Here is a 55,051-nt window from a genome sequence, read left to right as displayed (position 1 = left end):
CGGTGAGCGTGGTGTCGCCGAGATACATCACCGGCTTGTGCTGGTGCCTTTTGAGAGCCGCGACCATGAGGTGGCCGTTGTGGGTGCCGACCCGCATGTCGTTGGAAGAAGGCAGAGCGTCAGTCATGGCGCCGAGACTAGAACGTGTTTCAGTTCGGGGCAATTCTCTGCAGCACGCCATCGAGGCCGTTCCGCACCTCGTCGTACACCCCGGCCGCGCCCAGATCGCGGGCGAACTGCTCGTTCAGGCCGCCGGGTGTCGCGTGTGCGTTCGCGAGCGCAGCGAAGTCCGGGTCCGGTGCGCCGAGCTCGCCGGCAAGGGCCGCGAACGTGGCCGCGACGTAGCGCCGAGCGTCGTCCTCGGGGATGCCGCGAGAGCCGAGCCAGTCCGCGATCGCGCCGAGGTAGCCGAAGTACGCCGCCACCGTCGCCGACGCCGCCGCGATCGACTCGAACGCCAGCTCGTCGTCCACGACCATGCTGCCGCCGAGCCTCGCGAACAGCTCCTCGACCGCCGGGCCCTCCGGGTGCACCGGCGTCACGCTCTCGCGCGTCGCCACAGCAGGCAGCGGGATGCTGCGCGCCACCTCGCTCACCGGTGCCACGACCTCGCGCAGGCGCGCCACGTCGACCCCGGCAACCGCGCTGACCACGGCCTGGTCAGGCCGGAACCGCAGCCCGGACAGCACCTCGACCGCGTTGCCCGGCAGCAGGCACACGACGATCACGTCGGCCTCATCGACGACGGCCTGGTTGTCGGCCGCGATCCGTACCGAGTCGAAGCGGGCAGCCAGGTCGGCCGACCGTTCGGCGTTGCGCGGCGACAGGACGACCTCCGGAGCATCGGCGACCCCGTCACACCACCCGACGACCATGGCCGCTGCGATCGAACCGACTCCGATGACGCCGTACGTGTTGCTCACCGGGCAACTCTCCCATCACACCCGCCGGCCGCACCGCCCTGCCCACGCTGCGGGGGTTTCGAGACGGGCCCAGCAGCCCTCCTCAACCACTGGAACGAGCGGCGGCTCCGCGGAGCGGGCACGCCCGGGAAGCGTAAAGCGAGGCGTGGCGCCGCAACGGGCCACGACCACGGCGTACGTCGCCGGCGACACGCGAGCCCAGCGACCGGGCGTGGCCGCGCAGCGGCGACGCCTCAGCGGGAGTGCGGCGCTAGGCGAGCAGCTCTGCCACTGACCGGATCTCTTCGGCGGAGCGGGCGCTCAGCAGCAGCGTCGTCACACCGGTCTCCTCCCACTGCGCGATCCGCTCCTTGACCTCACCTGCGGTGCCGACGATGTGCATGTCGTCGACCAGCTCGTCGGGGATCAGCGCGGTCGCCTTGTCCTTCTCGCCGCTCAGGTAGAGCCGCTGCACCTCGGCCGCGAGGTCCTCGTAGCCCATCCGGACGAAGACCTGGTTGTGGAAGTTCGCCTCCTGGGCGCCCATCCCGCCCATGTAGAGCGACACCGACGGCTTGATCGCGTCGAGGATGAACTGCTTCTCCTCGGCGTTCTCGACCACCTGGAGGTGACAGGTCGCGGCGATCTCGAAGTCGTCGCGAGTACGCCGGGCACCGGGTCGTGCGAAGCCCTCGTCGAGCCAGGGGCGGTACATGCCGGCCGACTTCGGCGTGTAGAAGATCGGGATCCAGCCGTCGGCGATCTCGGCGGTCTGCGCGACGTTCTTGGGTCCCTCGGCGCCGAGCCAGATCGGGACGTCGGCGCGCAGCGGGTGCACGATCGACTTGAGTGGCTTGCCGAGACCCACGGAGTTCTCGCCGGTGAACGGCAGTGGGTAGTGCTGGCCGTCGTTGGTGACCTTGTCCTCGCGGGCGAGCACCTTGCGGATGATGTCGACGACCTCGCGGGTGCGGGCCAGCGGCTTGCCGAAGGGCTGGCCGTACCAGCCTTCGACCACCTGCGGCCCGCTGACGCCCATGCCCAGGATCACCCGGCCGTTCGACAGGTGGTCGAGCGTCATCAGGTGCATCGCGATCGACGTCGGCGTACGTCCCGACATCTGCACGATCGACGTGCCGAGCTTGATCCGCGACGTCTCACGGCCCCACCAGGCCAACGGGGTGAACGCGTCGCTCCCCCACGCCTCGGCGGTGAAGATGGCGTCGAACCCGGATTCCTCGGCGGCGGTGACGAGCTCCCCGACGCCCTGCGGGGGCTGCGCTCCCCAGTAGCCGAGCTGCAGTCCGAGCTTCATGTCGATCTCCTGTCATCGCGGGACATATGTCACTTGGTGCTTGCCCGATCTTAGAACGTGTTCTAGTTTCGGACCATGACACGAACACTGTCAGCACCGGTCACCGTAGCGTTCGACTACACCCGCTCGACTGGACCCGTCGTGGGACGGTTCCTCACCGGCCTCCGAGACGGCGTCGTCGTCGCGGGCCGGACCTCGGCGGGTGAGGTCGTCGTACCCCCGTTGGAGTACGACCCGGACACGCACGAGCAGACCACGGACTTCGTCGAGGTCGCCCCGGTCGGGACGGTCACGTCCTGGACGTGGGTGCCCGAGCCGGTCGCCGAGCAGCCCTTCGACCGGCCCTTCGCCTTTGCGCTGGTGACCCTCGACGGCGCCACCCGCCCGTTCCTGCACGCCCTCGACGTGCCCTCGCCCGACCAGGTCAGCACCGGCATGCGGGTGCAGATCCGCTGGGCCGAGGAGCGCACCGGGTCGATCACCGACATCGCGGCGTTCGAACCTCTGGACGAATCGGTGGTTGAGGTGCGCAGCGAAGCGAGCCTCGCAACCCCCGTCGTGGACCCGGTCACCGGCGTCATCGTCCCGGTGTCGCTCGACTACCTGTACGCCGCGTCGCCCGAGGAGTCCGCGTTCTACCGCGGGCTCAACGAGGGCCGCATCGTCGGCCAGCGCTGCCCCACCTGCCAGAAGGTCTACGTGCCGCCGCGCAGCGCGTGCCCGGCCGACGGCACCCCGACGGCGGAGGAGGTGGAGCTGTCGCAGACCGGCACGATCACCACGTTCTGCATCGTCAACGTGCCGTTCCTCGGGCAGAAGATCATCCCGCCGTACGTCTCGGCGTACGTGCTGCTCGACGGCGCCGACATCGCCATCCTCCACCTGATCCTGGGCATCCCGGCCGACGAGGTGCGGATGGGCATGCGGGTCAAGGCGGTCTGGAAGCCGCAGGACGAGTGGACGTACTCCCTGGAGAACATCGACCACTTCGAGCCGACCGGCGATCCGGACGCGGACTACGACACCTACCGGCACCACCTCTGAGGGGCCCCGGCTCTGTGATTTCGAAAATGGAGTGCACAGCATGAGAGACGTTGCAGTCGTCGGGTTCGCCCAGCGACAGATGCCCGAGTTCGACGGGTCGCCGACCTGCGTGGAGATGCTCGTGCCGCTCCTCGCGGAGTGCTACGAGCAGACCGGCTGGACCCGCCGCGACATCGGCTTCTGGTGCTCGGGATCCTCCGACTACCTGGCCGGACGGTCCTTCTCGTTCGTCTCGGCGGTCGACGCCATCGGCGTGATCCCGCCGGTCAACGAGTCGCACGTCGAGATGGACCTCGCGTGGGCGATGTACGAGGCCTGGCTGAAGATCCAGACCGGCGAGGTCGAGACCGCCCTCGTGTACGCGTTCGGCAAGTCCTCGGCCGGCGTACTGCGCCGGACCCTCGGGCTGCAGCTGGAGCCCTACACGATGACGCCGCTGTGGCCCGACACCGTGTCGCTGGCCGGTCTCCAGGCCCGCGCCGGCATCGACGCCGGGGTGTGGGACGAGACCGCGATGGCCGAGGTGGCCAACCGATCGCTGACCGACGCCGAGAAGAACGAGTACGCCATCCGCAAGGGCGGCTCGTCGGTCGAGGAGCTGCTCGCCCGGCCGATGTACGCCGACCCACTGCGCAAGCACGACTGCTCCCCCGTCACGGACGGCGCGGCCGCCATCGTGCTCGCCGCCGGCGACAAGGCTCGCGAGGTGCGCGACCGACCGGCCTGGATCAACGGCCTGTCGCACTACATCGACCCGATGGGCATGGGCACCCGTGACCTCACCCGGTCGCCCTCGACCGCTCGGGCAGCAGCTGCCGTCGACCTCACCGGCGTCGAGGTTGCGGAGCTGCATGCCCCGTTCAGCCACCAGGAGCTGATCCTGCGCCGCGAGCTCGGGCTGGGCGACGACGTACGCGTCAACCCGTCGGGTGGCGCACTGACCAGCAACCCGATGTTCTCCAGTGGGGGCATCCGGATCGGCGAGACCGCCTCGCGGATCTGGTCCGGCGAGATCTCCAAGGGCGTGGGGCACGCGACCTCGGGGCCTGCCTTGCAGCAGAACCTGCTCTGCGTGCTGGGCTCGACGACCGAAGGGGTAGGGAACTGATGGCCAAGCAGCCCGCAGCCGTGGTCGGGGTCGGACAGACCCACCACCGCGCCAAGCGTCTCGACGTCTCGATGGCCGGCCTGTGCCGCGAGGCGATCGACCGCGCCCTGGAAGACGCAGGCATGACCCTCGACGAGATCGACGCGATCGTGGTCGGCAAGGCGCCCGACCTGTTCGAGGGCGTGATGATGCCGGAGCTGTTCCTCGCCGAGGCGCTCGGTGCCGCCGGCAAGCCGCTGCTGCGGGTGCACACTGCCGGCTCCGTAGGTGGCTCTACGGCGATCGTGGCGGCGTCGCTCGTCCAGGCCGGCGTCCACCGCAAGGTGCTCACCGTCGCCTACGAGAAGCAGTCGGAGTCCAACGCGATGTGGGCGCTCTCGGTGCCGCTGCCGTTCAACATGCCCGTGCACGCCGGCGCCGGTGGCTACTTCGCGCCACACGTGCGCTCCTACATCCGTCGCTCGGAGGCGCCGACGCACATCGGTGCGATCGTCGCCGCGAAGGACCGCAACAACGCTCTGCGCAACCCCTACGCCCACCTGCACAACGAGGGCACGACCGTCGAGTCGGTGCTCGCGTCACAGATGCTCTGGGACCCGATCCGCTACGACGAGACCTGTCCGTCCTCCGACGGCGCGTGTGCCCTGGTGATCGTGTCCGAGGACGTGGCGGCGGCATCTCCCAACCCCGCCTGGATCCACGGCACGGTGATGCGCTCCGAGGCCACGACGGCCGCCGAGCGCGACCAGGTCAACCCGCAGGCCTCTCGCGACGCCGCGGCCGCACTCTGGAAGCAGGCCGGCATCACCAGCCCGATCGACGAGATCGACATGGCCGAGATCTACGTGCCGTTCTCGTGGTTCGAGCCGATGTGGCTCGAGAGCCTCGGGTTCGCCGACGCGAACGGCGGCGGCTGGCGGCTCACCGAGTCCGGCGGTACGGCGATGGACGGTGTCCTGCCCGTGAACTGCTCGGGTGGGGTGCTCTCGTCCAACCCGATCGGCGCCTCCGGCATGCTCCGCTTCGGCGAGGCCGCGCTCCAGGTGCGCGGCGCAGCGGGCGAGCACCAGGTCGACGGCGCCCGCAAGGCGCTCGGTCACGCGTACGGCGGCGGCTCGCAGTTCTTTGCGATGTGGGTCGTCGGCGCGGAGAAGCCGACCAACTGAGGCTGCGGGTCTCCCGGGTTTCCCCGGACGCCCGGGGAAACCTGCCGACACGCCGTTGCTGCAACGGCGTGTCGGCAGGTTGCGGCTGGCATCCCCCTGCCCCCGTCTCACGTGACGGGACGATGACCGCGACGGCGGTCGCGGCGACGGGCACGACCGACCACCCGGCGTAGGCTGAGACCGATGGCCGCGAGCGGACTCCCTCCTGGGGTCCCGCGCCGGCCGAAAGGCGGACGTCATGACGACGTCGCACGAATCCGCACCGACTACCTCCACCCGGGCTCCGCTGCGCCTGCGGATGAGCGACCGGCCCGGACTCGACACCCTGGACGGCGGCTGGTGGCCGCAGAGCCGTGACCTCGCCGTCGAGCTGGCCGACCTCGCCGACCACTTCCCTCCCTCCCTCGGGCGGGTCCAGCACGCGGTCATCTCCCCTCCTGACTGGGACTCGGCGCCGCGACGCATCCGGGTCCAAGACGGGTACGTCGACCTCGACGCCGTCCCGGACGACGACACCCACATCGTCTTGCTCCGGACATCACAGCGCTTGACGCTGCGGGTGCTCGTCGTGCCGCCCGTGTTCTCGGCCGGTCAGGGCGCCGAGGCACTCCTGGCCGCGGCCACCACCGGCTACGCGCACTCCGCCGGCTCCCTGCTGGAGACGGTCACCAACGAGTTCGACGTCGACCCCGATGACCACTGGTCCTGACGAGTTCGCTCGTGGCGAACGGTCCTGTCACCGGGGCACCGACCGGCCTACTGTCGGTGCATGGGTGACGTCGTAGCCTTCCCGTCCCGTCCGGAGCCGCAGCGCCCGGAGCCGCTCTGGCGCGAGGCCGTCGGCCACGAGCTGCGCGAGGAGCGTCGTACGGCGGAGCGCACGCTCGCCGACGTGGCCACGGGCGCAGGCGTCTCGACGCAGTACCTCTCCGAGGTCGAGCGCGGCCTCAAGGAGCCGAGCTCCGAGGTCCTCGGTGCGGTCGCCGGCGCCCTCGGCCTGCGCCTGGTCGACCTGACGACGCGGGTCAGCAGGCGACTGACCCGGATCTCCGGGCCAGTCGCGCTGGCTGCCTAGGCGGTCAGTAGCCCGGGAAGACCCTCCGCAGGTCGTCGAGAGTGACGTTGCCGGTCACGCTGACGCCCGCGTCGTACGGCGCACGCAGGCGACCGCTCAGCAGCCGGACGACGGCCTCCGGCGTCCCGCCGAAGGTCGCGGTGGGGTCGGAGACCTCGCCCGACACGGTCACGGCGTCGGTGATCGAGATGCCGCCGCCGGGGATCGCCAGCCGGACCTCCTGCTCGGCCCGGTCGGGCTTGGCGGAGAAGCCGAGCAGGAAGGCCAGCGGGCCGGCGAACAGCTCGACGAGCAGCTCGGCCGAGTCGGCGTCGACGGTCGCGGCAGGGTCGACACCGACGCGCACGTCCCAGGCGTGGTTGGCGACCTCGTTGAGACGCATGGCGAGCGCGACCTCGACCGGCACCGGCTGCGGCAGGAAGCCCAGGTCGATCTGCAGGTCCTCCAGCTGCTCCGGCGTCAGCGCCTCGACCGTGGCGAGGTACGCCGCGTCCTTCTCGACGAACCCGGAGGCCTGCTCACTCGGGGTCGAGCCGTCCCAGCGCGCCCAGATCGTCTGGTTGTCCTCGACGTCGACCGACTCCCCCGCGGCGGTCGCGATCGGCTGGCGGGTGATCTCGGCACCGCTGCCCAGGTGCGAGAGCGCCTGCGCGACCGTCCACTCCGACGCGCCGCTGGGCGCGGTCAGCTGGGCCTCGGTCAGGGTCGGCGCCAGGGCGGCCAGAGTGTCGTGGTTGGCGCGCAGCGCCGCGATCGTGCGGGAGGCAAGGGAGGTCATGTCCGGCGCAACCTGCTAGGCGGCCCCGATCTTCCCGGCAGAGCTCTTCCGACTGTCGAGCACATCGTCGACGATTCCGTACGACACCGCCTCCTCGGCGGACAGCACCAGGTCGCGCTCGGTGTCCTCGCGCACCTGCTCCACGGTCCGCCCGGTGTGGAGAGACAGGATCTGCTCCATCTCGGCGCGGATGCGTGCGATCTCCTTGGCCTGGAGAGCGAGGTCGGGCAGCGTGCCCTGTCCCCCGCCCGAGGGCTGGTGGAGCACGACGCGGGCGTGTGGCAGCACCGTACGGCGACCCGGCGCCCCCGCCGCCAGCAGGACAGCGGCGGACGACGCAGCCTGACCGACACACGCCGTGCCCACCTCGGGCCGGATGAACTGCATCGCGTCGTAGATGGCGAGCATCGCGGTGACCGAGCCACCGGGCGAGTTGAGGTAGAGGTTGATCGGCGAGTCCGGGCTCTCGGACTCCAGGTGCAGCAGCTGCGCGATCACGACGTTGGCGACCCCGTCGTCGATCTCGGTGCCGAGGTAGATGATCCGGTCGGTCAGCAACCGGCTGTAGATGTCGACCGCACGCTCGCCGCGGTGGGTCTTCTCGACCACGCTGGGGATCGTGTACTGACTCATGCGCTGACTCCGAACGTGGCGGTGGGGCGGGGCTGGGCGATGGCACCGAGGTCACTGAGCACCTCGTCGACGAAGCCGTACTCCTGCGCCTGCTCGGCGGTGAACCACCGGTCGCGCAGCGAGTCCCGCTCGATCAGCTCGCGCGGCTGCCCGGTGTGCTCGGCGATCAGCCCGATCAGGACGCCCTTCACGTGCTCGAGGTTCTCGGCCTGGATCTCGATGTCGATCGCGGTGCCGCCGATGCCGGCCGACCCCTGGTGCATCAGGATCCGCGAGTGCGGGAGCGCGTAGCGCTTGCCCGGCGTACCGGCCGAGAGCAGGAACTGGCCCATGCTGGCCGCGAGGCCCATCGCCAGTGTGCTCACGTCGTTGGGGATCAGGCGCATCGTGTCGTAGATGGCGAGTCCGGCGCTCACGCTGCCGCCGGGTGAGTTGATGTAGAGACTGATGTCGCGGTGCGGGTCCTCGGCCGAGAGGAGCAGCAGCTCCGCGCAGAGGCGGTTGGCGATGGCATCGTCGACCTCCTGCCCCAGCACCAGGATGCGCTGGTGCATGAGGCGGGCGGTGAGCTGGTCGTCGAAGGGACCGGTGAGGGTTGGTTGGCTCATGCCCCCAGCGTTCGTCGCTTCAGGCCGTCACGGAAGCGAATCTGCTCCCAGCAGATCTGCTGTCAGCTGCACGGACCTGAGCTGCCGAGATTCGAGGGCTGAGTCGAGCTGCTCCACCGAGCTGACACCCACGATCGGCTTCCAACCCTTCGCGAGCATCCAGCCGAGAACGACCTGGGACGCGGGTACGCCGAGCCGCCCGGCCAGCGCGTTCAGGGTTGCCAGCCGCGCGGTGGTGCCCGGGTGGTCGTAGGCCTCCGGGAAGGGCCGATCCGCACGGTCGAAGCTGCCTTGGATCAGCGGGCTGTAGACCCACAGCTCCATCTCGGGATGCAGCTCGAGGTAGTCCACGGTCTCGTCGCCGACGAACCCGAACCGGTGGTCCTTGCCCGGGACCTGCGCGCCCGGCCGCGGCTCGACGTACGACGTGGTCAGCTGCAGCGCCGTCCACGGCTCGACGCCGAGGCGCTCCGCGATGCCGCGTGCCCGCTCCACCCGCCAGGTGGGGTGGTTGGACACCCCGAGACGGCGTACGACGCCCCGCTCCACCAGCGCCCCGAACGCCGCCACGGTCTCCTCGAGGTCCGTCGCGCGGTCCTCGCCGTGCGCCCAATAGACATCGATCGCGTCGATGCCCAGGCGTTCGAGGCTGCGCGCCGACTCACGTTCGATCACCGGGGCCGACAGACCTTCGATGCCACCGTCGTCGGTGGGCTCGACACCGACCTTGGTCGCGATCACCAGCTCCTCGCGCAGGCCCGGGTTGGCCGCCAGCCAGCGGCCGAGCAGCATCTCGCTCTGGCCGCCGTGTCCGGTCGGCGAGGTCCAGAAGGAGTAGCAGTTGGCCGTGTCCAGCACCCGCCCGCCGGCCTCGACGAAACGGTCGAGCAGGGCGTACGACGTCGCCTCGTCGGTGCGGGTGCCGAAGTACATGGTGCCGAGCACCAACCCCATCTCCAGGTCCATGCCGTCACCCTACGGACGGTCTAGATAGGGTCGGCTCATGATCGAGCTCCGCACCCCTGCCCAGATCGAGCAGATGCGTCCCGCCGGCCGCTTCGTCGCCGACGTCATCACCGCGCTCGCCGCGAAGGCCGCGGTCGGGGTCAACCTGCTCGAGCTGGACGCCCTGGCCCACCAGATGATCCGGGAGCAGGGGGCGGAGTCCTGCTACATCGACTACCACCCGTCGTTCGGCGCCTCGCCGTTCGGCAAGGTCCTGTGCACCTCGGTCAACGACGCGGTCCTGCACGGGCTGCCCCACGACTACACACTGCAGGACGGCGACCTCGTCAGCGTCGACTTCGCCGCGAACGTCGACGGCTGGGTCGCCGACTCCGCCCTCAGCGTCGTGGTCGGTACGCCCCGCCAGGAGGACCTCGACCTGATCGCCACCACCGGTCGCGCCCTCGAGTCCGCCATCGCCGCCGCCCAACCGGGCAATCGCCTCGGTGACATCTCGGCGGCGATCGGCGACGTCGCCCGCGAGGCCGGCCTCCGCGTCAACCTGCAGTTCGGCGGGCACGGCGTCGGTCGCACCATGCACGGCGAGCCGCACGTACCCAACGACGGCCGCGCCGGCCGCGGACTCAAGCTGCGCCCCGGCCTGGTGATCGCGATCGAGCCGTGGTTCCTGCACACCACCGACGAGATCTACACCGACGACGACGGCTGGACCCTGCGCAGCAAGGACGGCTCCCGCGGGGCCCATATGGAGCACACCGTGGCCATCACGGCAGACGGCCCGCTGGTTCTCACCGAACGGGCCGCCTGACGCGTCTCACTGTTCTGGGATCCTCACTGGGTCTCGACACGCTCCGTCACGGCTTCGCAGGCTCAGCCGTGGTCGCTGCTCGACCACCAACGATCAGGTCCGCTGCGCGTCCCTGATCATGCGTACTTGACCTGCAGGTCCTTGATGCCGTTGACCCAGGAGTGGCGGAGACGCACCGGCTCCTTCAGCTTGGTGATGTCCGGCGCGAAGTCGGCGATCGCGTTGAAGATCACCCGGATCTCCTGCCGGGCCAGGTTGGCGCCCAAGCAGTAGTGGGCACCGTGACCGCCGAACCCGAGCTGCGGGTTGGGGTCGCGCAGGATGTTGAACGTGTGCGGGTCCTCGAAGACGGTCTCGTCGAAGTTGGCGCTCGCGTAGAAGAGCGCCGCGCGCTCGCCCTTCTTGAACGTGTGGCCGCTGACCTCGACGTCGTTGAGCGCGGTGCGCTGGAAGACGGTCACGGGGGTGCCCCACCGGACGACCTCGTCGACCATGGTCGCCGGCCGGTCCCGCTTCCAGATCTCCCACTGCTCGGGGTTGTCCAGGAAGGCGTTCATGCCGTGGGTGACCGCGTTGCGGGTGGTCTCGTTGCCGGCCACCGCGAGCAGGATCACGAAGTAGCCGAACTCGTCGTCGCTCAGGCCGCGCTCGCCCTTGTGCGCCGTGATCAGCTTGGTGATCAGGTCGTCACGGGGGTTGGCCTGACGGTCGGCGGCGAGCATCATCGCGTAGCCGAGGATCTCGGCGGCCGCGACGTCGTTGTTGCCGGCGTAGTCCGGGTCCTCGCCCGCGAGCATCAGGTTGGACCACTCGAAGAGCTTGTGCCGGTCCTCCTGCGGCACGCCGATCAGGTCGGCGATCGCCTGCAGCGGGAGCTCGGCGGCGACCTCCTCGACGAAGTTGCCGGTGCCGCGCGCCACCGCGTCCTTCACGATCTTCCCGGCGCGCTGGACCATCGTGTCCTCGAGCTCGTTGATCGAGCGCGGCGTGAAGCCGCGGGAGATGATGGCCCGGGTCTGGGTGTGCTCGGGCGGGTCCTGGTTGATCAGGATCACCCGCTGCAGCTCGATCTGCTCTCGGAGCATCTCGCCGGGGAAGCGGATGATGGCGCCGTTCTCGTGCGTCGACCAGTTCTTGCTGTCCTTCGAGATCGCCGAGACGTCCTCGTGCCGCGTCACAGCCCAGTAGCCGGTGCCCGACTCCTCGGCGAAGCCGCTGCGCGGCTCCCAGGGCTGCTCGACCCACACGATCGGGTGGTTCTGGCGTGCCTCGAGGAACTTGTCGTACGGGATGGCCTCCTGGTTCACGTCGGGGTCGGTGAAGTCGAATCCCTCGGGAAGGACGTCGGTTGCGGTCACGGGGCGCTCTCCTACTCGATTCTGAAACACGTTCTAGTGCCACAGGTTACATACCGATGGTAGGTGAGGAAAGGTTTCGGCCCACTTCGGCGCCCAGCTCGTCGACCAATTCGCCCTCCTGAGGCTTGTCCCGAACAAGAACGTGTTCTAGTTTTGTCCCATGGGCACCCCTGTGATCATCGACGCCGTCCGCACGCCCCTCGGCAAGAGGAAGGGCTGGCTGGCCGGCGTGCACCCCGCCGTACTGATCGGCCACGCCATGAGCGAGGTCCTCGCGCGCTCCGGGCTCGACTCCGAGCTCGTCGAGCAGGTCGTGGCCGGCTGCGTGACCCAGGCGGGCGAGCAGTCCAACGGCATGGTGCGGCGCGCGTGGCTGCACGCCGGGCTGGCGCAGCACACCGGCGGGACCATGGTCGACGCGCAGTGCGGCTCGGGGCAGCAGGCGGCCCACATGATCAACGACATGATCTCCGCCGGCACGATCGAGATCGGGATCGCCGCGGGTGTCGAGGCGATGACCCGCATCCCGCTCGGCGCCAACGTGCCCGCAGGCATGGGCGACCCGCGCCCAGCCGACTGGTCGATCGACATGCCCAACCAGTTCGAGGCGGCCGACCGGATCGCCAAGAACCGCGGCTTCAGCCGAGCGGACCTCGAGGCGTTCGGCCTCGCCTCGCAGCAGAAGGCGCGCGTCGCCGTCGACGAGGGCCGCTTCAAGCGCGAGATCGCGGCCGTAACCGCACCTGTCTTGGACGCCGAGGGCAACGACACCGGTGAGACCCGGGTCGTCGACACCGACCAGGGCCTGCGCGACACGACTCTCGAAGGGCTCGCCGGCCTCAAGACCGTGCTCCCCGACGGGCTGCACACCGCCGGCACGTCATCGCAGATCAGCGACGGCGCGTCCGCCGTACTCATCATGGACTCCGACCGCGCCGCCGCCCTCGGCCTGAAGCCGCGCGCCCGGATCGTGTCGCACTGCCTCGTCGGGTCCGACCCGTACTACCACCTCGACGGCCCCATCGCGGCGACCCAGAAGGTGCTCGACCGGACCGGCATGTCGATCTCCGACTTCGACCTGTTCGAGGTCAACGAGGCCTTCGCCTCCGTCGTGCTGTCGTGGGCCGGCCAGCACCAGGTCGACCTCGACCTGGTCAACGTCAACGGCGGCGCCATCGCCCTCGGCCACCCCGTCGGCTCCACCGGCACCCGCCTGATCACGACAGCACTCCACGAGCTCGAGCGCCGCGACCAGTCCACCGCGCTGATCTCGATGTGTGCTGGCGGCGCCATGGCCACCGGGACTGTGATCGAGCGCGTCTGAGGACTCGGGGCGACAGCTTCATCAAGGGATGAAGGTGAACCCGCACTTCCCCGGACACGCAGGGCACGGGAAGCGTTGTCCCATCAAGGTATGAAGTCGAGCCGCCTGAAGGCAGGCGTCTAGCGGGGCCGCTCCGGTCAGCCTGCTCTGCGAAGCTGACCTCGTACACGCTCGGCGGTTGCGGCGGGAGCATCGAGGTCCGACCAGACCAGCCGGATCACGCCCCAACCAGTGCGCTCTCGCAGCCGGTCCTCGCGAATCTTCTCGGCGAACACGACGTCGCCCGCTTGCTGGCCCGCCTTCAGCAGGCGGCCGTACTTGACCCAGCCGTCGAACTCACCGAGAAGACCGTGGTTGGGCCACGCCCAGTCGGTCGTCCCGATCAGGGCACCGAAGGCGTCGCGGACCTCGTACTGCAGCTCCGGCGCCGGAATTCTGCAGGCCCAGAAGAGATGGCGGCCGCGGGACTCTCCCACCGAACCGGATCGCCCGTCCGCCATCCGCACCACGAGGTGGAGATGACGGGTGAACGGCCAGTGCTCCATCAGTTCGAACCGCCTCATCAACTCATCGGGCGTGGCGAGCTCGCGGCGCAGAAGTGAGTCGAAGGTGGCCAGGGCGACCTCGTTCGTCGCCCGGGACGCCGCTTCGATCGCGGAGCGCTCCGGCACGACGAGCCGAACTCCCCGCACCTCGGTCAGATCGTCCTCGAGGCACCTGCCCTCGTGGTGGACGACGTCGCCCTCGACTCTGCCCGGCCCACCGTCGAGCCGAGTCACGTGAATCCGCCGTAGGTCGTGTCCCCAGACGTCGAGACCGTGCCCGACGGCACCGCTGACGTGGCTCAGCGCAACCTTGTCACCGAGCGAGTGCGCGACAGCGCACGCCGTCACCCAGTGCTTGCCGGCGGGATCGAGCGCCGCCCACACGTCGCAGAAGGTGTAGTAGCCGCGCCGGATCCGGTGCCACCGGCGATTGCGTACCTCTCGCGCCACATCGCGATCGTCGTAGCCGACATCCCGAGCCCAGGCCCGGGTGAAGAAGCCATGCTCGGCGACGAGGTAGCGCAACGGGTCCATGCCGGTCGAACTTGCCGGATCCTCGATACCGATCGCTCGATGGTCAGCAGATCGGTGGACAACTGCGCCGCAGGGTGTGCTGTGGACGAGAACTGGCGCCGCGGACGACGCCGTTGCCTCGCCTTCATCCCTTGATGAAACCGCGCTTCCCAGCCCGAGCACGCCCGGGGAAGCGCGGGTTCGCCTTCATCCCTTGATGAAACCCCCCCCGCAGAGCAAGCCGATCCAGCTCTCCCCTCAGGCGCCGTACACCGGCTCCGGAGCAGGGCCGGCGGCGAGCAGCTCCCGCAGGGCCGGCCCGACCTCGGCCGCCTCCCACCGCCGGCCGAGGTCGAGCGCGGGTCCGTGGCGCCAGCCGAGCTCGACGGTAACCTGCCCGCCGTCGATCTCGATGACGCGGCCGGTGACCTCACCCGCGTCGACGGACGCGAGCCAGGCGACGATCGGGGAGTTGTCCTCGGGCACGGCCATGGCGGAGGTGTCGAAGGCGCCCTCGGTCATCCGGGTGCGGGCGACCGGAGCGATCGCGTTGACCGTCACGCCGTACCGCCCCATCTCCTGCGCGGCGACCAGGGTCAGGCCGGCGATCCCGGCCTTGGCGGCTGAGTACGTCGTCTGGCCGACGGAGCCCTGGAGCCCGGCACCGGACGAGGTGTTGATGACACGAGCGGCACGCTGGCGCCCCGCCTTGGCCTCGGCCCGCCAGTAGGCACCGGCGTGACGCAGCGGCGCGAAGTGGCCCTTGAGGTGCACCCGGATGACCGCGTCCCACTCCTCCTCAGAGGTGTTCACCAGCATCCGGTCGCGGACGAACCCGGCGTTGTTGACCAGGATGTCGAGGCCGCCGTACGTCGTGATCGCCTGCTCCACCATCGCAGCGGCCTGCTCGAAGTCGGCGACGTCGGCGCCGTTCACGACGGCGCGCCCACCGGCGGCCTCGATCTCGGCGACCACGGTCTCGGCCGGCGACTCCCCCGTCCCCTCGCCGGACAGAGAGACGCCGAAGTCGTTGACGACCACCGCCGCGCCGTGCCGCGCCAGCTCGAGCGCATGCGCACGGCCGATGCCGCGACCCGCGCCGGTGACGATCGCGACGCGACCTTCGAGAAGCTTGCTCACTGTGTTCACTGTTCGGGGAGTCCCTTCTGGACCAACAGGAAGGCGGGCGTCTCTCCCCCGCCGTGACAGGCGACGGTCGCGCCGGAGACGTACGACGCGAGGTCGCTGGCCAGGAACGCCGCGACGTTCCCGACCTCCTCGGGCCGCGCCATCCGCCCGACCGGGATCGTGCGCTCGATCGCGGCGACCGACGCGTCGTCGCCGTAGTGGTCGTCGGTCTGCTCGGTGCGGCACAGGCCGACGTCGATCGCGTTCACCCGCACCTTCGGAGCCCACTCCATCGCCAGCGACCCGGTCAACGAGTCGAGGCCCGCCTTGGCAGCGGCGTACGCCGCGATCGTCGGCGCGGGCCGGCTCGCCGAGACCGAGGAGATGTTCACGATGGTGCCGCCGGAGTCCTGCTGCTGCATCACCGCGTTGGCCGCCTGGGCACAGACCAGGGGGGCGAGCAGGTTGAGGCCGACGACCTTGTCGTGGAAGCGCGGCGACGCGGTGGCCGCATCCGCCGACGGCGCTCCCCCGGCGTTGTTGACCAGGACGTCGAGGCGGCCCAGCGAACCGACCATGGCCTGCACGGCCTCCGGGTCTCGCACGTCGCAGACGCGGTGCGTCGTCCCCGGCACCGGCTCGACCTCCGAGCGCGAGCAGGTCACCACGGCGGCGCCCGCGTCGAGCAGGGCCTGGGTGATCCCGAGCCCGATCCCGCGCGTGCCGCCCGTGACGAGCGCGACTCGTCCGGAGAGGTCGATCGACAGCACCATGCTGCTACCCTACCAAGCACTTGCTTGGTTAAGGAGAGAGCGTGCCGATCAGTTCCGAACTGCGCCCGGACGGCATCCGGGTCGTGACGATGGCCGCGCCGCCGGTCAACGCCCTCACCGTGCAGGGCTGGTACGACGTCGCCGCCGCCCTCGACGAGGCGAGCAAGGACATGGCCAGCCATGTCGTCGTGCTGCGGGCCGAGGGTCGAGGGTTCAACGCGGGCGTCGACATCAAGGAGATGCAGCACACCACCGGGTTCGACGCCCTGATCGGCGCCAACAAGGGCTGCTTCGCGGCGTTCAAGGCGGTCTACGAGTGCGCGGTCCCCGTCGTGGCCGCGGTCAACGGCTTCTGCCTCGGCGGCGGCGTCGGCCTGGTCGGCAACGCCGACTGCATCGTGGCCAGCGACGACGCGTACTTCGGCGTGCCCGAGGTCAAGCAGGGCGCCCTCGGCGCAGCGACACACATGGCACGGCTGGTGCCACAGCACATGATGCGCACCCTCTACTTCACCGCCCGCACGATCAAGGCGGCCGACCTGGTGCAGTTCGGCAGCGTGCTCGAGGTGGTCCCGCGCGACCAGCTCGACGACGCCGCACTCAAGGTCGCCGGCGAGATCGCAGCCCACGACACCCGGGTGATCCGCGCGGCCAAGGAGTGCCTCAACGGCATCGACCCGATCGACGTGAACAAGAGCTACCGGTTCGAGCAGGGCTTCACGATGGAGCTCAACCTCGCCGGTGTCAGTGACGAGCTGCGGGACACCTTCGCAGGGACGGACAAGGCCAAGAAGTGACCAAGGGACCACGGGACAAGCAGCTGACGATCGACGAGGTCGTCGCCGAGCTGAAGGACGGCATGACCATCGGCATCGGTGGCTGGGGCCCGCGGCGCAAGCCGATGGCGCTGGTGCGCGCGATCCTGCGCACCGACCTGAAGGACCTCACGATCGTCAGCTGGGGCGGGGCCGACGTCGGCCTGCTCGCCCGGGCCGGCAAGATCCGCAAGCTGGTCTACGCGTTCGTGAGCCTCGACTCGGTGCCGCTGGAGCCCAACTTCCAGAAGGCCCGCCAGGAGGGCACCATCCCCGAGCTGGTCGAGCTCGACGAGGGCATGTTCCAGACCGGCCTGCGCGCGGCCGCCCAGCGGTTGCCCTTCCTCCCGATGCGCGCCGGCCTCGGCAGCGACGTCCTGGTCAACCAGCCGTGGATCAAGACGGTCACCAGCCCGTACGCGGGACCCGATGGACAGAGTGGCGAGGAGCTCGTCGCCGTACCCGCGCTCCACCTCGACGTCGCGCTGGTGCACCTCAACCGCGCCGACAGGCACGGCAACGCCACCTACCTCGGCCCGGACCCGTTCTTCGACGACCTCTTCGCGATGGCCGCCGACCGCTGCTACGTGTCCGTGGAGCAGGTCGTCGACACCGCGGGACTCACCGTCGACACCCCGGTCCAGCGGCTGCTGCTCAGCCGGATGATGGTCAGCGGGGTCGTCGAGGCACCCAACGGCGCCCACTTCACGACCTGCACGCCCGACTACGAGCGCGACGAGAGGTTCCAGCGCGCGTACGCTGCCGCGGCCTCCGGCAGCGACGAGGACTGGGCCGCGTTCAGCACCCGGTTCCTGGAGGGTGACGAGGCGTCGTACCAAGCCGCCGTCCAGGCGTTCGCAGAGGAGGCCAAGGCATGAGCTCGACCACCGACACCGTGACCCGAGCAGACGTATGCGCCGCCGCGATCGCCGACGCGTTCAGGGACGACGGCGAGATCTTCGCCAGCCCGATGGGGCTGCTCCCGATGCTCGGTGTCCGGCTCGCCAAGCTGACCAGCAACCCCGACCTGGTGATCTCCGACGGCGAGTCGCTGTTCCTCGCCGGCGTGCCGCCGCTCTTCGCCAAGGGCGACGTGGTCGAGGGCTGGATCCCCTTCCGCAAGGTGTTCGACGTCGTCGCGTACGGCAAGCGTCACGTGATGATGGGCGCCACCCAGGTCGACCGGTACGGCAACCAGAACATCTCCGCCATCGGCGACTGGGCGCAGCCCAAGCGGCAGCTGCTCGGCTCGCGCGGCGCACCTGGCAACACGGTCAACAACCGCACGTCCTACTGGGTGCCCAAGCACTCCACCCGCGTCTTCGTCGAGCGCGTCGACATCGTCTCCGGGGTCGGCCCGAAGCTCGCCAAGGAGGCAGGCCCGGCGGCCGCGCGCTACAACGACATCCACCGGATCGTCAGCAACCTCGGAGTCTTCGACGTGAAGGGCGCGGGCGAGAGCGTCCGGCTGCTCAGCGTCCACCCGGGCGTCACAGTCGACCAGGTCCGCGAGGCCACCGGCTTCGAGCTCGACGCGCCCGCCGACGTACCCACCACGCGCGAGCCGACCACCGAGGAGCTCATCCTGATCCGGGAGATGCTGGACCCGAAGGGCCTGCGCTTCAAGGAGGTCCCGCATGACTGAGCAGCTGCTGCGGACGCCGTTCACCGACCTGGTCGGCGTGCCCCACCCGGTCGTGCAGACCGGCATGGGCTGGGTCTCCGGGCCGCGCCTGGTCAGCGGCACCGCCAACGCGGGCGGTCTCGGCATCCTGGCCAGCGCGACGATGACCTTCGAGGAGCTCGAGAAGGCGATCGTCGAGGTCAAGGAGCGCACCGAGAAGCCGTTCGGCGTCAACCTGCGTGCTGACGCCGCCGACGCTCCCGCGCGCTGCCAGCTGCTGATCGAGTACGGCGTGAAGGTGGCGTCGTTCGCGCTCGCGCCGAAGCCCGAGCTGATCGCCACGCTCAAGGAGCACGGCATCGCCGTGATGCCGTCGATCGGCGCCGCGAAGCACGCGGTCAAGGTGGCGGCCTGGGGCGCAGACGCCGTGATGGTGCAGGGTGGCGAGGGCGGCGGCCACACCGGTCCGGTGCCGACGACGCTGCTGCTCCCGACGGTGCTGGACGCCGTCGACATCCCGGTCGTCGCGGCCGGTGGCTTCTTCGACGGCCGCGGCCTGGCCGCCGCCTTGTCGTACGGCGCCGCCGGGATCGGCATGGGCACCCGCTTCCTGCTGACCAAGGACTCCGCCGTCCCCGACGCCGTGAAGCAGCTCTATCTCGAGCGCGGGCTCACCGACACGGTCGTGACCGCGAAGGTCGACGGCATGCCGCACCGGATGCTGCGTACGGAGCTTGTCGAGGAGCTCGAGGAGACCAGCGCCGTGAAGCGGATGGGACCGACCATGCGTCGCACCCTGGACTTCAAGAAGGACTCCGGCATGTCATGGGCAGCGCTCCTCAAGGACGGCCGGGCCATGAAGAAGGCGCAGGGCCGCACCCTCGCCCAGATGGCGCTCGCGGCGAACACCCCGATGATGCTCAAGGCCGGGCTCGTCGACGGCGACACCGACGCGGGCGTCCTCGCCAGCGGCCAGGTGGTCGGCGTGATCGACGACCTGCCGACCTGCGCCGAGCTGATCGACCGGATCGTCATCGAGGCTGCCGCCGAGCTGCGCCGCGCCTCGTCGTACGTCGTCTGACGATCTCGTGTGACGGAGTGCTGACCAATCGCTCGGCGCCACCCGCCACCGTGACCCCGGTGCTCGCCTATCCCGACGTCCGGGGGGAGCGGGGGGCACCGCGGTCGCCCTGGTGACGCCCGCCTAGACCCGCCGCTGGAAGTCCAGCACCCGCCCCATGATCCGGTAGCCGAGCAGCTCGTTGACGCCGATCATGTGGTCGTTTGACTCGGCGTTCCAGGTGTCGATCTCGCGCAGCCGCGGCTCCTCCTCGGACAGCCAGCGCAGCATCTCCAGCTTGAGCAACAGCCCGAGCCGATGACCTCGGTGCGCGGCGACCACCGACGTGTCGTGCTGCTCCCCCAGCTCGGGTCGCTCGCCGTCGACCGCCACCACGGTCTGCCCAGCAAGCGCCCCGGTGTCCAGGTGCCGCGCGACCAGGCGGTAGAGCCGGTGCCCACGGGCCGCCCAGGCGCGTTCGTACGCCGTGACCCGCTCCGGTGAGAACGCCTCGTCCTCGACGTCGAGGTCATCGGTCGGTGCGTCGTTGATGGCGGCGGTCAGCTCGGCCAACGCATCCAGCTCGTCGGCCGGCGTACGGTCCGGCCACCGGACGAGCTCGTAGTCGGGGGCGTCCGGCAATGGCACGGTCGGCAGCCCGCCCAGATACTGCCGCCGGTGCACCTCGACCGACTTCTGCTCGAACCCGTGGCGTGCGGCGAACGCCCGCGGCCCGGCCGCGTCCCAGCCGGCCACGCCGACCGTCGCACGTCCCTCAGATCGCGCGCGATCAACCAGCCACGACAGCAACGCACTGCCGTGCCCGAGGCGTCGCAGCGACGGCACGATCTCGACCTCCACCCACGCCAGGTGCAGGTTGTCGTACGCCGACACCTCGTAGCCGCCCGCCCCGACGTCGGCCCCGTCGGCGGTGGCCAGAAAGGCCGCCTTCGGCTCACCGTCCCAGCCGTGTCGCAGGTCGCCGACGCACTCGTGCGCGGTCAGCGGGTGCAGCCACGGCGAGTCCACCACCCGGGCCGCGTTCGTGACCGCGACCAGCCGTCGTACGGCGTCCCGGTCGTCCGGCGACACCCGCGCAACCTCCACCTGTCGAGCATGGCCCGCCGGTGGTGTGGACCGCATCTGGTTTCACCTCCAGCGACGGGCCCGTCGCCTACGGTTCCGCCCTGACCAGACTGGGGCGCGCGGCCGGTACTTCCTGATCTTCCTGGTCTCGATCGTCTCAGCGACACGGTGATCATCGGTTTCGCGGTCCTCACCGTCGTCGCGTACGTCGTCCTGCTCGGCGCGCTGATGCTCGGCCGGCGGGACGAGACCCCGGTCACCGATGCCGGAGAGCGCGCCGCCACAATGGACGGGTGAGTGAGATCCCGACGCCAGAGAAGCCGGCGAGGAAGCGCCCTCGCCACCTGATGGACCCGGACAACCCGGTCCGCGAGGTGAAGTCGGCGGCCTCCGGCTCGATGCACCTGGAGCCGGTGCAGAAGTGGGTGCTCTCGATCCTGGCGGCGGTCACGATCGCCCACCTCGCCGCCGGCCTGGTGATCGCCGCGGTGTACGTCGACGAGAGTCGGACCGACGCTCAGATCGGGCTCAACATCCTGGCCGGCGCGTTCGGGGTCATCGCGGTCGTCGTCTTCCGCACCATCCACCAGTTCAAGCCGCTCTCGGCCTGGCTGCTGCTCGGACTGATCCCGACCATCGTCGGCCTCTACCTGACCTTCCGCTGACGGCCTATCCGGACTGAGGCGGACGAGACCGGAGACCGGCAATCAGGGTGTCCACGCTGAAGGCCCAGACGTACTCGTAGTTGGACACGTCCGTCGGGATCGACCGCACCAGCGGGAACGACTCGGCCGGCAGCTGGTGCACGTGGGTCTCCAGCATGTCGCCGCGCGCGACCATGCTGCTCTCGGTACCGATCATCAGCGCCAGGTACGACGTCGCCTTGACCGCCGCGAAGGCGTCGGCGTTGCTGAACCCGGCGCTCCCGAACGCGGCCAGTGCCACCTCGAAGGAGGCCGTCGCCCGGGCGCCCTGGACCGGCCGCTGCTGCAGCGCGTGGAAGGCGCCGGGGTGCGTCGCCGCGATGGCGACGATGGCGTCGGTGAACTGTCGGACCCAGTCGTCCCAGGCGACCGGGCCGGTCGGCAGCTTCGCTTCGTCGAGCAGCAGCTCGACGATGCCGTCGGTGACGGCGTCCCGGGTGGGCACGTGGTTGTAGAGCGAGGTCACGTGGACGCCGAGCTCGCCCGCGATCCGGCGCAGGGTGACGGCATCGGGCCCGTCCCGGTCGGCCAGGCGGACGGCCGCCTGCAGGATCCGTTCGCGCGTCAACGCCGGCATGGCCCCTCCTCCCGGGCCGAACCCGGCCCGTCTCTTGACAAACCTACACTGTAGGTGAAGGTTACCTACAGTGTAGGTCTACGCCGGTGCGCCCGGCCCGAGGAGGAACCGTGTCATTCACCCACGCCGAGCTCGAGAAGAAGCTGGCAGAGCTCATCGAGAGCCACCACGTCCCCGGCGCACAGCTGGCCGTCCTCGACGGCGACTCCATCATCGAGGTGGCCGCGGGCGTGCTCAGCCTCCGCACCGGCTCCCCCGTCACGACCGACGCCCTGTTCCTGCCGGGCTCCATCGGCAAGCTCTACACGGCGACCCTCGTGATGATGCTCGCCGAGGAGGGCCTGATCGACCTCGACAAGCCGGTGCGGACCTACCTCCCCGACTTCGAGGTCCGCGACCAGCACGCTCGCGACACCGTCACGGTGCGCGACCTGCTCAGCCACACCAGCGGCTTCGACGGCGACGTCTTCCTCGACACCGGTCGCGGTGACGACGCGCTCGAGCGCTACATCAAGGAGATCGCCGACCTGCCGCAGATCGCCTCACCGGGGACGATCTGGAGCTACAGCAACAGCGGGTTCTCGGTGCTCGGACGCCTCATCGAGGTCGTCGGCGACACGGTCTACGAGACCGCGCTGCGCGATCGACTCCTCACCCCGCTCGGCCTGCAGCACTCGGTCGTCTTCCCCGAGGACGTCATCCCGCACCCGAACTCCGTCGGCCACGTGCCCGACCCCGACGACCGAGAGTCGTACGTCGTGAGCCCGGTGTGGGGGCTGTTCCGCTCGTGTGGCCCGATGGGCGCCTCGCTGGTCGCCAGCGCCGGTGACGTCATCCGGTTCGCGCTGCTCCACCTCGACGGCGGCGTCACCGCGGACGGCACCCGCCTGCTCGCGGCCGACCGGGTGGCCGCGGCCCAGGAGCCCCAGATCAGGTTGGTCGACGACACCGTCCTCGGCGAGGCGTGGGGCCTGGGCTGGATCCTGGACCACTTCGGCGACGTCGCCGTCATCGGCCACGACGGGAACTCGCTGGGGCAGAACGCCTTCATGCGCGTGGCGCCCGAGCAGCGCTTCGGCTTCTGCCTGCAGACCAACGTCGAGAGCGCTCTCTCGATGTACCGCGAGCTCGCCGCCTGGCTCTTCGAGGGCCAGCTCGGCGTCGTGCCGCGGCAGGACCCGGCACCTCTCCCCTCGCGCGTGGTCACCGATGCGAGCCGGTACGTCGGCACCTACCGCCGCGAGGGCCTGGCCTTCGAGGTCGACCAGGCCGAGGACGGGTCCCTGACCGCGACCATCAAGGCCAGCCACGCCGCCGCGGAGATGCAGGACCTGCCGCCCATGGACGACCTGCCGCTGGCGCCTGTCGAGCGTGACCAGTCCTTCCTGCTGAAGCTGCCGATCAGTGACAGCGACCTGCTCGCCGTCTTCTTCAACCCGGACGACGACTCCGCCGCGCCGACGTACCTGCACTTCGGCGGCCGAGCCCACAAGCGGGTCGTCGTCTAGGGCCGTCGCCTAGGGTCGATGGCATGGCTGACGACAAGACCCGTGACAAGGCATCCACGCTCCTCCGCCTCCACCAGGCGCCGGAGCTCCTCACCGTCGTGAACGTCTGGGACGTGATCAGCGCCAAGGTCGTCGCAGCCGTCGACGGCACGACCGCGCTGGCCACGGCCAGCCACTCGATCGCGGCGGCGTACGGCTACGAGGACGGGGAGCAGATCCCCGTCGACCTGATGCTCGAGGCGGCCGGTCGCATCGCCGCGTCCACCGATCTGCCGGTGACGGCCGACCTCGAGGGCGGGTACGGCGACCCAGCCGAGACCGTCCGGCGCGCGATCGGCCTCGGCATCGTCGGCGCCAACATCGAGGACCAGATGCGCCCGCTGGCCGAAGCCGCAGGCAACGTGGAGAAGATCATGAAGGCCGCCGAGCAGGAGGGCGTCGACTTCGTCCTGAACGCCCGCACCGACGCGTTCGTCAAGGGCCGCGACCGTGACCAGGCCGAGGTGCTCGCTGACGCGGTCGAGCGCGGCAAGGCCTTCCTCGACGCCGGCGCCCCGGTCGTCTTCGTGCCCGCCAAGCTCGACGAGGGGCAGGTCTCCACGCTCGTCGAGGCCTACGGACCCCAGCGGCTCACGATGATCGGCATCCCCGGCATACCGTCGCTCGCGCGGCTACAGGAGCTCGGCGTCGCCCGGGTCTCCTACGGCCCGATGCCGCAGAACGTCGCCCTCACCGCGCTGCAGGAGCTGGTCGAGGACGTGCACCGCGGCGGCGGTGTGCCGTCGACGATGCGGATCCTCAATTGACCAGCCTGAACCAGAACACCCATGCCCTCGCTGAGCCTCGCCGACGTCCCGACTCCACGCCGGTCGACCGGGCCGCCGTCCTCGCCTACCGAGACCTGGTCGCTCCCGAGATCGAGCGCCTCGGCGCCTAGCTGGGGCCGCTCCGGTGGGAGGACGACGCCGACGACGACTGGGGGCCAAGATCGAGCTGCTGGTGGCCGAACCGGCGCCGTGGGTGAGCTTCACGTTCGGGCTTCCGGACGCCGCCGACCTGGTGCCTTGAGGCGTTCGCCGTCGAGTGACGCGAAATGGCCCTTGTCGGCCGTCTACAGGGACCGTTTCACGTCTCTCGACGAATCAGAGACGCTCGATGATGGTCACGTTGGCCTGGCCGCCGCCCTCGCACATGGTCTGCAGGGCGTAGCGGCCGCCGGTGCGCTCGAGCGCGGCGAGCATCGTCGTCATCAGGCGTACGCCGGTGGCGCCGATCGGGTGGCCGAGGGCGATGCCGCCGCCGTTCACGTTCACGCGGTCGTGCGGGGCACCGGTCTCCGCCATCCATGCCAGCACGACGGACGCGAACGCCTCGTTGCACTCGAACAGGTCGATGTCGTCGATCGAGAGGCCGGTCTTCGCCAGGGCGTGCTTGGTCGCGCCGATCGGGCCGGTGAGCATCCAGACCGGGTCGTCGCCGCGCACCGAGAGGTGGTGGATGCGGGCACGCGGAGTCAGACCGTGATCCGCAACCGCCTGTTCGGACGCGATCAGCATCGCGGCCGACGCGTCGCAGATCTGCGACGAGACGGCGGCGGTGATCCGGCCGTCGGGGGCCAACGGCTGCAGGCCGGCCATCTTCTCCAGCGACGTTTCGCGAGGGCACTGGTCGGTGTCGAAGACGGAGCCGTCGGGCAGCGTCAGCGGCTCGATCTCGTCCTTGAACCTGCCCTCGGCGATGGCGGTGCGAGCCCGCTCGTGGGAGGCCAGCGCGAACTCCTCCATGTCCTCGCGGGAGACGTCCCACTTCTCGGCGATCATCTCGGCGGAGCGGAACTGGCTGACCTCCTGGGCGCCGTACCGCGCCTCCCACCCGGGCGACTCCGCGAACGGCGTGGAGAAGCCGTACTGCCGGCCGACCAGCATCGCGGCCGAGATCGGGATCGCGCTCATGTTCTGCACGCCGCCGGCCACGACCAGGTCCTGGGTGCCGGACATGACGCCCTGGGCGGCGAAGTGCACCGCCTGCTGCGAGGACCCGCACTGGCGGTCGATCGTCACGCCGGGCACGTGGTCGGGCAGCCCGGCCACCAGCCACGCCGTACGCGCGACGTCGCCGGCCTGCGACCCGATCGTGTCGCAGCAGCCGAGGATGACGTCGTCGACGGCACCCGGGTCGACGCCGGTACGGCGGACCAGCGCGGCGAGCGTGTGCGCGGCGAGGTCGGCGGAGTGCACGGACGCCAGCGCTCCCCCGCGCTTGCCGACCGGGGTGCGGACCGCATCGACGATGTAAGCCTCAGGCATGAGAGATCCCGTCTAGGAGGATGGTGAGGTACTGGGCGGCGATGGCCTCGTGGGAGAGCCCGCCGCCCGGGCGGTACCACCGCACGGCGACCCACACGGTGTCGCGGACGAAGCGGTAGGTGAGCGTGACGTCGAGGTCGGCCCGCAGCGCGCCGGTCTCGACGCCCTCGGTCAGCAGCGTCATCCAGACGTTGCGCGACTGGGCGTTGCGCTCGGCGAGGTAGGCGAACCGCGGGAAGGTCCCGAGGTAGTCGGCCTCGTTCTGGAAGATCGCCACCTCGTCCGGGTGCCGGTCGATGGCCGCGAAGGAGAGCCGGACCGCCCGCTCGATCTTGGTGCGCGCGTCCGCGTCGCTGGCCAGCACGTCGTCGTACGCCGCGAAGAGCTCGGTCTGGAAGGTCGACAGGATCTCATCGACCATCGACTCCTTGGAGTCGAAGTGGTGGTAGAGGCTGCCCGAGAGGATGCCGGCGGCGTCGGCGATGTCGCGCACCGTCGTGTTCTTGAAACCCTTCTCGGCGAACAGGCGCGCGGCGATCGCCAGTAGCTCGTCGCGCCGCGTCGCCGTCGCAGTCGAGTCAGGCATGTTGGCTGCTCACGGACACCACTTCTCCGGTCAGGTACGACGCGTAGTCACTCGCCAGGAAAACCATCACGTTGGCAACCTCCCACGGTTCGGCCGCCCGGCCGAATGCCTCCCGCTGCTTGAGCTCGTGCAACAGCTCGTCGGAGGTCACCTTGGCGAGGAACGGGTGCATCGCCAGGCTCGGCGACACCGCGTTCACGCGGATGCCGTGGGGCGCCAGATCGAGGGCCGTGCACCGGGTCAGCGCCATCACGCCGGCCTTGGCGGCGGCGTAGTGGGCCTGGCCCTCCTGGGCGCGCCAGCCGATGACCGAGGCGTTGTTGACGATGACGCCCCTCTTGCCCGTGGCGACCATCCGCTGGCCGGCGGCCCGGACACAGCGGAAGGTGCCGGTGAGGGTGATGTCGAGGACCCTGAGCCACTGCTCGTCGGTCATCTCGAGGATGCTCGCGGTGCCGCCGAGGCCGGCGTTGTTGATCATGATGTCGACGCCACCGAACTCGTCGGCGGCGTCGAGCAGCGCAGCCACCTGGGCCTCGTCGGTGACGTCGCAGACCAGCTGGCGCACCCGGTCAGCGCCGAACTCCGCCGCCAGCGTCTCCTCGGCCTCCGCGAGACGTCGCGCGTGGGTGTCGCTGAAGACGACCGCCTTGGCGCCCTCCTCCAGCACCCGGCGTACGACGGCGGCGCCGATGCCCGCGCCGGCCGCGGCCGTCACGACGACGACCTTGCCGGCCAGCAGGTTGTGGCCGGGGACGTAGTCGGGGGTCGGCTGCTCGGGTCTGACGGTGGTCATCCGCGTGCCTCTCTCGGTAGGCCGAGCACACGCTCGGCGAGGATGTTGCGCTGCACCTCGTCGCTGCCGCCGTAGATCGTGTCGGCGCGCGAGAAGAGAAAGAGCCGCTGCCAGCGACCCAAGTTGTACCCATTCTCGTCGCCGTCGGTGGTGGCGGTGAGACCGGCGGGACCCAGCACGTCCATGGCGACCTCGCCGAGACGCTTGTGCCAGTTCGCCCAGACCAGCTTGAAGACCGACGGTCCAGCTCCCCCGGAATCAGCGGACGACAGCCCGCGCATGGCCTGGCGGCGCATCACCTCGAGCTCGACCTTGAGGCCGGCGAGGCGGTCACGCAGCACGGGATCGTCGATCGCGCCGTTGGACTTGGCGAGGTCGACCACTCCGTCAAGCTCGCGGGCGAAGCCGACGACCTGGGCGAGCACCGAGACGCCGCGCTCGAAGCCGAGCAGCGCCATCGCGACCTTCCAGCCCTCCCCTGGCTCGCCGACGACCAGGTCCGCGTCGGTGGTGGCGCCGGTGAAGAAGACCTCGTTGAACTCCGACCCACCCGTGAGCTGCTCGATGGGGCGTACGTCGACGCCGTCCTGGTCGAGAGGCACCAGCAGGAAGGACAGGCCGCGGTGCCGCTCGGAGCCGGGCTCGGTGCGGCAGACGACGAACGCCCATTGGCTGAAGTGCGCGTTGGACGTCCACACCTTCTGGCCGTCGATGACCCACTTGTCGCCGTCGAGGCGAGCCTTGGTCTGCACGTTGGCCAGGTCGGAGCCGGCGTTGGGCTCGGAGTAGCCCTGGGCCCAGAGCTCCTGGACGGCCACGATCTTGGGCAGGAAGCGATCCTTCTGCTCCTGCGTCCCGAACGCCATCAGCGTCGGGCCGAGCAGCTCCTCGCCGAGGTGATTGACCCGCACCGGTGCGTCGGCCTTGGCGTACTCCTCGTGGAAGATCACCTGCTGCACCAGGCTCAGCCCGCGGCCGCCGTACTCCTTCGGCCAGCCGACGCAGGTCCAGCCGTGCTCGGCCAGCAGCCGGTTCCAGGCGAGTCGTTCGTCGTGCGCCTCGTGGTCGCGCCCGGCACCGCCGAGGCCGCGCAGGGCGGCCCACTCGCCGGTCAGGTGCTCCTCGAGCCAGGCCCGCACCTCGGCACGGAACGCCTGATCCTCCTCGGAGTACGTCAAGTCCACGAGTGGTACATTACCAAGCAATTGCTTGGTTGGGTGCCAGGGTAGTGACAGACGGCAGTAGACGATCAGCGAAAGGCGAGGCATGGCAGAGACGATTCCGGCCGCGCTCGGCGAGGCCGCCGATCGCTTCGGTGAGCACCCGGCGTACATCCAGGACGGCGAAGAGGTCTCCTTCCTGGAGCTGCTGCGCCGCGTGCGCCGGGCCGCTCGGGGCTACGTGGCGCTCGGCCTGCAGCCTGGCGACCGGGTCTGCGTGTGGGCACCCAACAGCATCGGCTGGGTCGTCGCGGCGCTCGCCACGTCGTACGCCGGCGGCGTGCTCGTGCCCGTCAACTCTCGCTACACGGGCCACGAGGTCGCGGAGGTCGTCGACCGCACGGGGGCCCGGATCGTGGTGGTCGAGGACGGCTTCCTCGGCCGAACCCAGGTCGCCGACCTGCGGGCCGCGAGCGACCTGGCCGCCGTACTCGCCGTCATCGAGCTGAAGGACCTGTCCGACCTCGACATGGGCGCGGTCACCACGGCCGAGATCGACGCGATCGCCGAGTCCGTCTGCGCGGACGACGTGGCCGACATCCTCTTCACGTCCGGCACCACAGGACGCAGCAAGGGCGCGATGTCCGCGCACCGCCAGACCGTCGGCGTCGCGCGCGCGTGGGGCGACCTCGGCGGTGTCACCGGACAGGACCGCTACCTGGTGGTCAACCCGTTCTTCCACTCGTTCGGCTACAAGGTCGGCATCGTCACCGGCCTCCTCACCGGCGCCACGCTCTATCCCGTCGCTACCTTCGACCTCGACGCGACGATGGCGCTCATCGAGACCGAGCGGATCACCGTCCTGCCGGGAGCGCCCACCGTCTTCACCTCGCTGCTCAACGCACCGGGACGCGCCGACCGCGACCTCTCGTCGCTGCGCCTCGCCGTCACCGGGGCGGCCGTCGTACCGGTCGTGCTGATCGAGCGGATGCGAGCAGACAGCCCAGATGGCTTGGCGTTCGAGCAGGTGGTGACCGCGTTCGGGATGACCGAGGCCGTCGTGGTCACCATGTGCCGCCAGGGCGACTCCGCCGAGACAGTCGCGACGACCTGCGGCCGCGCGATCCCCGGCATGGAGATCCGGATAGGCGACGAGGGAGAGCTCCTCGTCCGCGGCGACTACGTGATGCTCGGCTACCTCGACGACCCGGCCGCGACCGCCGAGGCGATCGACGCCGACGGCTGGCTGCACACGGGCGACGTCGGCGTGCTCGACGAGGCCGGCAACCTCTCGATCACCGACCGGCTCAAGGACATGTACATCTCCGGCGGCTTCAACGTCTATCCCGCCGAGGTCGAGCAGGCCCTGGCCCGGATGGACGGCGTCGCCGACGTCGCCGTCGTCGGAGTCCCCGACGACCGCATGGGCGAGGTCGGCATGGCGTACGTCGTCGGCACGGTGAATCCCGACGACGTCATCGCGTTCGCCAAGGGACGGCTCGCCAACTTCAAGGTCCCGCGCCACGTCGAGCTCGTCGACGCACTGCCACGCAACCTGTCCGGCAAGGTCCTGAAGAACGAGCTGCGCACCGGTGGTTGAGGTGAGATGACGCTAGTCGGAGCCTCGAAACCACCACCTGAGAGGAAGCACTGATGGACCTGGGTCTCTCCGACTCCGAGCTGGCCTTCCAGGCCGAGGCCCGAGCCTGGCTCGAGGCCAACGTGCCCGCCGAGCCACTGCCGTCGATGGACACCGCCGACGGGTTCGTCGCCCACCAGGCGTGGGAGCAGAAGCTCTCCGACGCTCGGTGGTCCGTCGTGTCCTGGCCGACGTCGTACACCGGCCGCGAGGCGTCGCTCGTGGAGTGGGTGATCTTCGAGGAGGAGTATTACCGGGCCGGCGCCCCCGGCCGGGTCTCCCAGAACGGGATCTTCCTGCTGGCCCCGATCGTCTTCGACCACGGCACCCCGGAGCAGCAGGACCGCTTCCTGCCGGCGATGGCGACCGGCGAGCAGATCTGGGCGCAGTGCTGGTCCGAGCCCGAGGCCGGTTCCGACCTGGCGTCGCTGCGCTCGACCGCGGCCCGCGACGACGAGCGCGGCGGGTGGGTGCTCAACGGCCAGAAGACCTGGTCCTCGCGAGCGTTCTTCGCCCACTGGGGCTTCGGGCTCTTCCGTTCCGACCCGGAGGCTGAGCGCCACAACGGCCTCACGTACTTCCTCTTCCCGCTCGACGCCGACGGGATCACGGTCCGCCCGATCGCCCAGCTCGACGGCGAGGCGGGGTTCGCCGAGGTCTTCTTCGAGGACGTCTTCGTGCCGGACGCCGACGTGCTCGGCGCGCCCGGCGACGGCTGGCGGGTCGCGATGAGCACGGCGGGCAACGAGCGCGGCCTGTCGCTGCGCTCCCCCGGCCGCTTCTGCGCCGCCGCCGACCGGCTGGTCGACCTGTACAGGTCCGCGCCCGACCCGGCGCACGCCGACGGTGTGGTCGACGCCTGGATCAAGGCGCAGGCCTACCGCCTGTACACCTGGGGCACCGTCACCCGGCTCGCCGACGGCGGCGAGATGGGTGCTGCGGGATCGGTCAACAAGGTCTTCTGGTCCGAGCTCGACATCGCGCTCCACGAGACCGCGCTCGACCTCCTCGGCCCCGAAGCGGAGGTCGAGTCGCCGTGGCTCGACGGCTACACGTTCTCGCTCTCGGGCCCGATCTACGCCGGCACCAACGAGATCCAGCGCAACATCGTCGCCGAGCGGATCCTCGGTCTGCCCCGCGAGCCCAGGGGAGCCGCTCGATGAAGTTCGTCCTCGACGCCGACCAGCGGGACTTCGCGGCGTCCCTCGACTCGCTGCTGTCGTCGTCCGACACCGTCGCCGTCGCGCGCTCCTGGGCCGACGGCGACAGCGGGCCTGGCCTCAAGCTCTGGTCGCGGCTCGCCGAGCAGGGTGTCCTGTCGCTCGCCACCGACGCCACGCCCGTGGAGCTGGCCATCGCCTTCGAGGCGCTGGGCCGGTACGCCGTCCCCGGACCGTGGGTCGAGTCCGCGGCGTACCTCCCGATCGCACTCGGCCGCGAGGTCGAGGGGGTGGCGACGGTGGCTCTCCCGCCGCACGTGCCGTACGCGCTGGACGCCGACGTCGCCGATCGGGTGTACGTCGGCAGCACGCTGACGACCGAGGTCGGCGAGCTCGTCGGCTCGGTCGACCGGACCCGTCGTCTGTTCCGCGTGACAGGGAACGGCGATCCCGACCGGGCCGCCTTCGACCTGGCGGTGCTCGCGACTTCCGCCCAACTGCTCGGCGCGGGCGAGCGAGTGCTCGCCGACTCGGTCACCTACGTGAAGCAGCGCAAGCAGTTCGGCCGCGAGATCGGGTCCTACCAGGCGATCAAGCACGCGCTGGCCGACGTCCGGATCGCGCTCGACTTCGCCCGGCCGCTGGTCTTCGGCGCCGCTCTCGGTGAGATCGACGTCTCCGCCGCCAAGGTCGCGTGCGCCGACGCGGCGTACCTCGCCTCACGTACCGGCCTTCAGGTGCACGGCGCGATCGGGTACACGCGGGAGTTCGACCTGAGCCTGTGGATCACCAAGATCCGTGCGCTGGTCGGCGCCTGGGGCACCCCGGCGTTCCACCGCGCGCGGCTCCTGCAGCAGCTCGGGGCGAGCTGATGGAGTTCGCCCTGACCGCGGAGCAGCGGGAGCTCGCCTCGACCGTGCGGTCGCTGCTCGACAAGCGCGCGGACGCCCGGGTCGCGACGTACGACGAGGCGCTGTGGACCACGCTCTGCGAGCAGATCGGCGTGGCCGCGCTCGGCATCCCGGAGGAGTACGACGGAGCCGGGTTCTCGCTCTTCGAGTCGCTCGTCGCACTCGAGGAGGTCGGCCGTTCGCTCGTCCCGTGTCCCCTGCTCAGCTCGCTGGTCACCTCGGAGGCGCTGCTCGCCGGCGCCGACGAGGATGCCAAGGCGCGGCTCCTCCCCCGCATCGCGATGGGCGAGGTGGCGGCGTTCGCCGTCGGGACCGATGCGGTCGACGTCGTCGACGGCGACCTCGCCACGGTGCTCGTCGTCGCCACCGACGACGGTCTCTACGAGGTCGACCCCGACCGGGTCGAGCGCACCTGGACCCCGACGATGGACCAGACGATCCGGCTCGCAACGGTCCGCGGCTCCCTTGATGGCGCGACCCGGATCGGCGACGGCCCCGCCGCCCGCGCCCGCGCCGAGCTGGTCGGCGCCGTCGGCTGCTCCGCGCTCGCCTCCGGGCTCGCCGCCCGCGCGCTCGACATGACGGTGTCCTACAGCAAGGAGCGGGTGCAGTTCGGCCGCCCGATCGGCTCCTTCCAGGCGCTCAAGCACCGGATGGCCGACATGCTCGTGCTCACCGAGATGTGCCGCTCGGCGGCTTGGGCGGCGTCGTACGCCGTCTCGACGCACGCCGACGACGCCGACCAGGTCACCCACGTCGCGAAGGCCTACTGCTCCGACGCCGTCGCCCACCTCGCCGGCGAGACCGTGCAGCTGCACGGCGGCATCGCGATCACGTGGGAGCACGACGCCCACCTGGTCTTCAAGCGGGCTCACGCGCTCGGCCAGCTCTTCGGATCCGCCCGCGACCACCGGGCGGCCGTGGCACTCTGAAGGCATGCGCACGACAGGCACGGTCCGCGAGTGGCACGAGGACGAGGGCTGGGGTGTCATCGACTCCCCGGACACCCCCGGTGGCTGCTGGGCGCACTACTCCGCCATCGAGATGCCTGGCTACAAACGCATCGTCCCCGGCGACAGGGTGGTGATGCTCGTCGAGGAGGGATCCCAGGACGGCCACGACTTCCGTGCGCTCACGGTGTGGCCGGGCGAGATGTCGGCAGGGTTCGAGAGCACGCTCACGATCGAGTTCGACGGCGGGCCCACCCCCATCCGGGTCTTCCGGTCCGGCGAGCTCGACGCAGCCGACCCGACGCCAGGGATGGACCGGCAGCGCGCGTTCGAGCTGCCGCTGCTCTGGGCCGGCCAGGTCGAGACCGCACCGGGCGCGGTCTCCGGGTGGCACCACCACGACCGCAACGAGTCGAGCCTGTACGTCGTCCGCGGCGTGCTGCGCCTCGAGTTCGAGGGCCACGAGGGCTATCTCGACGCCGAGGCCGGTGACTTCGTGCACGTGCCGGCATGGACCGTGCACCGCGAGTCCAACCCGACCGGCGAGCCGTCGCTGGCGGTGATCGCGCGGGCCGGTGGCGGCATGCCGACCGTCAACGTCGACGGCCCGCCACCCAGTCACCCGTCCTAGCCGATCGTGTTGTCGAGCTGTGGGTGAGGCGTGCCCGCCGCCGACGCCCGCGCCTTCCCGGGCGCAGTCGCGAACCCGCGTCGTACCCAGATCTGAGTCCTCTCCGATCCAGACCGGCCCGCCGCGACGAAGATGCCCTAGGTTGCGGCCATGCGCATCCTGATCCTGGGCGCCGGCTTCGGCGGGCTCGAGCTGGCGGCCACCCTCGCGAACCAAGCCGGTGATGCCGTCGAGGTCACCCTGGTCGACAGGTCCGAGGGCTTCGTCTTCGGCTTCTCCAAGCTCGACGTGATGTTCGGCCGCTCGAGCGCCGACCACGTCCTGCATCGGTACGCCGACCTCGCGCCGGCCGGCGTCCGGTTCATCGCCGCCACCGTCCGCGCCATCGACCCCGAGTCCAAGCGCGTCGACACCGACGCCGGTCCCCTGGACTGCGACGTCCTCGTGGTCGCTCTCGGCGCCGACCTGCACCCCGGCGCCACCCCCGGGCTGGTCGAGCACGGCCACGAGTTCTACACCGTCGCGGGCGCCTTCGGTCTCCGCGACGTGATCGACACCTTCCCGGGCGGCGACGTCGTCGTCGCCGTGACCTCGACGCCGTTCAAGTGCCCACCCGCGCCCAGCGAGACCGCCCTGCTGGTCCACGACCACCTGCGCGAGCGCGGACTGCTGGACCGCTCCACGGTGTCGTTGGTGATGCCGCTCGGGGTGCCGATCCCGCCGTCGCCGGAGGCGTCCGCGGCCCTGCTCATCGAGTTCGAGCGGCGCGGGATCGCTTGGCACCCGGGCCAGCTGGTGCGCTCGGTCGAGCCCGGCCGCGCGATGCTCGGTGACGACTCCGAGCTCCCCTTCGACCTACTCCTGGCGGTCCCGACCCATCGCGCTCCCGATGTCGTCGTCGAGTCCGGGCTGGCCGGCGAGGGTTGGATCCCGGTCGACCCGCTGACCCTGCAGACCCGGTTCGAGGACGTGTACGCCGTCGGTGACGTCACCAGCGTCGGCACGCCCAAGGCGGGTGTCTTCGCCGAGGGCCAGGCCGTCGTCGTCGCCGCGCAGCTGGTCGCGCGCGCCCGCGGCGAGGCCAGCGCCACGACGTACGACGGCCGCGGCGTCTGCTACCTCGAGTTCGGCGCCGACCAGGTAGCCAAGGTCGACGTGACGTTCCTCAGCGGTCAGGCACCGGTGGGGACTCTCCAGGGCCCGTCCATCGAGCTCGCCCGCGACAAGGAGACCTTCGGGGCCGAGCGGATCCGGCGGTGGTTCGGGCGGGACTGGACGCCGTAGCTCAGCGGGCGTCGGTGGTGCGGTACTTCCCGCGGTAGAACAGCAGCGGCGCGATGTCGTCGTCACCGTCGTCATCGGTGACCAGGTCGAGGACCCGGCCGATCACCACGTAGTGATCGCCGGCCTCGTGCACGGCGTGGATGGAGCAGTCGATGTGAGCGATGGCGCCCTCGAGCATGGGCGAGCCGGTCTGAGGCGCCGGGGTCCACTTCACCTCGGCGAACTTGTCCGTGCCACGGCTCGCCATCGTGTTGGACAGGTCGGCCTGGTCGGCGGCGAGCAGGTTGACACAGAAGCGGCCGGAGCGCTGGATCAGCGGCCACGCGCGCGACGTCTTGGCGGGGACGAAGAGCACGAGTGGCGGGTCGAGCGAGACGCTGGAGAAGGACTGGCAGGTCAGGCCCACGGGCTCGTCGTTGCTCACCGCAGTGACGACGGTGACGCCGGAGCCGAAGCGGCCGAGCACGTCGCGGAAGCGGCGCGCGGCGTACACCGCCTCGGGGTCGTCGTGGACGGGGAGGTCCTCACCGGGCCGGAACTCGAAGTCGATCTCCTGGTCGCCCAGCCAGGAGATGATCAGCTCGGGGCTCGGCCAGGTGTCCCGGGCGTCCGGGCTCATCCCCTCGGGGATGTCGCCGCTGGGTTCCGAGGTCATGAGCGACAGTCTCTCACTGCGCTCCGGCACCGAAGTGGTGTCCCCAGTAGGACACGGCCGTGGACTCCCGAGCGACCCACCTGCTGTCGTCGACGGTCAGACCCTCGGTGCCGAACTCGATGTCGAAGCCACCGGGCGACCTCACGTAGAAGGAGATCATCTCGTCGTTCATGTGCCGACCGAGTGTGGCTGACAGCGGAGCCTTGTGCTTGCGCACCCGCTCGAGCGCACGACCGACGTGGTCGAGCTCGTCGACCTCCAGCATGATGTGGACGCACTTGGACGCGTTGGGCATCGGCAGGAACGCCAGCGAGTGGTGCCGCGGGTTGACGCCGAGGAACCGCAGCCACACCTTGGTACCGGGCTCCTTGCCGACGAACTCTCCCGGCATGCTCATCGAGTCGCGGAGCCGGAAGCCGAGGACGTCGGCGTAGAAGCGCAGCGCCTCGACGTCATCGAGGACCGGCAGCACGATGTGGCCCATCCCCTGGTCGCCGGTCACGAACTTCGCGGCGTACGGCGTGACGATCGGGCGTGACTCGTAGGTGATGCCGTGGAACAGCTCGAAGACGTTGTCGAACGGGTCGGAGAAGCGGACCAGCTCCTGCACGCGGCGCTCCGCGAGCTCCTCCGTGGTGCCCTCCTCGAAGTCGACCCCGGCCTTCTGCAGGTGCTCCCGGGCCTCCTGCAGGGCGCGGTGGTCGGCGAGCTCCCAACCCACACAACCGAGCTGGTCGACGTCGGCCGGGTAGACGACCAGCCGCGCGGAGACCTCGTCGATCCGCCAGTACTGGTTGTCGGGGTTCGGTCCACGGCCCTCGGCCAGGCCGAGCACCTTGCCGGCGAAGGTCTTCCACTGCTCGAGGTCCGTGCTGGCGACGCGGACGTAGCCCATGGACTTGATGTCGATCGTCATGACGCAGCTCCCTCTCTCGGTGGTCTCTCCACGTGACGGTTCAGGAAGGCGGTCGAGATCTCGGCGAACTCCTCGGCGGCCTCGATCTGTGCCCAGTGCCCACAGTTCGGGAAGACATGCAGCTGCGCCTTCGGGATCAGCTTGAGCGCGGCGAACGCGCCGTCGAGCGGGTTCACCCGGTCCTCGCGGCCCCAGGTCAGCAGGGTGTGCTTGCGCAGCTTGTGGGCCTCGCGCCAGAGCATTCCGTCCTCGGCGGTCTCGGGGTTCCAGAAGGACATCCCCATCGACCGCATCGCGTCCTGCGCACCGGGCGCGGTCGCGTCGGCGAACCGTTCCGCGACGAGCTCGTCGGTGACCAGCTTCTGGTTGACGACCATCGTCGAGATGAAGGCGCGCAGCTTCTCCGGCGTCGGCTCGGCGCCGAAGTCCATCAGCCGCTGCACCCCCTCGGTCGGGTCGGCGTGGAAGAGGTTGAGCGACAGGCCGCCCGGGCCCATCAGGATCAGCCGGCCGACGCGGTCGGGGTAGGTGAGCGCCAGGCGCATCGCCGTACCGCCGCCCAGGCTGTTGCCCAGCAGGTGGATGCGCTCGAGGCCGAGCTCGTCGAGGAGCTTGACGACGTAGTCGGCGGAGAACCGGTAGTAGTTGCCCACCACCGGCGGCTTGTCGGAGCCGCCGAAGCCCGGCTGATCGACGAGCAGCGTGCGGTACGACGCCGCGAAGTGCGGCAGCGCGCGGCCGAAGTTCGACCAGGCTGATGCGCCGGGGCCGCCGCCGTGCAGCATCACCAGCGGCAGCGCACCGTCCTTGCTCTCACCGGCCTCGTAGTAGTTGAGGGTGAGGTCTCCGGCTTTGGCGGAGTGCTGGACGGACTCCTTGGTGAAGGTCACGGTCAGTACATCCCCGGGTCGACCTTGTGCCCGAACTCGTGGGCTCCGTACATCTGCAGGGCCCGTTCGGGGTCGTTGGCCGCGTGGACCCGGCCCGCGTGGGCGTCGCGCCAGGCCCGCTGCAGATAGGTGCCCTGGGCGAGCGCCCGGCCACCGGAGGCCTCGAAGAGCGAGTCGATGGCGTCGATGGCGCGCTGGGTGCCGAGCACCTGGTCGCGCCGCACCTTCAGGCGCAGGCCGAGCGGGATCTTCTCGCCCTTGGCGACGTGGGCCTGCTCGTCGCGGATGTTGTTGACCAGCAGCGCCCAGGCTGCATCGATGTCGGACGACGCACGGGCGATCCGCACCGCGGCGAACGGGTCGAGCGACGCCTTCTCACCGAGGTACGCCGCGCGCACGCGCTTCTGCTGCATGTCGACGTGCTCGGCGTACGCGCCCATCGCCATGCCGATGATCGGCGTGGTGATGGTGCCGGTGAAGATCGAGTGGAACGGCAGCTTGTAGAGGTCGGAGGTGTTCTGCTCCTGACCCGGGCCGAAGCAGCGGCCGGTGTCGCCCATCGACAGAGTGAACGCATCGGGCACGAAGACGTCCTCGACCACGATGTCGTTGGAGCCCGTGCCGGAGAGGCCGACCATGTGCCACACGTCGTTGATCGTGTAGTTCTCCCGCGGCACCATGAACGTCTTGAAGTCGACGACGTTGCCCTCGTCGTTGAAGACCAGCCCGCCGAGCAGCACCCAGCTGCAGTGGTCGCAGCCGGACGAGAAGCTCCACTTGCCGGACAGGATGTAGCCGCCGTCGGTCAGCTTCGCCTTGCCGGTCGGGGCGTACGACGAGCTCAGCCGCGTCGTCGAGTCGTTGCCCCACACCGCCTGCTGCGCCTCGTCGGAGAAGAGCGCGACCTGCCAGGGGTGCACGCCGACCACGCTGGAGACCCAGCCCGTCGAGCCGCACGCGCCGGCGATGTCGCGGACCGCGGTGTAGAAGTCGATCGGGTCGGCCTCGTGGCCGCCGAAGCGCTTGGGCTGCAGCAGCCGGAAGAAGCCGACCTCCTCCAGCTCCTTGATCGACGCCTCGGGGACGACGCGAAGTCGCTCGGCCTCGTCGGCCCGCTCCCGGATCGTGGGCAGCAGGTCACGGACGCCGTCGAGAACAGCCTGGGACATGGACTTCTCCTGTCATGGTGGGACAGGAGGAATACTAGAACACGTTCTTGTTTTGGTCGAGGCGGAACCCGCCGTACGTCGTGAACGTTGTTGTGCGCCCAGAAGGACTGTCCGGCTCAGAAGTCCTGGGGCTGGGTGAAGAAGCCGTCGGGGTCGTACGTCGTCCGCGCCTGCGCCAGCCGGTCGGCGTTGGCTCCGAAGTAGGCCGCCTGGGCGTCGTCGATCGTCGGGTCGGCGTAGTTGACGTAGGCGTGGTTGCCCCAGTGCGGGAGCATCGCGGCCCGGAAGCCGTGCGCGTAGGCGTCGGCGGCGTCAGCCGTGCCCGACGGGAACGTCGCCGTGTACTGCACCGTCGCCAGGGCTCGGCGGTGGACGAACGCGGTCGCGTCGGGCGCGAGGTCACGGACCTTGCCGCCCAGCGCGTCGATCGAGATGCCGGCCTCCTTCAGACCGGAGGACTGCGCCCCCTGCACCTGGTCGAGCAGGTCGCCGATGCCCGCCGAGCTGAGGGCGTCGTACGCGACGTGCGAGGTCGCGCCGAAGGACTCCCGGTCCAGCGAGCCACCCGGGCCGGTGTTGCACCTGTCGATCGGGATGGATCCGCAACCGGCGTACGACAGCATCGCCTCGAGGTAGCTGCGGGTCTGGGTGGAGCGGGTGCTCGGGGAGGGGACGTGGTCGAGCAGGCCTGAGAGCTGGCGGTCGAACGCGTCGCCCGGCCCGGTCCAGGTGCCGGAGAGCAGCAGGATCGGCCCGCCCGCGTGCTGTTGCCCGCCGAGGGCCTTGAGGGTCGACCAGAGCCTCGGGTCGGCGTCGGGAGCCCAGTCCTGCCAGGCAGCGAGCACGTCGGGTGCCGCCGAGATCGGCCACTGCAGGTAGACCGTGTCGAGCGTCGGGGCGGCCGAGGTCGTGAAGTCGAAGGACGTGACGACGCCCAGGTGCCCACCGCCTCCGCCCCGCAGCGCCCAATAGAGATCGGGCTCCTCGTCCGCGCCGGCGGTGCGCACCTTCCCGTCGGCGGTGACCACCTGCATCGACGTCACAGCGTCGCAGCTGAGGCCCATCGCCCGGGTGAGGACGCCGACGCCGCCGCCGAGGGTCAGTCCCCCGACCGCGACGGTCGCACAGGAGCCGCCCGCGATGGCCCGGCCGCCACTACCGAGCGTGTCGTAGACGCTCGCGAGTGCTGTGCCAGCGCCGATGGTGGCCGTGGCGCCGTCGAGCGTGACGCCGGACAGCGGACGGCAATCCAGCACGAGCGCTCGCGGAGACCCGCCCCCGGACCACCCCGGGTAGCTGTGCCCACCCGACCGGATCGCGACCGGCAGGTCGTGGTCCTGGGCGAACCTGATGCCAGTCGCCACGTCCTCGGCGTCCGCCACCGACAGCACCGCCAGTGGCCGCTCCCCGTCGTACCGCGGGTTCTCGAGCAGGCGGACCTGGTCGTACGTCGCACCTCCGGGCCGCGCGAGCTCTCCGCGCACCGACCGTCGCAGCCGGCCCCAGTCGACCTTGCCCGACGACGTCCCTGACGGCGGCGCCGCCGGCGTGGGCGGCGTCGGCTCCTGACCGCCGGTCGAGCAGGCCGCGAGCGCTCCCAGCGCACCGGCTCCCAGCACCCCGCGCCGTGTCCAGGTAGTCACAGACAGCACGCTACGGGGACACCGTGTCTCCGATACGGCGTCTCGACGTGACGTCCACACTCCTGGTCCGACCCCGCGAATGGTCCGATCTGCCTATTGCCCCCGGCCGATGACGGGAGAACCATGAGGTGCATCTTGACGCTGCGGCCCTCGATGGCGGCGGTGTCCATTTGGGGGGACCAGATGATGCGCCCGTGCGGGCGCCCAGGTCCCGGCGGGCCCTCAGCTCGGACGGGTCGTACTGCAACCACGCCACACCAGTTCTCGGGAGAGCGCGCATGTGCCCCACCACCACGGAATCCACGAGCACCACCACCAAGTCCGATGGCCTCCAGGACAGCAACGGCCGGCCCACCGAGGAGCTGGTCAACCAGGCCGCGTCCGCGCGCGGCTTCGGATCACCACACCGCCCGGCACGCGGTCACGGCTACGAGCAGCGTGGCCTGGCGTACCTGCCGGTCTCGCAGCTGTTCGAGGGCAGGTTCGGGCGGATGTTCCGGCTCCCGCCCTACGTGCCGACCAAGGAGCGGATCGACGCCATCGCCCAGGCGATGACCGAGAACGCGTCCGGCGGCGACCAGGCCCTGAACAACCCCACGATTCCCGCGGGCTACACCTATCTCGGCCAGTTCATCGACCACGATCTGACGTTCGACCCGGTCTCCAGCCTGACCCGGCAGAACGACCCCGACGCACTGACGAACTTCAGGTCGCCGCGCTTCGACCTCGACTCCATCTACGGGCGCGGGCCGACCGACGACGCCTACCTGTACGACAAGCGGCCCGGCTTCGAGGACATGCTGCTCATCGGCCAGCACGACAACGAGGACGACCTACCGCGCAACACCCAGGACACCGCCCTGATCGGCGACCCTCGCAACGACGAGAACACCTTCGTCAGCCAGCTGCAGCTGACGATGCTGAAGTTCCACAACAAGATGGTCGAACGGGTACGCGCGGAACCGGGCATCCGACGGGGAAGCGAGAGCGTCTTCGAGACCGCCCAGCGGGTCGTCCGGTGGCACTACCAGTGGGTCGTCGTGCACGACTTCCTACGCCGCACCGTCGGCCAGGAGATGCTCGACTCGGTCTTCGACGAGACCGGTGTGGTCCCGAAGGCGAATCTCGAGTTCTACCAACCGCGATCCGCAGCGCCGTACATGCCGGTCGAGTTCGCGGTCGCGGCCTACCGCTTCGGCCACTCCCAGGTCCGCGGCCGGTACACCCTGAACAGCGGGGTGCAGAACCTGGCGACCTTCCTGCCCGGGGCCACCACCGATCCCGCGCTGGCGCTGCAGCAGTTCGGCGGGTTCCGCATCCTGCCGCGGTTCTGGACGATCGAGTGGCGCCGGTTCTTCGAGGTCGACGGAGCCGGCGACGGCGAGCTCCAGCTCACCCGACTCATCGACACCAAGCTGGCCAATCCCCTGGCGAACCTCCCGGTCGAGATCGGCGGCAGCCGGCCATCGCTCATCGACCGCAACCTCACCCGCGGCGCGCGGCTCGCGCTACCGTCCGGGCAAGACGTCGCAGCTGCCATGGGTCTGACCCCGCTCACCGACGCCGAGCTCGAGCTCCCGGGCGGCGGGCCGGCACCCCTCTGGTACTACATCCTCCGCGAGGCGCGGGTGCTCGCTCAGGGACACCACCTCGGACCGGTCGGCGGCCGCATCGTGGCCGAGGTCTTCCTCGGGCTGCTCACGAAGGACCCCTCGTCGTACCTGCGCAACGACCCGACGTGGACGCCGTTCGTCGAGTCGGCTACCGACACCTTCACGATGCCGGACCTGATCAAGGCCTCCGGCCACGGGCTGGAGGTCACCGACCTTCCCGGCCGCTAGCGGGCAGCGACCCATGCGTGTCGCCACGTGGAACCTGGAGAACCTGTTCGCTCCGAACGCGTCCGCGGCGGCGCCGGCGAGCCGTGCGACGTACGAAGCGAAGATCGCCGCACTCGCCTCGACGATCGCCGCGATCGCCCCCGACGTACTGGCTGTCCAGGAAGTCGGGTCGCCGCCCGCCCTCGACGACCTCGCGGCTGCCCTGCCGGGGACCTGGTACCGCGAGACCGCGGACCCGGACGGCCGTGGCATCCGCGTCGCGTTGCTCTCGCGTCGCCTGCTCCGCGAGGTCGAGCAGGTCAGCGACTTCCCCACCGGGCTCGGAACCGTCCAGGTCGACGACGACGGACGGGTGATCGCCGGGCTCGGTCGGCCGGCTCTGAAGGCCACGGCGACGTTCGGCGGCAAGAAGGTCCACGTCGTCTCGGCGCACCTGAAGTCGAAGCTGCTCACGTTTCCGGGCGGACGGTTCTCGACCAGCGACGAGGCCGAGCGGGCCAGGTACGCCGTCTATGCGCTCCACCGGCGCGCCGCGGAAGCGGCTGGGATCCGCGCTTTCGTCACTCGGCTCCTCGCTCAGAGCACGACGAACACGGCCGCAGTCGTCGTCGCCGGCGACCTCAACGACGACACGCAGGCGGCCACCACGCAGATCCTGCTCGGCCCGCCGGGGTCGGAGATCGGGACGATCGGCTTCGACCGTCCCGACGCGGGTGACCAGCAACGCCTCTGGAACGTCGCTCCGCACATCCCAGAAGCTGACAGGTACTCGCGCAACTACCGCGGCCGACGGGAGCTCATCGACCACATCCTCGTCTCGGAGCCGCTCGTCCACGGCGTCACGGCCGGCGCCGGCCCAGCGCCAGCCCCCTCCATCGATGACCAGCCGGACGCCCGGCGGGACAGGCCCGGATCCGACCACCGGCCCGTCTACGTCGACCTACCCGCGTAGTCCGACCCGACGCTTGCTTGCCGCCCTCGTCCGTCGGGGAAGAACCCACCGGATGGAGACCTTCCGCAGGGCGTTGCTCCGGCGGTGCGTACGACGTCGTACCGCAGGTGGGCTGCGGAGGACGTCGAAGCCGTCGCTGCAGCTCTCAACGCCAGGCCACGAAAGACCCTCGGATGGAAGACCCCAGCCGAGGCACTCGATGAGCATCTGAGGTCGCTGAAGGAACCTGGCCTTGCCACCACCGGTTGAGCCTGGTCTAGTTTCGCCGATGAAATCTGACTCGGCCGTCGGACATCCGCTCGTGCTCGTAGTGGACGTCGTGGACTCGACGGTGGTGGAAGGAGCAAAGCAGGACACCGTCGGCGAGGTTGGTGAGGCCTCCCTTCGCCCAGGTCTCGGCCGCATGATGTGCCTCGCACCACGCGGCTGGGATGTCACACCCCACCCCACGGCAGGTCGGCTGGGTCGCGGCGAGCGCCTTGCGCTGAACCGGTGAGAACAATCGGCGCGTCCGACCGGCGTCGAGCACCTGGCTCGCGCCGCCGAGCACCACCGGAATGATGTTCGCCGTACACGCGAGTCGGCGGGCCTCGGCGGCCGACAGCGGTTCATCGCCGACATGGGCGACGCCGAGACCACTTCTCAGTACCTCGAGATCGACGGAGACCAACAGGGTCGTGGCATCACCGCCGTGCAGTGGCAGGCGGGCCGGGTCGACGGCTTCGAGGAAGGAGGCGAAGGCGGCGCCGAGGCGCTGCCCGTGCGGCTCTCGCTCGTCGGCCGGGACACCGGATTCGCGCCGCGGAGACGTGAACGCCTCGAGATAGGTGAGCAGCCGGTTGCACACGAGGTCGGAGACGCGGATGCGGATGTCCGTCGTCCCGTCGCCGTTGCGGCGGGTGGTGAGGAACGTACGGCGTGCCGCCCGCGCCTCCTCCTTCTCGAGGAGTCGGCGTTCCAGGTCCTCCGCCACCTCGGGTGCGACCACGTCGACCACTCGCCGACCCAGCACCCGCAAGGCCCGCGGGCCGAATCGGCCCGCCTCCTCGACCAGGCGCTCCTCGGCTGCAGGCCGAACCGCGTCGTCGATCTCGTCCGGCAGGTCGTCGATGGCGCGTAGGACGACCTCCGCCTGGGCGACGTTGATCTCGCCTCGACGCAGTGCGGCCGCCGTGGTCTCGCGCTCCTGCAGGGAGCGCGCGAGCCGCAGCCTGCGCCGACACTCACCCCGGTCGAGCCGCGCATGATGAGCCAACCACGCCGCAGCGTCCCGGGCGCCCTCCTCCGCCGCAAGGTCGTCAGCAGCAGCAAGCACGCGCATCCGAAGCTCGTCGGCGCGGTCGATCAGCGAGCTCAGCGCCAGCAGCGCACTCCCCTTGTCCTGGACCGACATGTACATCGGGTCGATGTCGACGACGTCGCGCAGCGCGTCGTCGACGACGGCCACCGCAGCCAGCACGGGGTGGAGGTCGGAGGACGTCTCTGCAGACACGGGCGCACCTGGGATCGAAAGGCGCCCGGGGACTGGAACCACACGGGACTTCACTGAACGTCGATGTCAGCGCGTCGCAAGACGAGCAACGGTCGTGACCGAAGGACTACTACATCGGCTTCTATTCGAACACATGCTCGACCATAAAGTCAAGATCAAACCAGGAGTTCGAGGCGGACTCGGTCCTCTGTCGCCCCTGGGTCGTGATCGACGACGAGATCCGGCCGCGCGGCGACGGTGAGGGGCCACGCCACGGACGCGTCAAGGCACTCAACCGACGCCCGGTGGTGCCCGTCGACGCTTGATCGTCTTCGGGCGAGGACGCCGCGGCCGGATCGTCGCCCGGATAGGTTGGGGGCGTGGGCGTCATCGAGACCGCGGGTCTGACCAAGGCGTACCCCGGTGTCACCGCACTTGACGACCTTGAGCTGACCGTCGGTGAGGGCGTCACCGGCCTGGTGGGCGCCAACGGGGCGGGCAAGTCGACGCTCATCAAGATCCTGCTGGGCCTGGTGCCGGCGACCAGTGGGAGCGCGAGCGTGCTCGGTTACGACGTCGCCACCGACGGCGGCCGGATCCGCGGGCTCGTCGGTTACATGCCCGAGCACGACTGCCTGCCCGCCGATGTCTCCGCCAGTGACCTGGTCGTCCACCTGGGCCAGATGTCCGGGCTCCCGTACGCCGCCGCACGCGAGCGCACCTCGGACGTGCTGCGCCACGTCGGTCTGGCCGAGGAGCGATACCGCCCGATCGGCGGCTACTCCACCGGCATGAAGCAGCGGGTGAAGCTCGCCCAGGCGCTCGTGCACGACCCGCGGCTGGTGCTGCTCGACGAGCCGACCAACGGCCTCGACCCGTCCGCGCGCGACGACATGCTGGCGCTGGTCCGACGGATCGGCAGCGAGTTCGGGATTGCCGTCCTCGTCACCTCCCACCTCCTCGGCGAGTTGGAGCGGGTGAGCGACCACGTCGTTGTGCTCGACGCCGGACGGCTGCTCCGCTCCTCCGCGACCACCGAGTTCCTGCATGCGACCGGCAGCCTGATCGTCGAAGTGCTGGGCCGGCCCGACGCCGACCGGCTGCTCGGGCAGGCGCTGGTCGACGCAGGCCTGGTGGCCCGGCCCGCGGGCGGCACGATGGTCGAGGTCGAGGTCCGCGACGACACCACGCCAGACGTCGTACGCGACGTGGTCGTCGACCTCGGCCTCGGCCTGGTGCGGATGCAGGAGCGCCACCACCGCATCGAGGACGTCTTCCGGGACGGAGGTGCCGGCAGTGTCCAGCCCGTCTGACCACGCTGGGACCGCCCTGTCCGAGAGTGCGCACGGCCCGACCGGGGTCATCCACGACCTCGGCTACCGCCCGTACGGCGGGCCGCGGCTCGGCGAAGGGCCCGTCGCGTGGGGATTCTTCAAGACCGGACTGCGCAACACCTACGGGCTGGGCAGATCGGCGCGCTCGAAGGTGCTGCCGATGGGCCTGCTCGCCATGATGCTGCTGCCGGCGCTGATCCTCGTCGGTGTGCTGGTGCAGGCCCGGAAGCTGCTCGGCCTCGACGAGCAGATCGTCGCCTACTCGACGTATCCGATCACCACGCAGCTGCTGGTCTCGGTCTTCGTGGCCGCACAGGCGCCGGCGCTGATCTCGCGAGACCTGCGGTTCCGCAGCATCACGCTCTACCTCGCCCGACCGATGCGGCGCTCGGTCTATGTGCTGGTGCGGCTGGCATCGCTGACCACCGCGACGTTCGTGCTGATCGGCGCGCCCCTGCTACTGATGTACCTCGGCGGGCTGCTCGCCGACCTCCCGGTGGGCCGCGAGACCGGGCGCTTCCTCGGCGCCGCCGTCGGGGCCGTGCTGCTCGCCGCATGCCTGTCCGGGCTGGCGGCTCTGGTCGCCGCGCTGACCGTCCGCCGTGGGCTGGCGGTCGCGGCGGTGATCGTGGTGCTGGTCGTCAGCTACACGGTCGTCGCAACCATCCAGGGCATCGCCTATGACAGCGGCAACCTCCGGGTGGGCGAGGTGGCTGGGCTCTTCTCGCCCTACACGCTGGTCAACGGGGTGCAGGTCTTCCTCTTCGACTCCCCCGAGGCGACCATCACGCCGCCGACCGGCACCGCGATGGGCGTGCTGTATGTCGGCGTGGTCGTCGTGACCGTGCTCGGTGCGATCGGCGGCCTGTTGGTCCGGTACCGGCGAGTCGAACCATGAGCACGATCGAGATCGACCGCGTCTCGCGGTGGTTCCGCAACGTCGTCGCGGTCAATGACGTGACGATGACAATCGGCCCCGGCGTCACCGGCCTGCTCGGCCCGAACGGTGCCGGGAAGTCCACGCTGATCGCGCTGATGTCTGGGTTCCTGGCGCCCTCGGCCGGCACGGTGACCTTGGACGGCGACCCGCTGTGGCGCAACGAGGCCGTCTACCGCAAGCTCGGGTTGGTGCCCGAGCGCGAGGCGCTCTTCGACTACCTGACCGGACGCCAGTTCGTGGTCGCGAACGCCGAGCTGCACGGCCTGGCCGACCCCGGCGCCGCCGCCCAGCGGGCGATCGCCCTGATCGAACTGACCGACGCCCAGGACCGGGAGATCTCGACGTACTCCAAGGGGATGCGGCAGCGGATCAAGATGGCCTCGGCGCTGGTGCACGACCCGGCTGTGCTGCTGCTGGACGAACCGTTCAACGGCATGGACCCGCGACAGCGGATCCACCTGATGGAGCTGATCCGCACCATGGGCGCCGACGGGCGCACCGTGCTCTTCAGCTCGCACATCCTCGAGGAGGTGGAGCAGGTCGCGCGCCAGATCGAGGTCGTGGTCGCTGGGCGGCACGCGGCGTCCGGGGACTTCGGAGCCATCCGGCGGCTGATGACCGACCGACCGAACCGGTTCGTCCTTCGCACCTCCGACGACCGACTGATGGCGTCGGCGCTGATGGCAGATGCGTCCGTGCGCGGCGCGCGGCTGCGGTCGGAGGGTGGCATCGAGCTGGAGGCCGCCGACTTCGGCCGCTTCAGCGAGGTACTTCCTCGGCTGGCGCGCGAGCACGGCGTACGCCTGCATGAGGTGACGCCGGCCGACGAGTCGCTGGAGAGTGTCTTCTCCTACCTGGTGTCGTCGTGATCTCACGCACCATCGTCCGACTGGGCGTCCGCAGCGTCTTCGGCCGCCGGCGCGGGGTGTTGCTGTTCGTACTGCCGCTCGTGCTGCTGGCGCTCTCTGTCCTGGTGCGGGTGCTGGTCGGCCAGGACGCCACCGGCTCGGAGCACGTTCTCTACCGGCTCGGGCTCATCGTGATCGTGCCGCTGGTGGCGCTGCTCGCGACGTCCGGGCTGCTGGCCCCCGAGATCGACGACGGCTCCATCTCCTACCTACTCGCCAAGCCGATCTCACGACACACGATCGTGTCCAGCAAGTTGGTTGTGTCCGTGGCCTGCGTGCTTGTGTTCGGCGCCATACCGATGCTGGTCGCTGGACTGATCCTGCGGGCCGACGAGCCCTCGTTCGCGGTCGGCTTCGCCGTCGCCTCGTTGGTCGGCGGTACGGCGTACTGCGCGCTCTTCGCACTGCTCTCGGTGCTGACCCGGCACGCCGTCGTGCTCGGGCTGGTCTACCTGCTGGTCTGGGAGGGATTGCTCGGCGGACTGCTCGACGGCGTGCGCTGGCTGAGCATCACCCGCTGGTCCGGCGAGATGGTCGACCGGGTCGCCGACCTCACGCTCGTCGACAACCTGCCGCTGACGTACGCCGTGATCGCCGCCGCGGTCGTCATCGGCGGCGGCACCTGGCTCACGGGCCGCCGGCTGCGGGCATTCAACCTGACCGGCGACGAGTAGCGGCGCCGCGGAGTCGACCCACCGCCGCCGACCACTCAGGCAGCCTCCGAGGTTCGACCGGCATCGCCACCGGGCCGCGCCGGTCGCTCACCGTGTCGACCTCACGAGCGCTCGGGTCTCCACGGCGAACGCACGGTGCGGAGGGTGACGTCGGTCAGGTGGCCGGCGTCGACGGTGAGAGTCATGTAGGTGCGGTGCGGTTGGCGGCGCCGGTCGGTGGGCGAGCCCGGGTTCAGCTGCCGCAATCCTGTCTCGCTCGTCGTGTCCCACGGGATGTGACTGTGCCCGAGGACGAGCACATCCAAATCGTCGAAGCGGGCGCCGCACCGTTCCTCCCGACCCTTCGCTGGCCCGGTCTCGTGCACGACACCAAACCGGATGCCCTCGATATCGACGCGCGCAACCTCCGTGAGCCGCTCGCGAAGGGCACCATGGTCCTTGTTGCCCCACACACCGACAAGGCTGCGCGTCCTGCGCTCACACTCGTCAAGGAGGCGTTCGTCGACCCAATCGCCCGCGTGGATGACGACGTCGGCCTGCTCCATCGCCGTCCAGACCGGGCTCGGCAGGTCTCGTGCGCGCTTCGGGACGTGGGTGTCCGCAATCAGCACTACGTGCGTCGTCATCGGCTCAGCGAACCCGCAACCAGGTGCCGGAACAACGCGTCACTCGAGGTCCACGGGCTCCGGGTCCGGGTCCGCACCGGGCTCGTCCGAGTCCGCACCCGGCACGGCCTGCTCCTCCCCGAACGGGGTCGGCGGATCGGAGTCCTGATCGTGGTCGTCGATCGCGCCGAAGCGGCGGATGTGGTTCTCGTCGGTCCCGGATCCTCGACCCGACTGCGAGCACGTCGTTCGTGGAGCGCGTCGCCCCCAGCTCTCCTGTCCGATCGTGGTCGATGCCCTCGCGTCGGCGTACCTCACCAGCAGCGGTCTACGACTGCCACGAGCATGAGCCGAGCGGCGCAACAAGGGTGGCGCTGGCAGGCAGGTGTGCGCTTCCCCGCGACCCCGCCGATGAGCGACCCACGACGGGAGTCCGGCACAATCATGCGGACTCATCGACACGACGTCGACCGATCATGGCCCAGACCCACGCCTGCGCCCGGCGCCGCCCGGTCCGAGCCCCCACCATCACCGAGAACGGACCCCCGTGAGCCATCCCCACCCTGAACTCAAGGTCCCGCCCAAGCTGCCCCCGCGCGGTCTCCGGGTCGTCCCGCTCGGCGGTCTCGGGGAGATCGGCCGCAACATGACCGTCTTCGAGTACAACAAGAAGCTGCTCGTCGTCGACTGCGGGGTGCTCTTCCCCGAGGAGCACCAGCCCGGCGTGGACGTCATCCTGCCCGACTTCAGCTACATCCGAGATCGCATCGACTCCGTGGTCGGCATCGTGCTCACCCACGGGCACGAGGACCACATCGGCGGCGTGCCGTACCTCCTGCGCGAGCGTGCGGACATCCCGCTGATCGCGTCCAAGCTGACCTTGGCCCTGATCGTCGAGAAGCTCAAGGAGCACCGGATCCGTCCGGTGACCCGTCAGGTGAAGGAGGGCGACCGCGACAAGGCGTCGTACGGCCCCTTCGACCTGGAGTTCCTGGCCGTCAACCACTCGATCCCCGACGGGCTCGCCGTGGCGATCCGCACCGGCGCCGGCACCGTCCTGCACACCGGCGACTTCAAGATGGACCAGTTCCCGCTCGACAAGCGGATCACCGACCTGCGCGGCTTCGCCCGGCTGGGCGAGGAGGGCGTCGACCTCTTCCTCACCGACTCCACCAACGCCGAGGTGCCGGGCTTCACGACCTCCGAGCGTGAGCTCGCCCCCGCGATCGAGCAGGTCTTCCGCACCGCACCGCGACGCGTGATCGTGTCCAGCTTCGCCAGCCACGTGCACCGGATCCAGCAGGTGCTCGACACGGCGCATGCCCACGGCCGCAAGGTCGCCTTCGTCGGACGCTCGATGGTGCGCAACATGGGCGTCGCGCAGGACCTCGGCTACCTCAAGGTGCCGCCCAACCTGATCGTCCCCCTCGACCAGCTCGAGAAGATGCCGGCCAACAAGGCCACCCTGATCTGCACCGGGTCCCAGGGCGAGCCTCTGGCCGCGCTGTCGCGCATGGCCAGCCGCGACCACAAGATCCGGATCAGCGAGGGCGACACCATCCTGATGGCCAGCTCGGTCATCCCGGGGAACGAGAACGCGATCTCCAACGTCATCAACGGGCTCACCCGGTGGGGCGCCAAGGTCGTCCACAAGGGCAACGCCAAGGTGCACGTCTCAGGCCATGCCAGCGCCGGCGAGCTCGTCTACTGCTACAACATCGTGCAGCCCAAGAACGTCATGCCGGTCCACGGCGAGTACCGCCACCTCCGGGCCAACGCCGACCTCGCGATCAGCACGGGCATGGCCGAGGATCGGGTCGTCCTCGCCGAGGACGGCGTCGTCGTCGACCTCATCGACGGCAAGGCCAAGATCGCCGGCAAGGTACGGGCCGGCAACATCTACGTCGACGCCCAGACCGTGGGCGGCGTCACCGAGGCCACCCTCAAAGACCGCCGCACCCTCGCCGAGGAAGGCGTCGTCACCGTGCTCGCCATCGTTGACGCGGACACCGGGAAGCTCGCCGACCCCCCGGACTTCCTGGTCCGCGGCTTCGTCCACGAGGACGGTGCCTTCGACCCCGCCGTCGCCGTCATCGAGAAGTGCCTGGCCCGCGCCGCCGCCGAGGGCATCGGCGACGCTCACCAGCTCGAGCAACTTCTCGCTCGCGACGTTGCACGCTGGGCGCACCGGACCTTCCGACGCAACCCGCTGATCATCCCGCTCGTGATCGACGCCTGAGACGACGTCGCCTCAGTAGCACCAGTGGAAGCGCGGCACGCTCAGCGACTGCCGTTGGTCTTTGGCGGCAACGTGCGGCTGACCTGCGAGAACACACTGGCAGTCGTCGAGCACGAACGGTCCCGGCCGGTCGTCCTGCCGCATCTCCAGCACATGTAGCCCTTCAACCCTTTCGCCCAGAATGGGCTACCTGCTGCCAGGTCGACTCGTCGGATCCTCCACGAATGCAGGGGTACGGTACCTCTCCAGAGTGAATGCCCACTTCGAGTTCGACTGAAGTAGCTCTCGTAGGGTCGGAACGGGCTAGGAAGTCACAGTGGTGAAGCGGTCTGTGCCGTTGACGAAGGAGCGGACTGTCTGGGCCTCAAGGGAACCGCTCCGGCGACGCGTAACGTACGGGGTGGCAGTGCCATTGACGAACAACTTCTCAAAACTGTTGTACAGCCCGAGGTACTCCTCACCGACGAAGCTGCCCGTCACGCCGGTTTCGACGGGGCAGATCGACACGAGTGAAGGCCCCATTCGACCGTCGAAGTAGCCAAGTTCCCACGGCATCCAACGGGAACGGCTTGCCGCACGGGATGTCGCGTAGATCATGGACTTCGACTGCCCCATTCGGTCGCGGACTACCGCGGCAGTGGCCGCGGAGACGTGCGAACGGTCGAGCTGTCGATCGTTGATCCAATCCACATAGACACTGTTACCCAGACTCTCCAACCACCGCTTCAGCCCGTAGATGAGTTGAGCGTCAACGACGCTGTGGCTGAGGAAGACGTCGAACGAGTCTTGGCCGGTGGAGGCCGACTTAGTCAGCAGTCCCTCTGCGGCACTCGCTGTGATCCCGCCCGCCGCTTGACGGAGGTCGGACGCGGTGAAGTAGGCCAATGGAACCTCTCTACGGTGGGCTCATTACTTGGTGGACTCTCTCGCCGCCTGGCGGTCTAGCTCCAGTGAATGCGTGGACCACGATTGGAATCTGACACATTGGAGGGACCGGGTCTGGGTCCGGTCACTGACCTGTCGACGAACGTCTAGTCAGGTGCAGTGCGCCCAGACAGCAATAGCAACACCGACGAGGATGAGTGGGGCGTAGACAGGTGCAACGGCCCAGGAGCGGATGTCTTCCCAGTCGGGCCAGTAGTTCACTCTTGAACCTGCGGGACCGGCGAGCGACGGGTTCAAGGAGAACGTCGGGATGTCTCCGCCGGACGCGACCTTGTCGTAGAGCTTGCGGAAAGCGCGCTCCTGCTTCAGGTAGTTCGCGTCGAGTAGGCCGAAGACAAAGACCGCGAGCATTCCAAGGACGGCGACCCAGAACTGCTCCTTGGTCACCGCATAACCGTAGGTGAGAGTGATGATCGGCAGCAGCCAAGTCTTCGACGACGACGACGCTTGCGACATCCGGGTAACGATCGCCTGAATGAATGACAGATGCTGTCGCCGGTCGTCTGGCGAAACGTCGTCTGTCGACTTGGGCAGTAGCGACCGCACGAGGACCAGGGTCTCTGCCTGGGCAGCGTCATCCTCTGCAGCTTCCGTCGGCCAACTCAGCACCATCCGGTCGTCGGCCCAACGGGGGACAATATGGAAATGGACGTGAGGGACTGTCTGGGTTGCCACGTCGCCGGTGGATTGAATGATATTCATCCCCTCGGGGGAAACCGCTGCGCGGACGGCTCGGGCCGTCCGACGAATCGCTGCACCTAGTTGTCGACTCTCGAGTTCGGTGATGTCGGTGAGATCTGCGACATGCCGGTTCGGAACCACCAACGTGTGCCCGCGGGTAGCTGGCATGAGCGGGAGGAACGCGGTCACCTGCTGGTCCCGGTAGACGATCTTCGCGTTCGAGTCTGACCCGCCGACGATGGCGCAGAACACGCAGGAAGCCTGGTTCACGATCGGATGACGCCCTGGCTCGACCACGTCTCGATCTTGTCGGACAAGTTATTGTACGTACCCTGGCTGTCGATCTTGCCCTGTCGGTCGAGAGTGGTGGGGTCGAAAATGGGGACGCCGGTGATGCCGGCGTTGGTGAACGGGTTTCCGCCAACGGAATCGACCGTCCCCATCGACGACAACCCGTGGATGCGGATACCGAGGAGCGGCCGCTTGTCGGCCCAAGCCTTCTGGATCTCGTACTTCACCCAGGGGCGGGTGGCAGTCTCCTTGCCGATGAGGACGAGGACGGCCTTCTTGTACGCCATTTGCTCGTCAATCCACTTCTGAATGGCTGCGGTTCCGCCTCTGCTGACCTTCTCCCAATCCTGTGAGTTGAGGATCGGCTGCCCCTCAAGGGCGTTGATGTTCTTCACTAGCTGCACACGATGGACGTCGTGTGTGTAGTGGAAGCTGTAGAAAACGGTCTTGGCCATGTCGTCAATCCTTCGTGCTCGGCGGCGATGGTCTCTGACTATAGCGATGGCCTCCGACACCACTCGTCCCATCGTCGCGTTGGCACAGGTTCTTTCGATTCGAGGCGCAAATTGTCGCGTCAATCCACCGCAGGAGTTGGCTCCATAGGTCCGCCTTCAACAGATGGACGCGGCTAGCCTGCGGGTCGTGACCAACAACGACTCGGTCGGTTCTGAGCTCCGTGGCTGGGCGGCGCGGCAGATGATCGCCGAGGACGCGCACTGGGCGATGGACGTGATTCTCTCCGGGCAGCGGGTGCCTCGACTGAGCCCCTTCGTGCCGTTGCTCCTCGGCCATCACTTTGTCCGCATCGCCTACGAAGGTGCTCACGCCCTTCGTTCGGCGAATCCTCATCTAGGCGTTCCCGAGCTTGCTCGACTTCTGACCGACAAGTACGCGTCAGTGACAGCACAAGCACGACACGTCTCAAAGCTTCTCGACGACACCAAGAAGACGTACGAGACCGTGATCGCCGAGTTCGACGCGATCGCACAGGAGCACCACGACCGGTTCACCGGGAACGCGGTTCGTTGGGTCCGAAGATTCGAAACCGACCTCGGCCTGTACGTCGCGGGCGGGACGCTGCTCGGTGCAACATGGCCTGCGGCCTACCGACTCGGCCTCAGCGTGAACGCCGAGGGGACGATATCCGGGCAGGATCTGCAAGCCGTTACTGAGGAGTGGGGCGGAACGCTCGCTGTGCTGGGCGCCGCGACGCTCGATACCACGCCTCCAATCGCCACTCTGGATCTGACTCGGGTGCCGCGGATCGACGGAAGAGACAAGCGTTCGGACCGCTACCTCTCAGATCGCTTTGACCCCAGTTTCCCCGACGGCCTCAAGGTGCTTCTGCTCGCCATGGAGGGCGAGATGAACACTCTCCTAACCTTCGCCTCGCGCACCACACCGGGCCATGAGCTTGCCGTTTTCCGCGCTCGCGTCGTGGCTCTATATCACACGCTATCGGCACTCGTTCGCGTGTCCGATCGGTACGCGTCAGTGACTACCGGCGGCATGACGGCACTTCGTGACGTGCTCGCCACCGCGCCCGCCCAGGGTCTACTGTCACGTCCTGGTCAGATGGTTCGAAACCGGTGCATGCACTACGAAATCCGCGACGCGAGAGTTGCGATCGATCCGACAGTGGGCATGTTCGGCATCATCGAGTCAGTATTTCCGGGCAAGTCGCTCTCGGACCTGTCGGAGGATGTGACGTCGGTGACGGCGCTCGTTGCCGAACTACTTCGCCAGTGGCGGCCTTAAGACGGGTGGGCCCACGTCCGCTCTGCCGTGGCCCGCGCGATTCAAGGCGCGTCATACCGGCTCCCTTCTGTTGTCAACCGGTCGCTTTGAGGTCAGTCCTTGCTCGGGTCTTCCGGGCTGTCGCGGTCGGGCGTAGCGTCGTGGTCGCGGGTCCGGGAAGTGGCTGATCCGAAGTGTCGATGTGCGGGGGCAGGTCGACCGCGCTGGATTCTTGAGACGCCCCGCAGTGCCCTCCCGGACCCGCCTCAGTGTCGCGATCAGCAGCGGCTTGGGCGTCGTCCAGAAGTTGTCTGTAGAT

General features: G+C 69.5%; 58 protein-coding genes and 1 pseudogene (1 of these 59 cut by a window edge). 31 read left to right on the top strand and 28 right to left on the bottom strand.

Annotated features, from left to right (window positions below; translation table 11 throughout):
- The 3 genes from fadD8 to ABEA33_RS22490 all read right to left on the bottom strand — a co-directional run.
- A protein-coding gene (gene fadD8, locus ABEA33_RS22500) for a fatty-acid--CoA ligase FadD8 (RefSeq protein ID WP_345529309.1) crosses the window boundary here: on the bottom strand, positions 1–127 show its start. 1,511 nt of this gene lie to the left of the window's left edge; the window shows 127 of its 1,638 coding nt (coding positions 1–127); its start codon is at positions 125–127; its stop codon lies beyond the left edge, outside the window.
- 22 nt (positions 128–149) lie between these two features.
- Complete coding sequence (locus ABEA33_RS22495) at positions 150–923, bottom strand: NAD(P)-binding domain-containing protein (RefSeq protein WP_345529308.1); 774 nt, start codon at positions 921–923, stop codon at positions 150–152.
- Between the two features lie 250 nt (positions 924–1,173).
- Positions 1,174–2,217 (bottom strand): LLM class F420-dependent oxidoreductase, encoded by a 1,044-nt coding sequence (locus ABEA33_RS22490; protein WP_345529307.1) that lies wholly within the window; start codon positions 2,215–2,217, stop codon positions 1,174–1,176.
- Between the two features lie 75 nt (positions 2,218–2,292).
- On the opposite strand from ABEA33_RS22490, the gene ABEA33_RS22485 reads away from it, so the two are divergent.
- From ABEA33_RS22485 to ABEA33_RS22465, 5 genes are all read left to right on the top strand, one after another.
- Positions 2,293–3,261, top strand: a complete 969-nt coding sequence (locus tag ABEA33_RS22485) for a Zn-ribbon domain-containing OB-fold protein (RefSeq protein ID WP_345529306.1) — start codon at positions 2,293–2,295, stop codon at positions 3,259–3,261.
- A 40-nt stretch (positions 3,262–3,301) separates the two neighbouring features.
- Positions 3,302–4,369, top strand: a complete 1,068-nt coding sequence (locus ABEA33_RS22480; protein ID WP_345529305.1) for a thiolase domain-containing protein — start codon at positions 3,302–3,304, stop codon at positions 4,367–4,369.
- Positions 4,369–5,535, top strand: coding sequence for a thiolase domain-containing protein (locus ABEA33_RS22475; protein WP_345529303.1), 1,167 nt, complete (start codon positions 4,369–4,371; stop codon positions 5,533–5,535). The genes ABEA33_RS22480 and ABEA33_RS22475 overlap by 1 nt, the downstream gene beginning before the upstream one ends.
- A gap of 238 nt (positions 5,536–5,773) precedes the next feature.
- Positions 5,774–6,244: a DUF5994 family protein gene (locus tag ABEA33_RS22470; RefSeq protein WP_345529302.1), complete on the top strand. Its 471-nt coding sequence runs from the start codon at positions 5,774–5,776 to the stop codon at positions 6,242–6,244.
- A gap of 60 nt (positions 6,245–6,304) precedes the next feature.
- Entirely contained in the window at positions 6,305–6,610 is a 306-nt protein-coding gene (locus ABEA33_RS22465; protein WP_345529301.1) for a helix-turn-helix domain-containing protein, read from the top strand.
- A gap of 4 nt (positions 6,611–6,614) precedes the next feature.
- Here the strand turns inward: ABEA33_RS22465 and ABEA33_RS22460 are convergent, their stop codons facing one another.
- From ABEA33_RS22460 to ABEA33_RS22445, 4 genes are read right to left on the bottom strand one after another with little or no spacing between them, the layout of a single operon-like run.
- Complete coding sequence (locus ABEA33_RS22460; RefSeq protein WP_345529300.1) at positions 6,615–7,388, bottom strand: maleylpyruvate isomerase family mycothiol-dependent enzyme; 774 nt, start codon at positions 7,386–7,388, stop codon at positions 6,615–6,617.
- 15 nt (positions 7,389–7,403) lie between these two features.
- Positions 7,404–8,021, bottom strand: a complete 618-nt coding sequence (locus tag ABEA33_RS22455) for an ATP-dependent Clp protease proteolytic subunit (RefSeq protein WP_345529299.1) — start codon at positions 8,019–8,021, stop codon at positions 7,404–7,406.
- Positions 8,018–8,629 (bottom strand): ClpP family protease, encoded by a 612-nt coding sequence (locus ABEA33_RS22450; protein WP_345529298.1) that lies wholly within the window; start codon positions 8,627–8,629, stop codon positions 8,018–8,020. Before ABEA33_RS22450 ends, ABEA33_RS22455 begins: the two co-directional genes overlap by 4 nt.
- Before the next feature lie 27 nt (positions 8,630–8,656).
- Positions 8,657–9,595 (bottom strand): aldo/keto reductase, encoded by a 939-nt coding sequence (locus ABEA33_RS22445; protein WP_345529297.1) that lies wholly within the window; start codon positions 9,593–9,595, stop codon positions 8,657–8,659.
- A gap of 37 nt (positions 9,596–9,632) precedes the next feature.
- Here ABEA33_RS22445 and map point away from each other — a divergent pair, with 37 nt between their 5' ends.
- Positions 9,633–10,403, top strand: coding sequence for a type I methionyl aminopeptidase (gene map, locus ABEA33_RS22440; protein WP_345529296.1), 771 nt, complete (start codon positions 9,633–9,635; stop codon positions 10,401–10,403).
- 116 nt (positions 10,404–10,519) lie between these two features.
- Here map and ABEA33_RS22435 read toward each other — a convergent pair whose 3' ends face one another.
- The gene (locus ABEA33_RS22435; RefSeq protein WP_345529295.1) at positions 10,520–11,761 is read right to left on the bottom strand and encodes a cytochrome P450; all 1,242 of its coding nucleotides are present in this window, start codon (positions 11,759–11,761) and stop codon (positions 10,520–10,522) included.
- 160 nt (positions 11,762–11,921) lie between these two features.
- Here ABEA33_RS22435 and ABEA33_RS22430 point away from each other — a divergent pair, with 160 nt between their 5' ends.
- Positions 11,922–13,085: a steroid 3-ketoacyl-CoA thiolase gene (locus ABEA33_RS22430; RefSeq protein WP_345529294.1), complete on the top strand. Its 1,164-nt coding sequence runs from the start codon at positions 11,922–11,924 to the stop codon at positions 13,083–13,085.
- A 137-nt stretch (positions 13,086–13,222) separates the two neighbouring features.
- Here the strand turns inward: ABEA33_RS22430 and ABEA33_RS22425 are convergent, their stop codons facing one another.
- The 3 genes from ABEA33_RS22425 to ABEA33_RS22415 all read right to left on the bottom strand — a co-directional run bounded on the left by ABEA33_RS22425 (position 13,223) and on the right by ABEA33_RS22415 (position 16,044).
- The gene (locus ABEA33_RS22425) at positions 13,223–14,164 is read right to left on the bottom strand and encodes a hypothetical protein (protein WP_345529293.1); all 942 of its coding nucleotides are present in this window, start codon (positions 14,162–14,164) and stop codon (positions 13,223–13,225) included.
- Between the two features lie 237 nt (positions 14,165–14,401).
- Entirely contained in the window at positions 14,402–15,283 is an 882-nt protein-coding gene (locus ABEA33_RS22420; protein WP_345529292.1) for an SDR family oxidoreductase, read from the bottom strand.
- 5 nt (positions 15,284–15,288) lie between these two features.
- Entirely contained in the window at positions 15,289–16,044 is a 756-nt protein-coding gene (locus ABEA33_RS22415) for an SDR family oxidoreductase (protein ID WP_345529291.1), read from the bottom strand.
- Between the two features lie 41 nt (positions 16,045–16,085).
- Between ABEA33_RS22415 and ABEA33_RS22410 the strand changes: the two genes are divergently transcribed.
- From ABEA33_RS22410 to ABEA33_RS22395, 4 genes are read left to right on the top strand one after another with little or no spacing between them, the layout of a single operon-like run.
- A complete protein-coding gene (locus tag ABEA33_RS22410; protein ID WP_345529290.1) occupies positions 16,086–16,841 on the top strand; it encodes an enoyl-CoA hydratase family protein in 756 nt (251 codons plus the stop codon).
- Positions 16,838–17,737, top strand: coding sequence for a CoA transferase subunit A (locus ABEA33_RS22405; protein ID WP_345529288.1), 900 nt, complete (start codon positions 16,838–16,840; stop codon positions 17,735–17,737). Before ABEA33_RS22410 ends, ABEA33_RS22405 begins: the two co-directional genes overlap by 4 nt.
- Entirely contained in the window at positions 17,734–18,504 is a 771-nt protein-coding gene (locus ABEA33_RS22400; RefSeq protein ID WP_345529287.1) for a CoA-transferase subunit beta, read from the top strand. The genes ABEA33_RS22405 and ABEA33_RS22400 overlap by 4 nt, the downstream gene beginning before the upstream one ends.
- Complete coding sequence (locus tag ABEA33_RS22395) at positions 18,497–19,564, top strand: NAD(P)H-dependent flavin oxidoreductase (protein WP_345529286.1); 1,068 nt, start codon at positions 18,497–18,499, stop codon at positions 19,562–19,564. The genes ABEA33_RS22400 and ABEA33_RS22395 overlap by 8 nt, the downstream gene beginning before the upstream one ends.
- Before the next feature lie 123 nt (positions 19,565–19,687).
- On the opposite strand, the gene ABEA33_RS22390 is transcribed toward ABEA33_RS22395, so the two are convergent.
- Positions 19,688–20,635, bottom strand: coding sequence for a GNAT family N-acetyltransferase (locus ABEA33_RS22390; protein ID WP_345529284.1), 948 nt, complete (start codon positions 20,633–20,635; stop codon positions 19,688–19,690).
- A 162-nt stretch (positions 20,636–20,797) separates the two neighbouring features.
- On the opposite strand from ABEA33_RS22390, the gene ABEA33_RS22385 reads away from it, so the two are divergent.
- On the top strand, positions 20,798–20,926 hold the full coding sequence (locus ABEA33_RS22385) for a hypothetical protein (protein ID WP_345529282.1): 129 nt from the start codon (positions 20,798–20,800) through the stop codon (positions 20,924–20,926).
- Positions 20,923–21,294, top strand: a complete 372-nt coding sequence (locus tag ABEA33_RS22380; protein WP_345529281.1) for a hypothetical protein — start codon at positions 20,923–20,925, stop codon at positions 21,292–21,294. The genes ABEA33_RS22385 and ABEA33_RS22380 overlap by 4 nt, the downstream gene beginning before the upstream one ends.
- Positions 21,295–21,298: 4 nt before the next feature.
- Here the strand turns inward: ABEA33_RS22380 and ABEA33_RS22375 are convergent, their stop codons facing one another.
- The gene (locus tag ABEA33_RS22375) at positions 21,299–21,910 is read right to left on the bottom strand and encodes a TetR/AcrR family transcriptional regulator (protein WP_345529279.1); all 612 of its coding nucleotides are present in this window, start codon (positions 21,908–21,910) and stop codon (positions 21,299–21,301) included.
- Positions 21,911–22,020: 110 nt separating this feature from the next.
- On the opposite strand from ABEA33_RS22375, the gene ABEA33_RS22370 reads away from it, so the two are divergent.
- The 3 genes from ABEA33_RS22370 to ABEA33_RS22360 are packed head-to-tail and all read left to right on the top strand — an operon-like array spanning position 22,021 to position 24,355.
- Entirely contained in the window at positions 22,021–23,418 is a 1,398-nt protein-coding gene (locus ABEA33_RS22370) for a serine hydrolase domain-containing protein (RefSeq protein WP_345529278.1), read from the top strand.
- Positions 23,419–23,441: 23 nt separating this feature from the next.
- Positions 23,442–24,224: an isocitrate lyase/PEP mutase family protein gene (locus tag ABEA33_RS22365; RefSeq protein WP_345529277.1), complete on the top strand. Its 783-nt coding sequence runs from the start codon at positions 23,442–23,444 to the stop codon at positions 24,222–24,224.
- Positions 24,221–24,355, top strand: a complete 135-nt coding sequence (locus ABEA33_RS22360; protein ID WP_345529276.1) for a hypothetical protein — start codon at positions 24,221–24,223, stop codon at positions 24,353–24,355. The genes ABEA33_RS22365 and ABEA33_RS22360 overlap by 4 nt, the downstream gene beginning before the upstream one ends.
- 205 nt (positions 24,356–24,560) lie before the next feature.
- On the opposite strand, the gene ABEA33_RS22355 is transcribed toward ABEA33_RS22360, so the two are convergent.
- From ABEA33_RS22355 to ABEA33_RS22340, 4 genes are read right to left on the bottom strand one after another with little or no spacing between them, the layout of a single operon-like run.
- Positions 24,561–25,724, bottom strand: a complete 1,164-nt coding sequence (locus tag ABEA33_RS22355; RefSeq protein ID WP_345529275.1) for an acetyl-CoA C-acetyltransferase — start codon at positions 25,722–25,724, stop codon at positions 24,561–24,563.
- Positions 25,717–26,310 (bottom strand): TetR/AcrR family transcriptional regulator, encoded by a 594-nt coding sequence (locus ABEA33_RS22350; protein WP_345529274.1) that lies wholly within the window; start codon positions 26,308–26,310, stop codon positions 25,717–25,719. Before ABEA33_RS22350 ends, ABEA33_RS22355 begins: the two co-directional genes overlap by 8 nt.
- The gene (locus ABEA33_RS22345; protein WP_345529273.1) at positions 26,303–27,106 is read right to left on the bottom strand and encodes an SDR family oxidoreductase; all 804 of its coding nucleotides are present in this window, start codon (positions 27,104–27,106) and stop codon (positions 26,303–26,305) included. The genes ABEA33_RS22350 and ABEA33_RS22345 overlap by 8 nt, the downstream gene beginning before the upstream one ends.
- Positions 27,103–28,290 (bottom strand): acyl-CoA dehydrogenase family protein, encoded by a 1,188-nt coding sequence (locus tag ABEA33_RS22340; RefSeq protein ID WP_345529272.1) that lies wholly within the window; start codon positions 28,288–28,290, stop codon positions 27,103–27,105. Before ABEA33_RS22340 ends, ABEA33_RS22345 begins: the two co-directional genes overlap by 4 nt.
- Before the next feature lie 82 nt (positions 28,291–28,372).
- Here ABEA33_RS22340 and ABEA33_RS22335 point away from each other — a divergent pair, with 82 nt between their 5' ends.
- The 6 genes from ABEA33_RS22335 (at position 28,373) to ABEA33_RS22310 (ending at position 34,841) form a co-directional block, all read left to right on the top strand.
- Positions 28,373–29,866 carry a FadD3 family acyl-CoA ligase gene (locus tag ABEA33_RS22335; protein WP_345529271.1) on the top strand — a complete coding sequence of 498 codons (1,494 nt, stop codon included), beginning with the start codon at positions 28,373–28,375 and terminating at the stop codon, positions 29,864–29,866.
- A gap of 53 nt (positions 29,867–29,919) precedes the next feature.
- A complete protein-coding gene (locus tag ABEA33_RS22330; RefSeq protein ID WP_345529270.1) occupies positions 29,920–31,068 on the top strand; it encodes an acyl-CoA dehydrogenase family protein in 1,149 nt (382 codons plus the stop codon).
- Positions 31,065–31,937: an acyl-CoA dehydrogenase family protein gene (locus ABEA33_RS22325; RefSeq protein WP_345529269.1), complete on the top strand. Its 873-nt coding sequence runs from the start codon at positions 31,065–31,067 to the stop codon at positions 31,935–31,937. Before ABEA33_RS22330 ends, ABEA33_RS22325 begins: the two co-directional genes overlap by 4 nt.
- Positions 31,937–32,908, top strand: coding sequence for an acyl-CoA dehydrogenase family protein (locus ABEA33_RS22320; protein WP_345529268.1), 972 nt, complete (start codon positions 31,937–31,939; stop codon positions 32,906–32,908). Before ABEA33_RS22325 ends, ABEA33_RS22320 begins: the two co-directional genes overlap by 1 nt.
- A gap of 4 nt (positions 32,909–32,912) precedes the next feature.
- Positions 32,913–33,557 carry a cupin domain-containing protein gene (locus ABEA33_RS22315; protein ID WP_345529267.1) on the top strand — a complete coding sequence of 215 codons (645 nt, stop codon included), beginning with the start codon at positions 32,913–32,915 and terminating at the stop codon, positions 33,555–33,557.
- Between the two features lie 150 nt (positions 33,558–33,707).
- Positions 33,708–34,841, top strand: a complete 1,134-nt coding sequence (locus ABEA33_RS22310) for an NAD(P)/FAD-dependent oxidoreductase (protein ID WP_345529266.1) — start codon at positions 33,708–33,710, stop codon at positions 34,839–34,841.
- Position 34,842: 1 nt separating this feature from the next.
- Here ABEA33_RS22310 and ABEA33_RS22305 read toward each other — a convergent pair whose 3' ends face one another.
- The 5 genes from ABEA33_RS22305 to ABEA33_RS22285 form a co-directional block, all read right to left on the bottom strand.
- Positions 34,843–35,496 (bottom strand): flavin reductase family protein, encoded by a 654-nt coding sequence (locus ABEA33_RS22305; RefSeq protein ID WP_345529265.1) that lies wholly within the window; start codon positions 35,494–35,496, stop codon positions 34,843–34,845.
- A gap of 13 nt (positions 35,497–35,509) precedes the next feature.
- Complete coding sequence (hsaC, locus tag ABEA33_RS22300; protein ID WP_345529263.1) at positions 35,510–36,412, bottom strand: iron-dependent extradiol dioxygenase HsaC; 903 nt, start codon at positions 36,410–36,412, stop codon at positions 35,510–35,512.
- Entirely contained in the window at positions 36,409–37,302 is an 894-nt protein-coding gene (gene hsaD / locus ABEA33_RS22295; protein WP_345529262.1) for a 4,5:9,10-diseco-3-hydroxy-5,9,17-trioxoandrosta-1(10),2-diene-4-oate hydrolase, read from the bottom strand. The genes hsaC and hsaD overlap by 4 nt, the downstream gene beginning before the upstream one ends.
- A gap of 2 nt (positions 37,303–37,304) precedes the next feature.
- Positions 37,305–38,471 carry a 3-hydroxy-9,10-secoandrosta-1,3,5(10)-triene-9,17-dione monooxygenase oxygenase subunit gene (gene hsaA, locus ABEA33_RS22290; RefSeq protein WP_345529260.1) on the bottom strand — a complete coding sequence of 389 codons (1,167 nt, stop codon included), beginning with the start codon at positions 38,469–38,471 and terminating at the stop codon, positions 37,305–37,307.
- Between the two features lie 116 nt (positions 38,472–38,587).
- Positions 38,588–40,114 carry an FAD-binding oxidoreductase gene (locus tag ABEA33_RS22285; RefSeq protein WP_345529259.1) on the bottom strand — a complete coding sequence of 509 codons (1,527 nt, stop codon included), beginning with the start codon at positions 40,112–40,114 and terminating at the stop codon, positions 38,588–38,590.
- 278 nt (positions 40,115–40,392) lie between these two features.
- On the opposite strand from ABEA33_RS22285, the gene ABEA33_RS22280 reads away from it, so the two are divergent.
- From ABEA33_RS22280 to ABEA33_RS27540, 3 genes and pseudogenes are all read left to right on the top strand, one after another.
- Positions 40,393–41,955 (top strand): peroxidase family protein, encoded by a 1,563-nt coding sequence (locus tag ABEA33_RS22280; RefSeq protein WP_345529258.1) that lies wholly within the window; start codon positions 40,393–40,395, stop codon positions 41,953–41,955.
- Positions 41,956–41,968: 13 nt separating this feature from the next.
- On the top strand, positions 41,969–42,907 hold the full coding sequence (locus ABEA33_RS22275; RefSeq protein ID WP_345529257.1) for an endonuclease/exonuclease/phosphatase family protein: 939 nt from the start codon (positions 41,969–41,971) through the stop codon (positions 42,905–42,907).
- A gap of 93 nt (positions 42,908–43,000) precedes the next feature.
- Positions 43,001–43,156, top strand: a pseudogene (locus tag ABEA33_RS27540) (IS30 family transposase); the annotation flags it as partial.
- A 7-nt stretch (positions 43,157–43,163) separates the two neighbouring features.
- Here the strand turns inward: ABEA33_RS27540 and ABEA33_RS22270 are convergent.
- Positions 43,164–44,399 carry an HNH endonuclease signature motif containing protein gene (locus ABEA33_RS22270; protein ID WP_345529256.1) on the bottom strand — a complete coding sequence of 412 codons (1,236 nt, stop codon included), beginning with the start codon at positions 44,397–44,399 and terminating at the stop codon, positions 43,164–43,166.
- Between the two features lie 359 nt (positions 44,400–44,758).
- Between ABEA33_RS22270 and ABEA33_RS22265 the strand changes: the two genes are divergently transcribed.
- From ABEA33_RS22265 to ABEA33_RS22250, 4 genes are read left to right on the top strand one after another with little or no spacing between them, the layout of a single operon-like run.
- Complete coding sequence (locus tag ABEA33_RS22265) at positions 44,759–45,691, top strand: ABC transporter ATP-binding protein (RefSeq protein ID WP_345529255.1); 933 nt, start codon at positions 44,759–44,761, stop codon at positions 45,689–45,691.
- The gene (locus tag ABEA33_RS22260; RefSeq protein WP_345529254.1) at positions 45,675–46,610 is read left to right on the top strand and encodes an ABC transporter permease; all 936 of its coding nucleotides are present in this window, start codon (positions 45,675–45,677) and stop codon (positions 46,608–46,610) included. The genes ABEA33_RS22265 and ABEA33_RS22260 overlap by 17 nt, the downstream gene beginning before the upstream one ends.
- Positions 46,607–47,521: an ABC transporter ATP-binding protein gene (locus ABEA33_RS22255; RefSeq protein WP_345529253.1), complete on the top strand. Its 915-nt coding sequence runs from the start codon at positions 46,607–46,609 to the stop codon at positions 47,519–47,521. Before ABEA33_RS22260 ends, ABEA33_RS22255 begins: the two co-directional genes overlap by 4 nt.
- Entirely contained in the window at positions 47,518–48,234 is a 717-nt protein-coding gene (locus ABEA33_RS22250) for an ABC transporter permease (RefSeq protein ID WP_345529252.1), read from the top strand. The genes ABEA33_RS22255 and ABEA33_RS22250 overlap by 4 nt, the downstream gene beginning before the upstream one ends.
- Positions 48,235–48,335: 101 nt before the next feature.
- Here the strand turns inward: ABEA33_RS22250 and ABEA33_RS22245 are convergent, their stop codons facing one another.
- Entirely contained in the window at positions 48,336–48,860 is a 525-nt protein-coding gene (locus ABEA33_RS22245; protein ID WP_345529251.1) for a metallophosphoesterase family protein, read from the bottom strand.
- Between the two features lie 39 nt (positions 48,861–48,899).
- Positions 48,900–49,157: a hypothetical protein gene (locus ABEA33_RS22240; protein ID WP_345529250.1), complete on the bottom strand. Its 258-nt coding sequence runs from the start codon at positions 49,155–49,157 to the stop codon at positions 48,900–48,902.
- Positions 49,158–49,386: 229 nt separating this feature from the next.
- Here ABEA33_RS22240 and ABEA33_RS22235 point away from each other — a divergent pair, with 229 nt between their 5' ends.
- A complete protein-coding gene (locus ABEA33_RS22235; protein ID WP_345529249.1) occupies positions 49,387–51,078 on the top strand; it encodes a ribonuclease J in 1,692 nt (563 codons plus the stop codon).
- A 303-nt stretch (positions 51,079–51,381) separates the two neighbouring features.
- Here ABEA33_RS22235 and ABEA33_RS22230 read toward each other — a convergent pair whose 3' ends face one another.
- The 3 genes from ABEA33_RS22230 to ABEA33_RS22220 form a co-directional block, all read right to left on the bottom strand.
- Complete coding sequence (locus tag ABEA33_RS22230; protein WP_345529248.1) at positions 51,382–51,963, bottom strand: hypothetical protein; 582 nt, start codon at positions 51,961–51,963, stop codon at positions 51,382–51,384.
- A 150-nt stretch (positions 51,964–52,113) separates the two neighbouring features.
- Positions 52,114–53,001, bottom strand: coding sequence for an HIT family protein (locus ABEA33_RS22225; RefSeq protein WP_345529247.1), 888 nt, complete (start codon positions 52,999–53,001; stop codon positions 52,114–52,116).
- Positions 52,971–53,450 (bottom strand): TIR domain-containing protein, encoded by a 480-nt coding sequence (locus ABEA33_RS22220; RefSeq protein WP_345529246.1) that lies wholly within the window; start codon positions 53,448–53,450, stop codon positions 52,971–52,973. The genes ABEA33_RS22225 and ABEA33_RS22220 overlap by 31 nt, the downstream gene beginning before the upstream one ends.
- A 187-nt stretch (positions 53,451–53,637) precedes the next feature.
- On the opposite strand from ABEA33_RS22220, the gene ABEA33_RS22215 reads away from it, so the two are divergent.
- A complete protein-coding gene (locus ABEA33_RS22215; protein WP_345529245.1) occupies positions 53,638–54,753 on the top strand; it encodes a hypothetical protein in 1,116 nt (371 codons plus the stop codon).
- Positions 54,754–55,051 lie beyond the last annotated feature (298 nt).

Origin of the sequence: Nocardioides endophyticus, assembly GCF_039543845.1 — a bacterium.
Lineage (GTDB): Bacteria > Actinomycetota > Actinomycetes > Propionibacteriales > Nocardioidaceae > Nocardioides > Nocardioides endophyticus.
This window is presented reverse-complemented; position numbering and strand designations above follow the sequence as displayed.

What these genes read in the sequence shown, in the direction of transcription:
- ABEA33_RS22490 (WP_345529307.1), bottom strand. Translation starts at nt 2,217, where the DNA reads ATGAAGCTCGGACTGCAGCTCGGCTACTGGGGAGCGCAGCCCCCGCAG.
- ABEA33_RS22485 (WP_345529306.1), top strand. Translation starts at nt 2,293, where the DNA reads ATGACACGAACACTGTCAGCACCGGTCACCGTAGCGTTCGACTACACC.
- ABEA33_RS22480 (WP_345529305.1), top strand. Translation starts at nt 3,302, where the DNA reads ATGAGAGACGTTGCAGTCGTCGGGTTCGCCCAGCGACAGATGCCCGAG.
- ABEA33_RS22475 (WP_345529303.1), top strand. Translation starts at nt 4,369, where the DNA reads ATGGCCAAGCAGCCCGCAGCCGTGGTCGGGGTCGGACAGACCCACCAC.
- ABEA33_RS22470 (WP_345529302.1), top strand. Translation starts at nt 5,774, where the DNA reads ATGACGACGTCGCACGAATCCGCACCGACTACCTCCACCCGGGCTCCG.
- ABEA33_RS22465 (WP_345529301.1), top strand. Translation starts at nt 6,305, where the DNA reads ATGGGTGACGTCGTAGCCTTCCCGTCCCGTCCGGAGCCGCAGCGCCCG.
- ABEA33_RS22460 (WP_345529300.1), bottom strand. Translation starts at nt 7,388, where the DNA reads ATGACCTCCCTTGCCTCCCGCACGATCGCGGCGCTGCGCGCCAACCAC.
- ABEA33_RS22455 (WP_345529299.1), bottom strand. Translation starts at nt 8,021, where the DNA reads ATGAGTCAGTACACGATCCCCAGCGTGGTCGAGAAGACCCACCGCGGC.
- ABEA33_RS22450 (WP_345529298.1), bottom strand. Translation starts at nt 8,629, where the DNA reads ATGAGCCAACCAACCCTCACCGGTCCCTTCGACGACCAGCTCACCGCC.
- ABEA33_RS22445 (WP_345529297.1), bottom strand. Translation starts at nt 9,595, where the DNA reads ATGGACCTGGAGATGGGGTTGGTGCTCGGCACCATGTACTTCGGCACC.
- map (WP_345529296.1), top strand. Translation starts at nt 9,633, where the DNA reads ATGATCGAGCTCCGCACCCCTGCCCAGATCGAGCAGATGCGTCCCGCC.
- ABEA33_RS22430 (WP_345529294.1), top strand. Translation starts at nt 11,922, where the DNA reads ATGGGCACCCCTGTGATCATCGACGCCGTCCGCACGCCCCTCGGCAAG.
- ABEA33_RS22425 (WP_345529293.1), bottom strand. Translation starts at nt 14,164, where the DNA reads ATGGACCCGTTGCGCTACCTCGTCGCCGAGCATGGCTTCTTCACCCGG.
- ABEA33_RS22415 (WP_345529291.1), bottom strand. Translation starts at nt 16,044, where the DNA reads ATGGTGCTGTCGATCGACCTCTCCGGACGAGTCGCGCTCGTCACGGGC.
- ABEA33_RS22400 (WP_345529287.1), top strand. Translation starts at nt 17,734, where the DNA reads ATGAGCTCGACCACCGACACCGTGACCCGAGCAGACGTATGCGCCGCC.
- ABEA33_RS22395 (WP_345529286.1), top strand. Translation starts at nt 18,497, where the DNA reads ATGACTGAGCAGCTGCTGCGGACGCCGTTCACCGACCTGGTCGGCGTG.
- ABEA33_RS22375 (WP_345529279.1), bottom strand. Translation starts at nt 21,910, where the DNA reads ATGCCGGCGTTGACGCGCGAACGGATCCTGCAGGCGGCCGTCCGCCTG.
- ABEA33_RS22365 (WP_345529277.1), top strand. Translation starts at nt 23,442, where the DNA reads ATGGCTGACGACAAGACCCGTGACAAGGCATCCACGCTCCTCCGCCTC.
- ABEA33_RS22355 (WP_345529275.1), bottom strand. Translation starts at nt 25,724, where the DNA reads ATGCCTGAGGCTTACATCGTCGATGCGGTCCGCACCCCGGTCGGCAAG.
- ABEA33_RS22350 (WP_345529274.1), bottom strand. Translation starts at nt 26,310, where the DNA reads ATGCCTGACTCGACTGCGACGGCGACGCGGCGCGACGAGCTACTGGCG.
- ABEA33_RS22345 (WP_345529273.1), bottom strand. Translation starts at nt 27,106, where the DNA reads ATGACCACCGTCAGACCCGAGCAGCCGACCCCCGACTACGTCCCCGGC.
- ABEA33_RS22335 (WP_345529271.1), top strand. Translation starts at nt 28,373, where the DNA reads ATGGCAGAGACGATTCCGGCCGCGCTCGGCGAGGCCGCCGATCGCTTC.
- ABEA33_RS22330 (WP_345529270.1), top strand. Translation starts at nt 29,920, where the DNA reads ATGGACCTGGGTCTCTCCGACTCCGAGCTGGCCTTCCAGGCCGAGGCC.
- ABEA33_RS22325 (WP_345529269.1), top strand. Translation starts at nt 31,065, where the DNA reads ATGAAGTTCGTCCTCGACGCCGACCAGCGGGACTTCGCGGCGTCCCTC.
- ABEA33_RS22320 (WP_345529268.1), top strand. Translation starts at nt 31,937, where the DNA reads ATGGAGTTCGCCCTGACCGCGGAGCAGCGGGAGCTCGCCTCGACCGTG.
- ABEA33_RS22315 (WP_345529267.1), top strand. Translation starts at nt 32,913, where the DNA reads ATGCGCACGACAGGCACGGTCCGCGAGTGGCACGAGGACGAGGGCTGG.
- ABEA33_RS22310 (WP_345529266.1), top strand. Translation starts at nt 33,708, where the DNA reads ATGCGCATCCTGATCCTGGGCGCCGGCTTCGGCGGGCTCGAGCTGGCG.
- ABEA33_RS22305 (WP_345529265.1), bottom strand. Translation starts at nt 35,496, where the DNA reads ATGACCTCGGAACCCAGCGGCGACATCCCCGAGGGGATGAGCCCGGAC.
- hsaC (WP_345529263.1), bottom strand. Translation starts at nt 36,412, where the DNA reads ATGACGATCGACATCAAGTCCATGGGCTACGTCCGCGTCGCCAGCACG.
- hsaA (WP_345529260.1), bottom strand. Translation starts at nt 38,471, where the DNA reads ATGTCCCAGGCTGTTCTCGACGGCGTCCGTGACCTGCTGCCCACGATC.
- ABEA33_RS22280 (WP_345529258.1), top strand. Translation starts at nt 40,393, where the DNA reads ATGTGCCCCACCACCACGGAATCCACGAGCACCACCACCAAGTCCGAT.
- ABEA33_RS22275 (WP_345529257.1), top strand. Translation starts at nt 41,969, where the DNA reads ATGCGTGTCGCCACGTGGAACCTGGAGAACCTGTTCGCTCCGAACGCG.
- ABEA33_RS22255 (WP_345529253.1), top strand. Translation starts at nt 46,607, where the DNA reads ATGAGCACGATCGAGATCGACCGCGTCTCGCGGTGGTTCCGCAACGTC.
- ABEA33_RS22245 (WP_345529251.1), bottom strand. Translation starts at nt 48,860, where the DNA reads ATGACGACGCACGTAGTGCTGATTGCGGACACCCACGTCCCGAAGCGC.
- ABEA33_RS22220 (WP_345529246.1), bottom strand. Translation starts at nt 53,450, where the DNA reads ATGGCCAAGACCGTTTTCTACAGCTTCCACTACACACACGACGTCCAT.